This window comes from Pseudooceanicola marinus (assembly GCF_020177265.1).
GTDB classification, from domain to species: domain Bacteria; phylum Pseudomonadota; class Alphaproteobacteria; order Rhodobacterales; family Rhodobacteraceae; genus Pseudooceanicola; species Pseudooceanicola marinus_A.
In genome coordinates, this window is sequence record NZ_JAIVMC010000018.1 from 1 (window position 1) to 55,056 (window position 55,056).

General features: G+C 66.2%; 46 protein-coding genes. 22 read left to right on the top strand and 24 right to left on the bottom strand.

All coding sequences use genetic code 11. The annotated features are described in order from the left end of the window. On the bottom strand, positions 1-503 hold a 503-nt coding region (locus tag LC066_RS20595; RefSeq protein WP_224903188.1), incomplete at its 3' end, for a hypothetical protein. Positions 504-667: 164 nt separating this feature from the next. Continuing rightward, complete coding sequence (locus LC066_RS20600) at positions 668-2,848, bottom strand: polysaccharide biosynthesis tyrosine autokinase (protein WP_224903191.1); 2,181 nt, start codon at positions 2,846-2,848, stop codon at positions 668-670. A gap of 334 nt (positions 2,849-3,182) precedes the next feature. Here LC066_RS20600 and LC066_RS20605 point away from each other — a divergent pair, with 334 nt between their 5' ends. Further along, positions 3,183-4,337 carry a glycosyltransferase gene (locus LC066_RS20605; protein WP_224903194.1) on the top strand — a complete coding sequence of 385 codons (1,155 nt, stop codon included), beginning with the start codon at positions 3,183-3,185 and terminating at the stop codon, positions 4,335-4,337. 211 nt (positions 4,338-4,548) lie between these two features. Here LC066_RS20605 and LC066_RS20610 read toward each other — a convergent pair whose 3' ends face one another. Together LC066_RS20610 and LC066_RS20615 are read right to left on the bottom strand one after the other, a co-directional pair. Further along, on the bottom strand, positions 4,549-5,418 hold the full coding sequence (locus tag LC066_RS20610) for a hypothetical protein (protein WP_224903196.1): 870 nt from the start codon (positions 5,416-5,418) through the stop codon (positions 4,549-4,551). Beyond that, positions 5,418-5,684: a hypothetical protein gene (locus LC066_RS20615; RefSeq protein WP_224903200.1), complete on the bottom strand. Its 267-nt coding sequence runs from the start codon at positions 5,682-5,684 to the stop codon at positions 5,418-5,420. The genes LC066_RS20610 and LC066_RS20615 overlap by 1 nt, the downstream gene beginning before the upstream one ends. A 257-nt stretch (positions 5,685-5,941) precedes the next feature. Here LC066_RS20615 and LC066_RS20620 point away from each other — a divergent pair, with 257 nt between their 5' ends. From LC066_RS20620 to LC066_RS20640, 5 genes are all read left to right on the top strand, one after another. Next, complete coding sequence (locus LC066_RS20620; RefSeq protein WP_224903202.1) at positions 5,942-7,096, top strand: acyltransferase family protein; 1,155 nt, start codon at positions 5,942-5,944, stop codon at positions 7,094-7,096. A gap of 271 nt (positions 7,097-7,367) precedes the next feature. Beyond that, the gene (locus LC066_RS20625) at positions 7,368-8,675 is read left to right on the top strand and encodes a polysaccharide pyruvyl transferase family protein (RefSeq protein ID WP_224903205.1); all 1,308 of its coding nucleotides are present in this window, start codon (positions 7,368-7,370) and stop codon (positions 8,673-8,675) included. Then, complete coding sequence (locus LC066_RS20630) at positions 8,672-9,886, top strand: glycosyltransferase family 4 protein (RefSeq protein WP_224903208.1); 1,215 nt, start codon at positions 8,672-8,674, stop codon at positions 9,884-9,886. Before LC066_RS20625 ends, LC066_RS20630 begins: the two co-directional genes overlap by 4 nt. Before the next feature lie 26 nt (positions 9,887-9,912). Next, on the top strand, positions 9,913-10,998 hold the full coding sequence (locus LC066_RS20635; protein WP_224903211.1) for a nitroreductase family protein: 1,086 nt from the start codon (positions 9,913-9,915) through the stop codon (positions 10,996-10,998). Further along, positions 10,995-12,521, top strand: a complete 1,527-nt coding sequence (locus LC066_RS20640; protein ID WP_224903212.1) for an oligosaccharide flippase family protein — start codon at positions 10,995-10,997, stop codon at positions 12,519-12,521. The genes LC066_RS20635 and LC066_RS20640 overlap by 4 nt, the downstream gene beginning before the upstream one ends. Positions 12,522-12,523: 2 nt before the next feature. Here the strand turns inward: LC066_RS20640 and LC066_RS20645 are convergent, their stop codons facing one another. The 12 genes from LC066_RS20645 to LC066_RS20700 all read right to left on the bottom strand — a co-directional run bounded on the left by LC066_RS20645 (position 12,524) and on the right by LC066_RS20700 (position 25,736). Beyond that, complete coding sequence (locus LC066_RS20645; protein ID WP_224903215.1) at positions 12,524-13,579, bottom strand: glycosyltransferase; 1,056 nt, start codon at positions 13,577-13,579, stop codon at positions 12,524-12,526. Positions 13,580-13,583: 4 nt separating this feature from the next. After that, positions 13,584-14,336, bottom strand: a complete 753-nt coding sequence (locus tag LC066_RS20650; protein ID WP_224903219.1) for a hypothetical protein — start codon at positions 14,334-14,336, stop codon at positions 13,584-13,586. Positions 14,337-14,347: 11 nt separating this feature from the next. After that, a complete protein-coding gene (locus tag LC066_RS20655) occupies positions 14,348-15,667 on the bottom strand; it encodes an O-antigen ligase family protein (RefSeq protein ID WP_224903222.1) in 1,320 nt (439 codons plus the stop codon). Then, positions 15,664-16,788 carry a glycosyltransferase family 4 protein gene (locus LC066_RS20660; protein WP_224903225.1) on the bottom strand — a complete coding sequence of 375 codons (1,125 nt, stop codon included), beginning with the start codon at positions 16,786-16,788 and terminating at the stop codon, positions 15,664-15,666. Before LC066_RS20660 ends, LC066_RS20655 begins: the two co-directional genes overlap by 4 nt. After that, on the bottom strand, positions 16,785-17,915 hold the full coding sequence (locus tag LC066_RS20665) for a glycosyltransferase family 4 protein (protein WP_224903228.1): 1,131 nt from the start codon (positions 17,913-17,915) through the stop codon (positions 16,785-16,787). Before LC066_RS20665 ends, LC066_RS20660 begins: the two co-directional genes overlap by 4 nt. Beyond that, positions 17,915-19,081 (bottom strand): nucleotide sugar dehydrogenase, encoded by a 1,167-nt coding sequence (locus LC066_RS20670; protein WP_224903238.1) that lies wholly within the window; start codon positions 19,079-19,081, stop codon positions 17,915-17,917. Before LC066_RS20670 ends, LC066_RS20665 begins: the two co-directional genes overlap by 1 nt. Positions 19,082-19,127: 46 nt before the next feature. Beyond that, positions 19,128-20,564 carry a mannose-1-phosphate guanylyltransferase/mannose-6-phosphate isomerase gene (locus tag LC066_RS20675; protein ID WP_224903241.1) on the bottom strand — a complete coding sequence of 479 codons (1,437 nt, stop codon included), beginning with the start codon at positions 20,562-20,564 and terminating at the stop codon, positions 19,128-19,130. A gap of 135 nt (positions 20,565-20,699) precedes the next feature. Beyond that, positions 20,700-21,773 (bottom strand): hypothetical protein, encoded by a 1,074-nt coding sequence (locus LC066_RS20680; RefSeq protein WP_224903244.1) that lies wholly within the window; start codon positions 21,771-21,773, stop codon positions 20,700-20,702. Between the two features lie 44 nt (positions 21,774-21,817). Beyond that, on the bottom strand, positions 21,818-22,555 hold the full coding sequence (locus LC066_RS20685) for an SDR family oxidoreductase (protein ID WP_224903247.1): 738 nt from the start codon (positions 22,553-22,555) through the stop codon (positions 21,818-21,820). A gap of 27 nt (positions 22,556-22,582) precedes the next feature. Continuing rightward, positions 22,583-23,905, bottom strand: coding sequence for an FAD-binding oxidoreductase (locus LC066_RS20690; protein ID WP_224903250.1), 1,323 nt, complete (start codon positions 23,903-23,905; stop codon positions 22,583-22,585). Next, positions 23,902-24,306, bottom strand: coding sequence for a GtrA family protein (locus tag LC066_RS20695; protein WP_224903253.1), 405 nt, complete (start codon positions 24,304-24,306; stop codon positions 23,902-23,904). The genes LC066_RS20690 and LC066_RS20695 overlap by 4 nt, the downstream gene beginning before the upstream one ends. 11 nt (positions 24,307-24,317) lie before the next feature. Next, entirely contained in the window at positions 24,318-25,736 is a 1,419-nt protein-coding gene (locus LC066_RS20700) for a UbiA family prenyltransferase (RefSeq protein ID WP_224903256.1), read from the bottom strand. Positions 25,737-26,379: 643 nt separating this feature from the next. Between LC066_RS20700 and LC066_RS20705 the strand changes: the two genes are divergently transcribed. Then, complete coding sequence (locus LC066_RS20705; protein ID WP_224903259.1) at positions 26,380-28,380, top strand: acyltransferase family protein; 2,001 nt, start codon at positions 26,380-26,382, stop codon at positions 28,378-28,380. Between the two features lie 48 nt (positions 28,381-28,428). Here the strand turns inward: LC066_RS20705 and LC066_RS20710 are convergent, their stop codons facing one another. Further along, complete coding sequence (locus tag LC066_RS20710; protein WP_224903262.1) at positions 28,429-29,454, bottom strand: replication initiator protein A; 1,026 nt, start codon at positions 29,452-29,454, stop codon at positions 28,429-28,431. A 507-nt stretch (positions 29,455-29,961) separates the two neighbouring features. Between LC066_RS20710 and LC066_RS20715 the strand changes: the two genes are divergently transcribed. Continuing rightward, positions 29,962-31,338 (top strand): AAA family ATPase, encoded by a 1,377-nt coding sequence (locus LC066_RS20715; RefSeq protein ID WP_224903265.1) that lies wholly within the window; start codon positions 29,962-29,964, stop codon positions 31,336-31,338. Positions 31,339-31,647: 309 nt separating this feature from the next. Further along, complete coding sequence (locus LC066_RS20720) at positions 31,648-32,712, top strand: ParB/RepB/Spo0J family partition protein (RefSeq protein ID WP_224903268.1); 1,065 nt, start codon at positions 31,648-31,650, stop codon at positions 32,710-32,712. Between the two features lie 12 nt (positions 32,713-32,724). Here the strand turns inward: LC066_RS20720 and LC066_RS20725 are convergent, their stop codons facing one another. After that, on the bottom strand, positions 32,725-33,447 hold the full coding sequence (locus tag LC066_RS20725; protein WP_224903271.1) for a sulfotransferase family 2 domain-containing protein: 723 nt from the start codon (positions 33,445-33,447) through the stop codon (positions 32,725-32,727). Between the two features lie 315 nt (positions 33,448-33,762). Here LC066_RS20725 and LC066_RS20730 point away from each other — a divergent pair, with 315 nt between their 5' ends. Beyond that, positions 33,763-34,857 (top strand): TRAP transporter substrate-binding protein, encoded by a 1,095-nt coding sequence (locus tag LC066_RS20730; protein ID WP_224903274.1) that lies wholly within the window; start codon positions 33,763-33,765, stop codon positions 34,855-34,857. 235 nt (positions 34,858-35,092) lie between these two features. Here LC066_RS20730 and LC066_RS20735 read toward each other — a convergent pair whose 3' ends face one another. Both LC066_RS20735 and LC066_RS20740 read right to left on the bottom strand, forming a co-directional pair. Beyond that, a complete protein-coding gene (locus LC066_RS20735; protein ID WP_224903277.1) occupies positions 35,093-36,484 on the bottom strand; it encodes a TRAP transporter large permease in 1,392 nt (463 codons plus the stop codon). Next, positions 36,484-37,059: a TRAP transporter small permease subunit gene (locus LC066_RS20740; RefSeq protein ID WP_224903280.1), complete on the bottom strand. Its 576-nt coding sequence runs from the start codon at positions 37,057-37,059 to the stop codon at positions 36,484-36,486. The genes LC066_RS20735 and LC066_RS20740 overlap by 1 nt, the downstream gene beginning before the upstream one ends. A gap of 359 nt (positions 37,060-37,418) precedes the next feature. On the opposite strand from LC066_RS20740, the gene LC066_RS20745 reads away from it, so the two are divergent. Genes LC066_RS20745 through kdsA form a run of 3 tightly spaced genes read left to right on the top strand, consistent with a single transcriptional unit; the run spans position 37,419 to position 40,057 of the window. Continuing rightward, complete coding sequence (locus LC066_RS20745; RefSeq protein WP_224903282.1) at positions 37,419-38,399, top strand: KpsF/GutQ family sugar-phosphate isomerase; 981 nt, start codon at positions 37,419-37,421, stop codon at positions 38,397-38,399. 48 nt (positions 38,400-38,447) lie between these two features. Beyond that, a complete protein-coding gene (locus LC066_RS20750) occupies positions 38,448-39,233 on the top strand; it encodes a 3-deoxy-manno-octulosonate cytidylyltransferase (RefSeq protein WP_224903284.1) in 786 nt (261 codons plus the stop codon). Further along, positions 39,230-40,057, top strand: coding sequence for a 3-deoxy-8-phosphooctulonate synthase (gene kdsA, locus LC066_RS20755; RefSeq protein ID WP_224903286.1), 828 nt, complete (start codon positions 39,230-39,232; stop codon positions 40,055-40,057). The genes LC066_RS20750 and kdsA overlap by 4 nt, the downstream gene beginning before the upstream one ends. 59 nt (positions 40,058-40,116) lie before the next feature. Here kdsA and LC066_RS20760 read toward each other — a convergent pair whose 3' ends face one another. Continuing rightward, a complete protein-coding gene (locus LC066_RS20760) occupies positions 40,117-41,142 on the bottom strand; it encodes a helix-turn-helix transcriptional regulator (protein ID WP_224903289.1) in 1,026 nt (341 codons plus the stop codon). 228 nt (positions 41,143-41,370) lie between these two features. Between LC066_RS20760 and cysD the strand changes: the two genes are divergently transcribed. From cysD to LC066_RS20780, 4 genes are all read left to right on the top strand, one after another. Next, positions 41,371-42,276: a sulfate adenylyltransferase subunit CysD gene (gene cysD, locus LC066_RS20765; RefSeq protein ID WP_085890174.1), complete on the top strand. Its 906-nt coding sequence runs from the start codon at positions 41,371-41,373 to the stop codon at positions 42,274-42,276. A 49-nt stretch (positions 42,277-42,325) separates the two neighbouring features. Then, positions 42,326-44,242, top strand: a complete 1,917-nt coding sequence (cysN, locus tag LC066_RS20770; protein ID WP_224903292.1) for a sulfate adenylyltransferase subunit CysN — start codon at positions 42,326-42,328, stop codon at positions 44,240-44,242. Positions 44,243-44,348: 106 nt separating this feature from the next. Beyond that, positions 44,349-45,143, top strand: coding sequence for a 3'(2'),5'-bisphosphate nucleotidase CysQ (gene cysQ, locus LC066_RS20775; protein WP_224903294.1), 795 nt, complete (start codon positions 44,349-44,351; stop codon positions 45,141-45,143). Positions 45,144-45,198: 55 nt separating this feature from the next. Next, positions 45,199-46,185 carry an endonuclease/exonuclease/phosphatase family protein gene (locus tag LC066_RS20780; protein WP_224903297.1) on the top strand — a complete coding sequence of 329 codons (987 nt, stop codon included), beginning with the start codon at positions 45,199-45,201 and terminating at the stop codon, positions 46,183-46,185. Positions 46,186-46,188: 3 nt separating this feature from the next. Here the strand turns inward: LC066_RS20780 and LC066_RS20785 are convergent, their stop codons facing one another. Then, positions 46,189-46,941, bottom strand: a complete 753-nt coding sequence (locus LC066_RS20785) for a metallophosphoesterase family protein (protein ID WP_224903300.1) — start codon at positions 46,939-46,941, stop codon at positions 46,189-46,191. Positions 46,942-47,103: 162 nt separating this feature from the next. Between LC066_RS20785 and LC066_RS20790 the strand changes: the two genes are divergently transcribed. From LC066_RS20790 to LC066_RS20810, 5 genes are all read left to right on the top strand, one after another. Beyond that, a complete protein-coding gene (locus LC066_RS20790; protein WP_224903302.1) occupies positions 47,104-49,296 on the top strand; it encodes a YjbH domain-containing protein in 2,193 nt (730 codons plus the stop codon). Beyond that, a complete protein-coding gene (locus LC066_RS20795; protein ID WP_224903305.1) occupies positions 49,293-49,967 on the top strand; it encodes a YjbF family lipoprotein in 675 nt (224 codons plus the stop codon). Before LC066_RS20790 ends, LC066_RS20795 begins: the two co-directional genes overlap by 4 nt. 26 nt (positions 49,968-49,993) lie before the next feature. Beyond that, complete coding sequence (locus tag LC066_RS20800; RefSeq protein ID WP_224903307.1) at positions 49,994-51,358, top strand: polysaccharide biosynthesis/export family protein; 1,365 nt, start codon at positions 49,994-49,996, stop codon at positions 51,356-51,358. Between the two features lie 360 nt (positions 51,359-51,718). Then, on the top strand, positions 51,719-51,937 hold the full coding sequence (locus LC066_RS20805; RefSeq protein WP_224903311.1) for a hypothetical protein: 219 nt from the start codon (positions 51,719-51,721) through the stop codon (positions 51,935-51,937). 237 nt (positions 51,938-52,174) lie between these two features. Beyond that, positions 52,175-52,870, top strand: a complete 696-nt coding sequence (locus LC066_RS20810; RefSeq protein WP_224903315.1) for a sugar transferase — start codon at positions 52,175-52,177, stop codon at positions 52,868-52,870. 91 nt (positions 52,871-52,961) lie between these two features. On the opposite strand, the gene LC066_RS20815 is transcribed toward LC066_RS20810, so the two are convergent. Both LC066_RS20815 and LC066_RS20820 read right to left on the bottom strand, forming a co-directional pair. After that, positions 52,962-53,489, bottom strand: a complete 528-nt coding sequence (locus LC066_RS20815; protein WP_224903318.1) for a hypothetical protein — start codon at positions 53,487-53,489, stop codon at positions 52,962-52,964. Between the two features lie 10 nt (positions 53,490-53,499). Beyond that, positions 53,500-55,056, bottom strand: a 1,557-nt coding sequence (locus tag LC066_RS20820) for a hypothetical protein (protein ID WP_224903321.1), incomplete at its 5' end; no start/stop codon positions are given.

Below are 55,056 nucleotides of genomic sequence, written 5' to 3' on the forward strand. Positions count from 1 at the left end.
CGGGTCGAGAATTCGGCGGGCAGGGTGTGGATCGTCGCCGCATCGGAACACCGGATCCGCACATCACCGGCCGTGGTCCGCAAGGTCGCCCCCGACAGCTGCCAGTCTCCGGCCGGGATATAGGCGACACCCCCCAGCTCGCGGGCGATCTCGATCGCCTGGGCTAGGGTCTCGCGGATGTTGAAGGCCGAGGCCGTGCCCAGATCGGCGACCGGCGTCGGCAGGGCTCCCAGGGCGGTGATCGGGATCTGCCCGTCCGGCCCCGGCTGCAGACGCAGGCGGACCCCCTGGGCGGTGATGACATGGTAGTCCACCGAGGTCAGGTCGCGCTCGATGAACTGTACGCCTTCGGCCTCCCAGACCGAGCCCGCGCCAAAGGCCGGCAGCTGGCTGCCCAGCAGATCCTGGAGCGACCCGAAGGCCAGGCCGAACTGGCCGTCAAGCAGTCTGTAGGAGGGGTAGTACTTGGTCTCCGCTGCGCTTGGCGGATAGATGATGGCCATAGGCTGATCCTTTTCGCAACAGGCGCCACTGCCGGGGACAGGTGGCGCGGATGTGCGGAAAGGTCGGAGGCTTTGCTTAAGAAGTCACTCGGGCAGCGCGCGCAGGACCGGCGGACACGCCCCCCGAAAGGGGCGTGCGCAGGGGTCCGTGCCCGCGGGCGGCCTCAGTTCACGTAGTACTTGCCACCATAGCCATAGCCATAGCCGTAGCCATACTTGTGGCCGTAGCCGTAGCGCCGCATCCCGGCCGGGCTGATCTTGTTCAGAACCAGGCCGTTGACCGGGTGGTTGACGCTTTCGAACAGGTCCAGCGCGGCCTCGACCTGGCCCCGCTCGGTGCGGTCCCAGTGCACGACGAAGAGGATGGCATCGACATGCTGGGCGATGACCCGGGCATCGGGCACGACCAGAACGGGCGGCGTGTCGATGATGATCTGGTCATAGTGCTGGCGGGCTTCCTCGATCATCCGGCCGAAGCTCTGCGAGGAGAAGAGGTCGGCGGCGTTGACCGAGCTGTTCTCGCCGATCAGCACGTCGGCATCCAGGCGTTCGTCGTGGATCACGGTTTCGGCCAGGGTGGTCTCGCCCGACAGGACCGAGATCAACCCGTGCTCCTGCTCGGTCTTCAAATACTGGCCGAACACGCGGCGACGGATATCGCCCTCGATCAACAGGACCTTGCGGCCCATGCCCGCCATGTTCTGGGCCAGGGAGATCGAGACGGTGGTCTTGCCCTCCCCCGGCACGGCCGAGGAGTTCAGAATCACCTGCGGCGGCTGGTCGACGTTGGACAGCAGGACCGAGGTCCGCAGGTTCCGCACCGCCTCGGCGGCGGCCGAGGTCGGGCGCGATTTCAGATAGCCGATCGTGTCCCCGCGCCGTTTCACGGGCAGCAGCGGAATCTGGCCCACCACGGGGCGCCCGGTCTGGGCTTCCAGGGCCTGGGCCGTGCGGAAGGTGTTCTGGCGCAATTCCATGAACAGGATCACGGCGACCCCGACAACGGCCCCGAGGAAGCCGCTGAAGGCCAGGATCATCTGCTTGTTCGGGGCCGAAGGCGAGAAGCTGACCACGGCCTCCGACAGCAGCCGGCTGTCCGCCTGCTGGATGCCTTCCTGCACCGAGAGTTCCTTCAGGCGCGACAGGAAATGCTCATAGAGCAGGCGGCTGGCATCGGCCTCGCGCTGCAGCTGCTGCAGGGTGAACAGGTCGCGGCTCTGGCTTTCGATCTGCTCGCTCAGCTGCTCTTCCGAAGCCTGCAGCGCGGTGAGCTGGCTCTCGGCACGGCTCCGATCCTGTTCCAGCCGGTTGGTCAGCAGGGTGATCCGCTGCTCGGCCTGGGCGACGGCGGTGGCGCTGGCGCTGCTCAGCATCCGGTCCAACTGCGGATCGTCCAGGATCTCGGCCTTCTGTTGCGGGGTCTGCGCTTCGGAAAGCGCGGTCAGTTTCGCGGCGTTTTCTTCCTGCGTGGCCAGGGTGGACGCGATCCGGTCCCGCAGGTCCTTCAGTTGACGCCCCATGTTGTCGAGGGTTTCCTGACTGATCAGATCGGTCTGGGTGCTGAAGGCTTTCACTTCCTCCGATGCGCTTTCCAGATCGCTCAGCAGCTCCGCGACCCTTTCGCTGAGCCAGGTGGTGGCCTGTTCCGTGGCATCGAATTTCACGCCCAGCTGGTCGGCGATATAGACATCGACCAGGGTATCGGCGATCAGCGCTGACTTCGCCGGCTCTTCGGTGGTGGCGGTGATACGGAAGACAAGGCTGCCCCCCAGAATGCTGATGGACAGCTTGCGGTTCAGCACATTGATCGCCGCATTGCGGATCCGTGCCTGGCGCTCACTGTCCGAGATCGTCGTGCGCTGCGCAATTTCCGCTTCCGTCGGCGGGTTCATCAGGTTGCGGATCCGGGTTTTCAGGCGATCCATGGATGACGGGGGGCGCAGCGACCCGTTGAATTCCGGATCGCTGGTCAGATCCAGCCGGTCCACGACCTGCCCCAGAAGCTGCCGGCTGCGCATCACCAGGATCTCGGAGTTCATCACCTTGCTGTCCGTCGACAGGTTGTCGACGACGCTGGCCAGGTTGACCACCTGTTCCTTGCGGGGGTTCAGCATGACATCCGCGCTGGCGGTATATTCGGGCACGGCCACCTTGTAGGCGTAGTAGCCGCCCATCATGATCGCCACCACCATGCAGATCGCGATGATCCATTTCCCGCGCCAAAGGGTCCCCAGAATAGCGCCCAGGTCGATGACTTCCTCTTCGGAGGCCTGACCCTGACCGCCGGACTGACGGCCGCCGGGTTCGGAGGAAGATTGGAAATGTCGAGAGAGAGACTGATTCATACCGGAAATCTGCTTTTCACAAATATGCCCTGCCCCCGGGGACACGAGGGCATGGCGCAACGTTACCAGCGGCGTATGCCACCGACTAGAACTTATGAGGGATTGGCGCCGGGGCACAGCACTTCCTCACCCATCTGCGGCTTTTCGCCAAAACCGTGGGCTTCTTCCGCAAGTTGTTCCCGGCGCGCCCAAAATGGCCGCACCCGCCGGCGGGCAGATGCCGCTCTGCACCCGCCCTCCGGGCTGCTGCTTGACCCTTCGGACGTTCACGGATCAACTGGAGATGTTTTTCCCCCGGCCCCCAGGCCGGGTCACATTCACGTCCGGGGCTATTTTGAAAATAGAGACTTTTTCCGAGCTCGATACGCTCGACATCGGCATCGTGCATGACTGGCTGCCGACCGTCGGCGGGGGGGAAGGTGTCCTGAAGGAAATGGTACGCCTGTTTCCCCAGGCCCATGTCTATACTCTTTTCGATTTCCTGACTCCGGAAGAGCGCGCCCAGGTGGTGGGCAGTGCCCCGCTGAGCGTCAGCCGCCTGAACCGGCTGCCCGGGGTGCGCCGCTACTACCGCTACCTGCTGCTGCAATGCACCCGGGCGATCGAGGAATTCGACGTCACCGGCCATGACGTCGTGCTCAGCTCCTCGGCGGCGCTGGCCAAGGGGGTGATCACCTCCCCCGATCAGAAGCACGTGGCCTATGTCCACAGCCCGGCCCGCTACGCCTGGGACCTGACACATGAATATATCGGGGAACTGGGCGGCCTGGGCGGCGCGCTGAAGCGCCGCGCGGCGCGCGAGATGATGCATCGCTTCCGCAAGTGGGACATGCGCACGGTGAACCAGGTCGATACCTACGTGGCCAATTCCCGGTTCATCGCCCGGCGGATCTGGAAGACCTGGCGCCGCGAAGCACAGGTGATCTATCCGCCCGTCGACACCTCTGCCTTCGACATCGGGACGAAGCCGCGCGAGGAGTTCTATTTCACCGCGTCCCGCATGGTGCCCTACAAGCGGATCCCGATGATCGTGGAGGCCTTCAGCCAGAGGCCGGACCTGCGGCTGGTGGTCTCGGGCGACGGGCCCGAGATGGACAGGGTCCGCGCCGCGGCCGGGCCCAACGTGACCCTGCTGGGGCATGCGCCCTTCGACGTGATGCGCGACCACATGCAGAGGGCGCGCGGTTTCGTCTTCGCCGCGCGCGAGGATTTCGGTATCGTCCCGGTCGAGGCCCAGGCCTGCGGCACCCCGGTGATCGCCTTGGGCCATGGTGGAACGGCCGAAACCGTGCGAGACCTGTCCCAGGATGATCCAACCGGGGTCTGGTTCCGTGACCAGACCATTCCCAGCCTGTTGGAGGCCGTGGACCGGATGGAAGAAAACCTGGACGCCTTCAATCCTGAAACCTGCCGGCGCAATGCGCTCGGCTTCGGGGTCGACCGGTTCCGCCGGGAACTGGCCGAATGCGTTGCTGCGCAGCTCCGCTAGGGGCTGCGCTCTGCCCCTAGGGCCGGGTCTGGGCCCGGTGATAAGAGACTTTACGGAGGGAAAATGAAACGTAGGACCTTTGTCGGGCTCGGGACCCTTGCGATGCTCGGGGGGGCCGCTCCCGCCGTGGCGGCGGGCCCTACCTGGAGGGAATCTTCGGCCGCCCCGTCGCATCGGTAGAGGCGCCGGAAGCGCCTTCGGGGCCGGCAGGTCAAACCAGGGTTCCGGCCAGGTGAATCGCCAGGCTGCGCAGATGCGGTCGGCTCTGGGTCGGCCACCAGCCTGTCGAGAGGCTCTGCCCGCCGAGATCCTCCCGCGAGAGATCATCATAAGTCAGGCGGATGTCGTAGCTGCCGCTCCAGCCCGAGATCCCGGGCTGATCGGCGGCCCGGCTGGCCTGGCTGGCGGCGCTGAGGACCGGGCTGGTCGCCGTGGCGCCCGCCTCGACCTGGGCGGCCCAGAGGTACACCTCCAGCCCAGTTGTGCCGAAGCCGTATTCGGCGCGGTTGTCCAGCAGGAAGCGGCTGGAGGTGGCATCGGCCAGGCCGGTGACCTCGAAGCGCTGCCAGCTGGTCCCGAGGATGATCGAGACGTTCGAAGCGAAGCTGTTGGAGAGGTTGCGCAGCCCGATGGTGGCGGTCTTGTTGGCCCGGATCCAGATCGAGGTGGTATATTGCGCCCCGTTCGTGGTGGCGAAATCCTGGTAGAAATAACCATCGCCCAGGCTCCAGCCGGGCAGGCTGGTGCCCTCGGGGCCGGTGACGCTGCCGCCCGAGAGAGAAGCCGCGCTGCGGGTCCAGGCGGCCTCCGAGAAATCTGCGGCGTGCAGCAGCAGGTTGGTGGCGGCGGGCTCGATCAGCAGGCCCCGTGTCGCCAGGGTCAGCGGGTCGTGGTCGAAGCGGGCGATGTCGGCGGCCAGGCTTTCATGCTGCCCGGCGGCATTCACCCGCAGCGCCGGACTGGTGCGGGTCAGCGTGACACCGCCCGGCAGGCTGGTGCCGGTGAACTCGAAGCGGGCCAGCGGATACGGCCCGCCGCGCCGGGCGGCCAGCCCGGCAAAGGTGCATGTCGTGCCCAGCATCAGATCACCAGGAAGGCATGGATGCCGCTGGCGGTGGTGCCGGTGGCCAGGACGCGCCGGGTGGCGACCGGCAGGATGGCGAAATCGGTGACCGCGACCACCCGGCTTTCGCCCTTGGCGGTGATGAAGGCCAGGTCGCCCCCCCCTTCCACGTAAAGCGACAGGGCAACCTGGGGCAGGTCGGTGGCATCATCGGGGGTGACCGGCAGGATGTCCTGACCCGGTCCGGTGAGCGGGGGAACGCGGTTCTTGAAGGGGTTTTTCACGTCATGCTCCATGCGATTGCGGCGGGATCCGACGGCCTTGTCAGCCGGGCCCGTGCAGGAGAATGGTAAGAGAAATCTTAAATCCTTCTTGGGGAACCGTGCGCGCCGCCTGCTGCATCGGCAGGGTCCCGGCCGGACGGCGCCATTTCCGCGGGCCGGGCCCATTTGCTTTTGCGGGGGGGTGGGAAACAGGATAGGTCCTGAAGGGCGGGGATTTTCGCCATCCATTTTCTTCAAGTTTTATCGGGATTCGGACCATGCTGCGTTTCACCTCAATCGAGAGTCTGCGGGCCTGGATGGCCTGGTGGGTCGTTGTCGGCCATGCGCTGCACCTCGCCGGACTGACACCGGAAACGGTGTCCCATCCAATCCTGCATCGCCTGGTGAAACTGCTGACCGGCGCAGATACTGCGGTGAATGTCTTCATCATGGTCAGCGGTTTCGTGATCTGCCACCTGCTGCTGTCCAAGCGCGAATCCTACCTGCCCTATATCACCCGACGCTGGTTCCGGGTCTTCCCGATCTTCGCCTTCTGCGTGGGTTTCGCGCTGCTTATCCAGCCGCTCTACATGCTCACCTATACCCAGTTCGACTGGGTCTATGCTGCGGATATGCGTCTCGAGCGCGAGGCGCTGACCCAAGAGCATTTCATCGAGCACCTGCTGCTGCATGTGACCATGCTGCACGGCGTACTGCCGGACACGATCTTCCCCTATTCCAGCTCGACCCTGCTGGCCCCGGCCTGGAGCCTGTCGCTGGAATGGCAGTTCTACCTGCTGGCACCGGTGATCATCGGCCTGCTGGCCTCGTCGCGCTGGAAGATCGGCGCCGGGCTGGTCCTGGCCTGCCTGGTGCTGGCCTACGGGCTGGGCAAGGTGGATGTGCTGGACTGGCGCTATCCCTCCTTCCTGCCGCTGGCCATGCCGCATTTCCTGATCGGCATCGCCAGCCGCATGCTGATCGAACAGACGCGGTTCTCGCGCGGGGTGTTCTGGGCGATGATGGCGGTGGTCTCGATCTTCGTCGCCGACAAGCTGGCGGTGCTGGTCTGGGTGCTGTTCTACCCGATCGCCCTGTCCGAAGCGGGCAAGTTCCGCCTCGAGGGGCCGGTGCTGACCCCGCTGATCCGCCTGATTGCGCTGAACGACGTGGTGGCGACGCTCGGCAAGTGGTCCTATTCCACATACCTCGTGCATATCCCGCTCTTTGCGCTCTTTGTCGGCGGCTACACGGTGCTGACCGGCGGGCTGACCCAGACCGTGTCCTGGGGGCTGATCCTGCTGGCCATGGTGGTGGCGATCCCGGTGTCCTGGTTGCTCTATGAATGGGTCGAGCGGCCCTTCATCAAGCTGGGCAGCCGCGTCGCACGGCGCTATGGCGATAGTCAGCGTCAGGCCTCCTCTGCCGTCTGAGCCCGCGGCGCATATCCATTGCCCAACTTACGATCACCGGCAGCCTTCCGCCGGACCGAAGCGGGTGTGTTCGGCGATTTCCCCCCCTCTGGCTCGACACCTGTCAGGAGAGGCTCTAAGCCTTGGGGGAGCGATGTCCGCAGGGCCTTGTCCGCCTAAGAAGTGAGGTTCTCGGCACAGGGGAACGCAGGATGGCAACCTCGGGCCAGCCCCCCGTTTTAAGGGGGGAAGAGATGATTTTTTGTCATATTTGACAGGCAGATAGAGAGATATGAAACGTATTCTTAAGGCGCTGCTTCCGACCTCGGTCAGCCAGGGGATCCAGCAGGCCCGCGTGCAGAAGGCTTGGCAGGCGCCCCTGCAGGACTGGGCCCGGCTGGCGGCAGCCGCGCGCCCTGCCGACAAGGCCCATTCCAACCGTATCCTGATCCTTCCCAGCGACACCGATGCGATCACCGGCGCGCTTGGCGATGATGCGATGATCACCGCCACCGTGGAAATGATGCGCCGGGTCACCCCGGATCTGGCGGTCGACATGCTCTGCGCGCCAAGGGCGGTCGAGATCGTCCGCGCCAAGGGATTCACCCCGATCATCCTGCCCAGCACGCGCAAGATGCCGCAGATGCTGGACAAGCTGTTCACTGGCGCCCCCTATCAGGCGTTCTTCGCCCTCGGGGCGGACATCATGGACGGCTATTACAGCTCCAAGGTCACCGCCCGCATCCTGATCGCGGCCGACCTGGCGGTGCGCCACGGGGTTCCGGCGACGATCCTGGGCTGCAGCTTCAACGACCGACCCGATCCACAGCTGAAACCGGTCTACGAGGCGATCGACCCCAGGGTCGAGCTGAACATGCGCGACGAGATCTCGCTGGAACGGATCCGCGCCTTTGCCGATGTCAAGGCGCGGCTGGTGGCCGACAGCGCCTTCACCCTGACTCCGGGACGGCTGGAGCCCGAGGCCGTGACCTGGACCGAGGCGCGCCGCGCCGAGGGCCGCAGGGTGCTGGGGATCAATGTCCACCCGATGCTGATCAGGGGGGCCACGCCCGAGCAGGTGGCGCAGATCATCGACACCACCGTCGCGGCGCTGATCCGGGTCGCCGGACAGCAGCAAGTGGCCTACCTGATGCTGCCGCATGACTATCGGGGCGATGATGGCGATGCCCGCTGCCTGCTGCCGATCCACCAGAAGCTGCAGGCCGCCGGCGGGATCGAGAGCTACTTCCTCGAGGGCGAGCACCGCGCTGCCGATCTCAAGGCCATGGCCGGACAGCTCGATGGGGTGGTCACCGGTCGCATGCACTTGGCCATTGCCGCGCTCGGCATGGGGGTACCGGTACTCAGCCTGACCTACCAGGACAAGTTCGAGGGGCTCTATCGCCACTTCGGCCTGCCCTCCACGCTGCTGCTGCCACCGGCGGTCTTCGATCAGCAGGACAGGCTCGGCACCGCCATCAACAGCTTTGTCACCGAGCTGCCGGCCCTGACCGCGACCGTGGCCGCCGCCAAGCCCGGGGTGCTGGCCCTGTCGCAGGCCAACTACGCCCCCTACCTGAGTGAGGAGGCCCTGGCATGAAGGTCGTCCTGGTCACTTCCGTCCCGGCCTTCCCCACCACCGCAGGCAATCGCAGCCGGATCCGCGAGCTGGCCCGGGCCGTGCAGGAACTGGGTCATGAGCTGACCTTCGTCATACTGCCTGCCGAGCTGGACCAGGGCGATGCCGCCGCCCATGAGGCCGCCTTCGGCGCTGCGCGCGGCGGGCGCTTCGTGCAGCTGTCCAATGGTGGTGCGCTCGGACACCTCTGGTACCGTGTGCGCCGCAAGGCCCGCCTGGGCTGGCGCAAGGCCCTGCGGCTTCTGGGCATCGAGGCGGGGCATTATTCGGCGCTGGACCAGACCTGGTATGCTCCTTGGGCGGCGCAATTGGCCGAGCTGGGCCGCGACGCCGATGCGGTGATCGTCGAATATGTCTTCAACTCGAAGGTCTTCGACTGTTTCCCGGCCACGACCCGGCGCATCCTGGATACCCATGACGCCTTCGGCGAGCGCCACAAGCCCTATCTGGCACAGGGCATGACCATCGGGTACTGGACCTCGTTGCGCCTTTCCGCCGAGAACCGCGGTTTCCGCCGCGCCGATGCGATCTTGGCAATCCAGCAGGAAGAGGCCACCCGTTTTGCCGCGCAGATGGCGCAGGAGGGCAAATCGGAGGACAATCCAGAGGTCGCCGTGGTCAGCCACTTCCTGGATATCGACGCGCCGGTCGATGATTTCTCGGCATCGGAAACGGCGATGTTTCTAGCCTCGAACAACCCCTCCAACCGGCAAGCGATCCGCGAGTTCGTTGCCAATGTTCTGCCTTTGGTGGTCGAAAAGATGCCGGGCTTCGACCTGAAGCTGGTTGGGTCGATTTGCAAGGAAGCTCCCGACGGGCCCAATATCACCAAGCTGGGCCGGGTCGACGATCTGCGCGAGGCCTTCACCTTGGCGCCGCTCTCGGTCAATCCGATGTTGGTCGGCACTGGCATCAATATCAAGCTGTTGGACGCCATGGCGGCAGGGGTGGCCACAGTCTCGACCGAGACCGGGCTGCGCGGGCTGCCGGCGGAGTACCGCGCTGGCGTGGAAGAGGTCGGCGACCAGGATCACGCAGCCTTCGCGGCGCAAATCCTGCGCTTGGCCGGGGACGAGACCCTGCGCCGGCAGATCGGCGCGGCGGCCCATGCGGATGCGCTGCGCTGGAACGCAAAGCAATCGGCCCAGCTCAGCCGCTGCCTGGCGGGCTGAACGACCATGCGAGAGGGGTCCCTGTCATGCGGAAAGTCCTGAAGAAGATCGTCTTCTCCATTCCCGGAGGCCCAGAGGCCCTTGCGGCCACCCGCGCCCGCAAGCGGCGCCGGAAGGTCAACGCCCTGCGCCGCCGCTGCTATGCGGCGGATGTGGCGAACGATATCCGCTATCTCAACTGGCACCGAGAGGGGGCCGACTACTGGAAACTCAGCTCGGAACTGATCTTCCAGCATCACAAGCTGGAAAAGGGGCTCTGCCTGCCTCCCGAGGCCCGCGCCTGGTTCGGCCGTACCGCGGCGCTGGAGACCTTCCGCCTGATGGAGGAATGGAAGACTCATGGCTTTGATCGCTCAGCTCCGGTCTACCAGTCGGCCCTAGGTATCCTGGCCGCTTATCGCGCCCGGCTGGAGGGGATCGCCGACGACAACCCCGAGCGGCTGGAGCTGATCGCCCGCATCACCGCCTATCTCGAGGACACCGCCCCCGAGCCGGCCTATGCCACCCCCCTGCCCGCCCGGCCCGCGCCCGAAGGGGTCCTGCCCATGCTGCAGGAGCTGGCTCTGGCCCGGCGCAGCACCCGCAATTTCACCGACCGCAAGGTGGACCCGGCCATGGTGGCCGAGGCGGCGCGGATCGGCGCCCTGGCGCCCTCGGCCTGCAACCGCCAACCCTGGAAGGTGCATCTTTATGACGATCCGGCCCGTATCCGGGCGATGCTCGAGCTGCAGAACGGCAATTCCGGCTTCGGCCACACGGTGCCACTGCTGGCGGTAATCTGCGCCGACCAGGGCAGCTTTTTCGACAGCTCCGAACGCTTCGAGCCGGTTCTGGATGGTGGCCTCTTCCTGATGTCCTTCCTCTACGGGCTGCAGGCCCAAGGGCTGGCCAGCTGTTGCCTGAACTGGGCGGTGCCGCCCGAACGTGATGCCGAGGGCCATGCCCGCGGCGATATCCCGCCCGAGCACAAGATCCTGACCTTCCTCGCCGTCGGCCACCCGGCGCCAGGCGCCGTGGTGCCGCTTTCGGGGCGGCGTCCGCTGGAGGACACGCTCCACTGGCATTCCGAAACGGCCTCCGTTACCTCCCCTGCGGCGGCCGCCGCGCAATGAGCGAACAGAACGGCACCGCCCCGCAACAGCCCCCCGCCTCGCTGTGGAAGTTCGCCCGCAGCGGCGTGTTTTGGTCACTGATCAAGAGCTGGGGCTCGCGCTTCCTGACCTTTTTCATCTCCATAATCCTAGCGCGGCTGCTCTCGCCCGAGGAATTCGGCATCGCTCAGACCTCGGCGCTGGTGCTCAGCTTCGTGCCTCTGGTGGCCGAGTTCGGCTTCGGCGCCTCGATCATACAACGCCGCAACCTGAAGGACTACGAGGCCAACCTGCCCTTCTTCGCCACCCTGGCCGTCGGGCTGGTACTGCTGCTGGCGGTGGTCACCTTCGCCGAGCCGCTGCAGGCCTGGGTGCGCGGCAGCGAAACCAGCGCCACGACCGGGAACGACCTGTCGCTTTATATTTCGCTGGCAGCCGGCACCGTGCTGGTCAGCCTGCCGACGCTGTTCCAGGAGGCCTTCTACAAGAAACATATGAAGTTCAAGGAGTTGGCCCTGCGCCAGATGGTCTGCCACTTCCTCGGCGGCATAGCGGCGGTGGCGGCGGCCTTCGCCGGCTTCGGCATCTGGAGCTTCCTGATCCAGATCTACATCGCCAGCGTGACCTCGGCGATCTGGCTGTGGCGGCGGCCGCAATGGCTCCCCTCGACGCGGATCGACGTGCCGGCCTTCACCCGCATGGCCCGCTTCGGCCTGCCGATTGTCGGTCAGCGCTTCAACGATTTTTTCGGCACCCGGCTGATCGACGTGCTGATCATCAGCCAGAGCGGCCTCGCCGCCTACGGCCTCTATGCTGTCGGATCGCGGCTCTACCTGCTGATGCTCCAACTGCTGCAGCGGGCGCTCTACGACGTGTCGCTTTCGGTGCTGTCGCAGGTGTCCCATGACCGCGCCCGGATCGGGGGTGTCTACATGAAGACTATCGCACTGTCCTCGCATGTAATGAGCCCGATCTTCGTCATGGTGGCGGTGCTGTCACCCGAAATCATGCTGTTTCTCTTCGGTGACAAGTGGCTGGGGATCGAGTCCATCGCCACGCCATTGCTACTGCTTGGCGCGGTGCAATGCGTGCAACACATGAACGGCGCTTTCCTGACCGCGCGCGGCAAGCCAAGCCTGGTGCTGGTGACGGGCATCACCAAGACCGTGCTGACCGTGGCCGGGCTGCTGCTGCTGCCGGCGCACACGGTGGAAAGCATGACCATGGTCTTCGTGATCTGCCAGGCGCTGGTGGCCCCCCTTTCCTTCGCCATGAGCTGGCGGGAGCTGGGAGTCTCGGCCCTGGATCTGGCGCGTACCCTGCTGCAGGCCACGCTGCTTTGCGTCCTGGCCTTCGGCGCCGTGGTGCTGGCGCGGCCGCTGGTCGATCCCTGGTTCTCCTGGGCCCTGCCCCAGGCCTTGGTGCTGGGCATGGTCTTCTCGGCGGTCTACATCTCCGCCCTCCTGCTGGTCGATCCGGGCAAGATCGCCATGCTGCGCGACATGGTCGATCAGGGGCGGCAGAAAAAGAAAAAGGCGAGATGAGATCAGCGTGCCAGGCGGTGGTAGAAGGCCAGCGTCCCGGCGCCGATCCGGCTCCAGTCGAACGCCGCCAGATCGGGCTGCGCGCCACTGCCCCGCAAGGCCCGCGCCTCGTTCAGCGCCGCCTGCAGCTGCCCCCCGCTCAGTGCGCCCCCATCGATCAGCCGCACCCAGTCCTGCCCGACCGCCTCCTGCAACTCACGAAAAAGGGCATTGTCTGAGGCCAGGATCGGCCGATGGCACGATAGCGCAAAGATTGCCGCACCGGAGTTCAGGACATCCACATAGGGAAAGACCACCAGGTCCGCCTCGCGCAGGGCCGCCAGCAGCTCCTCCTCCGACAGGAAGCGGTCCTCGTAGCTCACGCTGTCCCGGTGACTGTCGGGCAGCTGCTCCAGTAGCTCTTGCAGCCGGAGATCCGGCTTGCTGCGGCTCATCTCGCCACAGATCCGGAGGCGGGCCTGGCCGGCGGGCAGTTGCAGGAAGCTTTCCAGGACCTTCCAGGCGTTCTTGTAGGGCGTGATCGCCCCGAAGAAGAGCAGCAGGGGCGGCCTGTCGGCAGGGGGCGCGGGGGTCCCGGCCGGGGCCGCGCCGATGAGGGGCAGATAATGACCATGCGGAATGATGGCATGGGGCGTGTCGCGCAGGGCCGGCCATTGCTTCAGCGCCTGCTGCGCCGAGGCGCGGGTCATGAAGATGACACCGTCGACACGGGACAGGAACCAGGGCCAGAAATACCGGGCCAGCCGTGCCTCGTTCTTCTGCCCGTGACGCTGGAGGTTGTGCGCGGTCCAGACCACCCGTGTCCCGCGCAACGCCGCCAGGAGGAACAGCAGCCGCAGGAAGATGTAGCGGGGCCAGAAACGCCAGCCCCGGCCCGAGGCCAGGAACACGTCGGGCCAGTGCAGGTGCAGGATCTCCGGCGCCCGCCAGGTCAGCAGGGACGCGCGGCTGAACTCCATCACCTCGCAGTCGCCGGCGCTCTCGATCTCATCGTACAGCAGCTTCTGAAACGGATTGCGGTCCGCGTTCCGGCGCGCTGGCCAGGCCAGGATTCTCATGTGTTCAGTCCTCACGGCCATGGCGTTCCCAATTGAACGCCCCCTCTTCGGCAACCAGCCGGTCGATGATGGCGGCGCTCAACCCCTCACGTTTCTCGCTCATCGGCTTCGAGTGGCGCACCTTGCCGATCCCCCCCGCCAGGCTCTCCCGGGCCTGCGCCCCCTCCGGCCGCGACACCCCCTGGAAGGCATCCACCCGGGCCAGGACGGCCCCCGGATCGGTGCGCAGGTCCAGGTAATCCAGGATCAGCACCCGCTCGGGGTCGCGGTCGGCCATCTCCTCCCACTTGGCGTAATAGCCATGCCATTCCCGCAGATAGGCCCGGGCCAGCCCGCCCTCGACGAACTGCGCCTCATCCGCGAACCAGTCGTTCGACAGACCCCAGCGGTAGATCGCGTCGATCCAGTCCCGCGGCCGCCGGAAGAGCACGACATGGCGCTGTTCCGCCGGGTAGCGGCAGATCCGGTTCACCTCGTCGATGCCCTGGACGTGCCGACGGTTGAGATAACGCCGGTCCATGACGATGCCGGTCTTGTCATCCTGCCAGCGGAAATGCTTGTGCCGCGGATTGGACCGGCCGGGATCGATCCGGTTCAGCACCCGGTAGTCCCCGATCTCCAGCACCGCGCAGAGATAGTTCGTCCCCGATCTCTGGATCCCCTGATGCACGATCGGATAGCGCCCCCGCGGCGGATCGCTCAGCCGCATCCAGGTCTTCCATGCCAGGTCATAACCGGAACTGAGAAGTGTCTTCATCTCGACAACGCCTATTCTGCGGGATGCAGGGCGGGGCCCCCGGGGGCCCCGCCCGCGTCCGGGGAGGCGGTCGTGCGCGTGCGCCGACGCACGCCCTCGACGGCCCGGCGGGGGCAGAGGCTCCCGGTGACGAAGAACAGGAAGATCGCGAACCAGGTCAGGAAGTGGTTCTGGTTGTGGTTCGACAGGGCGAACATGCAGGCGTTGATCGCCGCGATCACGGCGACGGTCTGCAGGTCGCTGTCGATCCAGTTCTGCGCCTGCTTCGACAGGAAACGCCGACGGAACAGCACGGAGACGGCCAGGAACACCCCGATGCAGAGGGAGAAACCCAGCACCCCCAGGCCGAAGAAGAACTGCAGGTAGGTGTTATGCAGGCCCGAGACCGTTGGGAATTCGAACCCGAGACCCAGCAGGGAGCTTTCGCTGAACTGCTCGTAGGCCGTGCCCCAGGCGGTATAGCGCACCCCCACGGAGGCCGAGCCGGCAACGGCCGAGCGATACCCGGTTTGCAGCACGTTCAGCGATTTCGACACGGTGTCGTCCGGCAGGATGATCACCACGGCGATGACCACCACCGTCAGGATGCCGATATAGCGCACCGTCTTGCCCGCGTTCACGCTCCACAGGGCAAAGATCACGCTAACGGCAAAGGACAGGTAGGCCGCGCGGGTGGTGGCCAGTGCCATGGCCATGAACCCCAGGCCCGCGATCGCGACCAGCAGGGGCAGGGACATGCGCCGGTTCCCGCGAATGATCAGCGCCAGGGCTGCGGTACAGAAAAACGCGGACATGGTGCCGAATTCGTTCGGATAGGACCCCGGGTTGAAGCGCAGGAGCCCGTAGCCATCCTGGGTCAGGACGTTGAACTGTTCGTAGAAGCTGCGCGGGAAGACATGGCTGGTCACCCCGAAATAGAGCACGCACCCGAGGACGGTGACCGCCAGGTAACCCTTGAAGGCCAGGATGACCATGTCCCAGGTCTTGTCCGTCCCCAGCTCCAGGCAGCGCCAGGCCGCCAGAACGAAGCTCCAGACGATCATGTTGTGCACGATCAGCCGCATGACCGGGTGCCGGACCGGCGAGACATTGGCCGGCAGGCTGTCCAGATTGAGCACGATCGAGACCAGCCCCACCAGGAAATACAGGACGAGCCAGATCACCAGCCTCATCGCCGAGCGGTAGCGCAGCAGGTAGAGCAGCGTCAGTGGCAGAAGCAGAAAGAAGAAGCGCACGAAATCCCCCAGCGGGAAGCCGGGCAGCAGGGCCTTTCCCATCGGGGCCGTCAGGAACAGAAGCCCCATGGCCAGCATGTTCACCGTGATCTTCAAACGTCCATTCCCTTCCATGCTGCGCGGACGGTGTCGTCCCAATCAGCCGCCACCTCGGCGATGCCGTAGGCCCGGGCCACCGGGGCCTGGCGCTGACGCAGCGCGCTCAGCCGGGCGGGATCGGTGGCCAGGGCCGCCAGCTCGCTCGCGATGGCTGCGGTGTCGTCCTGGGGAAAGAGCCCTGCCCCCCCGGCGGGGTGCAGGATCCCCCGGGGGCCGACGTGATCACTGGCGATCACCGCCAGGCCCGCGGCCAGCGCCTCGACCACGACGATACCGAAAAGCTCTTCCCAGGTCTCGGTCTTCCGGCTGAGCAGCATCAGAATGTCATGCTCGGCCATGATGCCGGCCAGTTTTGCCCGATCCATGACCGGGCCGAGGAAGGTGAGGCCCGCCGCCGGATCGGCGGCGGCGGCCTCGACCGCGCCGGCCAGCGGGCCATTGCCCACCACGGTCAGGCGGATCCCCTGCCCGGCCAGCTGCGGCATCATCTCCAGCAGTGTGCCGATCCCCTTCTTCTCCGAGATCTCGCCCACGTAGAGCAGCCGCAACCCCGGGGCCTGCCGCGGCGCATGCCGCGCCCCGGCCTCGAAGAAGACGGCCGGCACCGCATGGGGGATCACCCGGGCCTCCACGCCCGCCGCGGCGCGCACCGCCTCGGCGACCACCGGCGTCACCGCCACGGTGGTGACATTGGGGTGGCGCAGGAAGGCCAGCCATCGGCCCTGCAGCCAGCGTTTCAGGGCGGCGGGGCGCGGCTGGCGCGGGGTGCGCTCCAGCCCCCAGTCATGCCAGGAGGTGTGATAGAGGATGCGGTTGCGCCGGGCCAGGCCGCGGTAGATCAGCAGCCGCCAGTCCCAGGGGGCAAAGCCCATCACCACCACCTCGCCGCGCACCCCGGGCAGGGACAGGCGGAACAGCAGGTCGTGCCAGGCATTGGCCGTGCGCACCCCCGGCGGGGTCCGGTCGCGGCGCCAGGCGCGCAGCCATTCCTTGACCACCGAATAGCGATGCGCCCCGGTCAGCTGCACCCGCCCCTCGCGGGCCAGGTCGTAAAGCGCGGGGAAATACTTGGCCGGGTTGGTCTCGTGGATCAGCCGCAGGCGGATCGGTGCACTCATGCCTCACCTCCCGCCGCATCGCAAAGCGCCAGCAGCCCCTCGGCCTGCTTCTCCCAGGAGAAGGTCGCGGCGCGGGCCCGGCTGGCGGCGGATTTCTCCGCCCAGAAGGCCGGGTCCTCCATCAGTTGCGCGATGGCCGCGGCGATGGTCGCAGGATCGTCGCCCTGACAGTAGACCGCCGCCTCCCCGCAGCGTTCGCGCAACGAGGGAATCGAGGAGGAGACCACCGGGCAGCCGAAGGTCATGGCCTCGATCGGCGGCAGGGGCGAGGCCTCGTAGAAGGAGGGGAAGAGCAGGAAGCGCGCCCCGGCGAAGGCCTCGTAGATCTGCGCCGCGTCGTTGATCTGCCCGCGGAACTCCAGCCGGTCCTTCACCTCCTCCGGGATCTCCACCTCGACCCCGCCGAAGCTGGCCCCGGTCGAGCCGATGACCACGAACCGCATCTCCGGGTAGGCCTGCAGGAAGGCCACCGCCCCCTTCAGCACCCCTTCGGCGTTCTTCCGTCTGGTCAGCGAGCCGACGTAGATGCCATAGCCGCGCGCCTCCATCGGCCGGTTCGGGCCGGCGAAGGCCGCCGCCGCGTCCTGGTCGGGGATGCCGCCGTTCTGCAGGTAGGACAGCCGCCCCGATCCCTTGAGGAAGGGATAGTGCCGCTCCATCGAGGTTTCCTCGGCATGGGAGACCGTCACCACCTTCTCGGACCGCTTCAGGATCTGCGGCATCAGCGCGCCGTAGAAGGCGCGGAACTTCCAGTCGTAGGCGGCGGGAAAGTACTTGTAGGACAGGTCGTGCACCATGGTCACGACCGGCCGGCCCCGGGCCCGCAGCCGCGACAGCGGCGCGGTATTGCCCAGGCAAAGCAACGGCTCGGGGCCGCAGGCCGCAGGCAGCTCCAGCTGTTCCCACAGGTGCCCGCCGCGGCGGCCCACCCGTTCGGGGCGGATCGTCGTCAGCGCCGGCATGGCCACCAGTTCACCGGTGGCGGGCAACAGCAGGCGCGGCGGCGCGATGCGCCCCTCGGCCGCCATCCGGTCGAAGACCATCAGCGCCTCGCGCGCCACCCGCTGCACACCGGTCACCGGCTGCACCAGGAAACGCCCGTTCAGGGTGAAGGGAGGCTGGCGCATCAATCCGCACCGAAGAGATCACGGGTGAAGACCTTGTCGGCCACATCCGCCAGTTCCGCCGTGCGGCGGTTGGCGACGATGACATCGGCCTCGGCCTTGAAGGCATCGAGGTCGCGGATCACCCGGGAATTGAAGAAGGTCTCCTCCTCCAGCGCGGGTTCGTAGACGATGACCTCGATCCCCTTGGCCTTGATCCGCTTCATGATCCCCTGGATCGAGCTTTCGCGGAAGTTGTCGGAGCCGGCCTTCATCACCAGCCGGTGGATGCCCACCACCTTTGGGGCCATCCGCACGATCCGTTCGGCGAGGAAATCCTTGCGCGTGGTATTGGCCTCGACGATGGCGCGGATCAGGTTCTGCGGCACCTCGGAATAGTTCGCCAGGAGCTGCTTGGTGTCCTTGGGCAGGCAGTAGCCGCCGTAGCCGAAACTGGGGTTGTTGTAGTGGCTGCCGATGCGCGGATCATGCCCGATGCCCTCGACGATGGCGCGGGTGTCCATGCCGAAGGCCATGGCATAGCTGTCCAGCTCGTTGAAATAGGCCACCCGCAGCGCGAGGTAGGTATTGGCGAAGAGCTTGATCGCCTCGGCCTCGCTGGCACCGCAGAAGATCGTCGGGATGTCCTGCTTGATCGCGCCCTCGGCCAGCAGCCCGGCGAAGGTGCGGGCCCGGTCGCTGTCCTCGCCCACCACGATCCGCGAGGGGTGCAGGTTGTCGTAGAGCGCCTTTCCCTCGCGCAGGAATTCCGGGCTGAACAGGATGGTGTCGGTGCCGAAGCGCGCGTTCACCTCGGCAGTATAGCCCACCGGGATGGTGGACTTGATGATGATCGTGGCCGCGGGGTTGATCCGCAGCACGTCCCCGATCACCGCCTCGACGCTGCGGGTGTCGAAATGGTTGGTGACCGGGTCGTAATTTGTCGGCGTCGAGACGATGACGTAATCGGCGCCCGGGTAGGCCACCTCCGGGTCGGTGGTGGCGGTCAGGCGCAGCGGCCTGGTGGCCAGGTAGTCCTCGATCTCGGCGTCCTGGATCGGGCTCTTGCGGTCATTGACCTGAGCCACCCGCCGGGCCTCCAGGTCCAGGGCCACGACCTCGTGGTTCTGGGCCAGCAGGACCGCGTTCGACAGTCCCACGTAGCCGATGCCGGCAACGGCGATCTTCATTCCGATATCCTTTGTCCTGCAGCCCTGAGCCGCGCCTTCGGTGCGATCAGCTGCGGGCGTAGACATCCTCGTAGCGCACGATGTCGTCCTCGCCCACGTAGGCGCCGGTCTGGACCTCGATCAGCACCATCGGCACCTTGCCCGGGTTCTCCATCCGGTGGACACAGCCAAGCGGCAGGTAGACCGACTGGTTCTCGGTCACCAGCTTCACCTCGTCGTCGATGGTCACACGGGCGGTGCCTTCCACGACGATCCAGTGTTCGGAGCGGTGGAAGTGGCTCTGCAGCGACAGCGAGGCACCGGGATGCACCAGGATCCGCTTCACCTGGAAACGGTTGCCGACCACCAGGCTCTCGAACCAGCCCCAGGGGCGGTGATCCTTGGGGAAATGCGTGGCCTGGCTGGCGCCCTTCTGCTTCAGCGCGGCCACCGCCTTCTTCACATCCTGGGCCTTGGACATGTCGGCCACCAGCACGGCGTCGTTCATCGCCACCGCCATGATGTTGTCCAGACCGATGCCCACGACCTCCAGGTTTTCGCTGTCCGACCGCAGCAGGCTGTTGGTGCAGTCGATCGCCGTGGCATCGCCCGAGAGCGTCACCCCGTTCTCGTCCGGGCCGCCCTCGCGCCAGACCGCGTCCCAGCCCCCGAGATCGGACCAGCCGCCCGCGAAGGGCACGACGGACAGGTTGTCGGCCTTTTCCATCACCGCGTAGTCGATCGAGATGTCGTCGGCCTCGGACCAGGCCTCGGGATCCAGGCGCAGGAAGCCCAGGTCGGTCTTGGCCTTGGTCAGGGAGGTCTTCACCGGCTCGATCAGAGCCGGCGCATGGGCCTCGAAGGCGGCGATGATGTCCTTGGCGCGGAACAGGAAGATGCCCGCGTTCCACATGAAGTTGCCGGCCGCCAGCATTTCCGCGGCGCGGGCCTCGTCCGGCTTCTCGACGAAGCGAGTCAGCTTGACCGGGGCCCCCTGCGAGGGTTCGGAGAGTTCGAGGTAGCCATAGGCGGTCTCGGGGTGTGTCGGCGCAATGCCGAAGGTCACCAGGTCGCCGGCCTTCACCGCGTCGATCCCGCGCGCCACGGCGGCGTGGAAGGCGGCCGAGTCGGGGACCACGTGATCGGAGGGCGCCACCAGCATGATCCCCTCGGGGTTCACCTGGGCCTGGCGCAGGGCCGCGGCCAGCACGGCGGGGGCGGTGTTGCGGCCCTCGGGTTCGATCAGGATGGCGCCGGGGTCGATGCCCGCGCCCTGCAGCTGCTCGGTCACGATGAAGCGGAAATCGGAGTTGGTCAGCACCATCGGCGCCGAGAAGCCCAGATCGCCCGCCGCGCCGGACAGCCGTTTCGCCGAGGCCTGGAACAGCGTTTCCTCCCCCACCAGGGGGACGAACTGCTTGGGATAACTCTTGCGCGAAAGAGGCCAAAGCCGCGTGCCGGAGCCACCGCAAAGAAGGACGGGGGTAATGGTGGTGAATGCCATGTCGATACAAACCCAAGCGTAAAAAGGAACTTCTTCTGACTGTTATCAGGGAATGATCACGGCTCAACCCCTGCCCGGCGCGCGCCGCCCGATATTGCGACAGCGCCTTTGAAACCGGCAAGAACATGCCCAGCTCTAGGTCGCGTTATCACCGCTTGCCTTCACCCAGGGCAGGATGGACTGCGCAAGAACCACGGCGACGAGGGGCAGGGTATACATCTCGATGCGCCCGACGTTGCTGCCAATCTTGGCCATGATGCCGATCATCAGGATCGCGCCGAAAAGCCCCGCCAAATGCAGGCACGGTCCGATCAACCTGGCCCGCGCCCCCGGCTTCGCCCGCAGCGTGACCACGGCCAGCACCAGGGACAGGAAGACCACATTCTGAAGCAGGAAGCCTTGCAGGATGAACCGTCCATCGGGGCGGAAGTTCATCAGGCTGCGCACCCAGGCGGAAACGGACAACTGGGTTTCATGTCCTTCGACCGGGATGAAGGCCTTGCGCAGCAGGACATAGGCCAGGAAAGCCACGATGCTCCAGCCGAGGATGGGCAGGTAGGGGCGGATCCTGCGGGTGCGCAGCAGGTCGATGGCAGACAGGATCCCGAAAAAGATCGGCACCAGTTCCCGCTGACCGATGCTGATGGCGATCAGGAGGCCCAGGAGCACCCATCTCTCGCTCAGATAGAAATACAGTCCGATGCAGAACAGCAGCAGAGAGAACCCATCCGTCAGCCCGGAATAGCCGAACCAGATGACCTGGAGACTGGCAAGCGGCACCAGGCAACTGGCCGCCACGACCAGAAGACCAAGCGCGCCCTGCATATGCCGCATCAGGACCAGGAAAATGAAGGAGAAACCGGCAATGATGGACAGGTAGTTCACCAGGATCGCCGCGAGATAGACATCACGATCATAGCCCGGCATCTCGAAGGCCGTGGAGGAGGGAATGCTGACGCCGAGCTCCCACATCCAGTGGGTCAGGAACGCACTGCCCTGCCGGTAGATGAAGGGCGCATAGGTGGCCGTGAAATCACCGGGCGCAAGGTACATGTGATAGTACCTGAAAAAGTCTGAATTCGCCGCGGCCGGGTCGAAGAACCGATAGGACAGATAGACCATCGGGTAGGTGCAGAGCATCAGGAACAGAAAGATCAGGATATAGTTCAGCCCCCCCCGAGCCAGGTGACGATACGTATGGTTCAACATCTTCTGCCCCTCTCCAGTCCTGTCCCGCAATCCCGGCACGCCGCTCAGATGCTCATCTTCTTGAAGATCCCTTCGGGAATGCTCCGGATGATGAGCATGATGAGCCACCAGATCCGCCGGCAGTAGATCACGTTGCGCCGCTTCCGCACCGCCGTGAAAATGGCCTCCCCCAGTTCTTCGGGCTGGGCCGTCAGCTTCTCGGGCAGATCCAGCCCCTCCGTCATTTTCGTCGCGACGAACCCGGGCTTGACCGTCAGGACATGCACGTCGCTGGACGCCAGGCGATTGCGCAGCCCGGACAGGAAGGCGGAGAACCCTGCCTTGGCCGCCCCGTAGACGTAGTTGCTGGCCCGCCCCCGGTCCCCCGCCACCGAGGAGATTCCGACGATCGTCCCGCGTCCCCTCGCTTCAAAACGATTGGCGAACAGACCCAGCAGGAGCGCCGGGGCCTCGAAATTCGAGCGCATGTCCAGCGTCGCGGCCTCCAGGCTCTGCTCGTTGTCTTCCTGGTCGTTCATCGTTCCAACCGCACAGACGACGGTGATGGGAAGCTCGGGCAGGCTGTCGATGAAGGCTTCCAGCGCGCCGGTCTGCAGGACATCCAGCTCACAGGTCGTCACCTGGACCCCGTATCGCAGTTCGAGATCCGTCTTGATGTCGGCCAGGCCGGCTGTGTTCCGGGCCGCCAGCTGCACGGCATGGCCCGCCTGCGCGAAACGCCTTGCAACAGCCTGACCTATGTCCGACCTCGCACCCAGAACCAGTACCGCTTCCTTGCTCATCGCCCCGTCATCCCTCGAAGTCATCCATCAAATTCCCAAGCGCCGGGACTGCCGCGAGGAAAAGACATCCTTCCGGCCGGTCTCGGTTCGCATCGTTGCAAAATCGGGCGCCCGCCCGTCGGTTTCGAAAAACATCTCCGCATCCAGGAGCGCATCCTTGGCCAGGTAGAAGCGGCCACCATGGTCGCGCACGATCGGAAACAGCCTCTTGAGCAACGCAATGGACCTGGGCCGCGCGGGGAAATCCAAGGCCAGCGTGTAGCCCTCCATGGGGAAGGAAAAGGCACTCTCTTGGGGGCCGAACCGTTTCAGGACGGCCAGGAAAGACCCCTCGCCCGCCTCCGATATCTGCTGCAGAAGCTGCGTGAGGCCTGCCTCGGACCGGGCAAGCGGGAAGACACACTGGAACTGGACGAACCCGCGCCGCCCGTAGATCCGGTTCCATTCAAGAATGCTGTCGAGCGGATAGAAGTAGCTTTCCCAGTCCACGAGCTCGCTTGTCGCCTTCCGCCCCTTCCAATAGTAGAGCCTGTTGAACGCACGGACGGTCCAGCGGTTTAGGACGAACCCCGGAAACAAGAAGGGGACCTTCCGCAGCGCCTTCCGCCCCGTGGCAAAGGGGCGGCGCCTGCGCGTCCTGGGCAGATCCTCCAGGCAGGCATGTTCGCCCAGCATGACCAGCGAGCGCCCGAGGTCCGCCCCCCGCGCCAGACAGTCGATCCAGGCGACGGAATAGGTGGCCCCGGCGTTGTCCTCGAAGGCATTGATCGCCGCCTTGAGGTTGGGCGCCGCGATCGTCTCCTGCCGGATCCAGCCACTTTCGACCCGCGTCAACTGAATGGCCAGGCGTGTGATCAGGCCGGTCAGGCCCATGCCCCCCAGTGTCTGGTCAAACAGCTCGGGCGTGGCCTCCGGGCTGACCCTGCGGGTCTGTCCATCCGCCTCGACCAGATCCAGCCACAGGACACTGGCGCGGAACGAGCCATGCACATGGTGGTTTTTCCCGTGGACATCCGACGCCGCCATGCCTCCCAGGGTGACGAACCGGGTGCCCGGCGTCACCAGGGGGAACCAGCCCTGGGGCAGGACGGAGGAGATGACATCGGCCAGCAGCACCCCGGCCTGGGCGACCAGCACCCCGGTCGCCGGATCGAAGGAGATCATCCGGTCCAGGCGCCGCATTGAAATCGTCGCCGCCTCGTTCAGAGCGGGGTCCCCGTAGGCCCGGCCGTTCCCGCGCGCGATCACGGGGTCTTCCCCTTGCAGGTAGCCGGCCAGTTCCGCCTCGGCTCTCGGCGTCAGGACCCGGCAGTCCACAGGCGAGTAGCGCCCCCAACCTGACAGTTTCATGACACCCCCTGACGCGACGCCGTGAACACGTACTTCCGGTCCAGGAAGTATTTCAGGCAATAGCCGATGCTGAGGCCCAGAATGGCGCCGACCTCACGCATCATCTGCGTCTGCCAGATGACCCAGAACGCGGTTTCCATGCCCCAGAAGACGGCCGTCGTGACCAGTCCCATGGCCGTGTAGAGTCCGAATTTGCGCCCATGGGCCGCGATGCCGCTTTCCGTATCGAAGAAAATCCATTTCTTATCGAGGACGTACTTCGTCATGAGACCGGCAGCGGTTCCCGCCAGCAGCGCCAGGACGAAAATGTAGGGCTCTGCGGAGTACAAAAGCACGAGGCGCTGCACGAGCAGGTTCACCGCCGTGGAGACCACCGCGAAAGCAGCGTAGAGGCATATCATCTTCACCCTGGTCATATCGCGTAGGCGCCCAGGCCGCAGGCCGCGATGAGGACCAGGCAGATTCGGCTGATCCTGTCCTTCAGGGCGAAGATGACCGGATCATCATGCATCTGCCCGCGATGTGTCAGCATGACCACCCGGCTGATCCAGTAGAGCAGGACCAGGCACACCCCCCACAGCAGATACGGGGAGCTGTAGAGGTCCTGGACATTTGGCTGGCTCAGATAGAGCGCCATGACCAGCACGGAGGTGTACCCCGCGGAAATGGACATCATCGACACGATCGGCAGATCATCGACGCGATACCCACGGCCGCTCGCCTTCTTCTTTCCCGAGGCCGCGCCATCGGTCAGTTCCGCCTGCCGTTTCACCGCGGCCAGGGAGAAGAACAGGAACATGGAGAAGGCCAGCAACCAGACGGAGAGCATCACCTCGGCGGCGACCCCGCCGGCGATGACGCGCAGCGTGTAGAGCCCGGACAGCACGCAGATGTCGATGATCATCTTGCGCTTCAGGCTGAAGGAATAGGCTGTCGTCGTCATGTAGTAGGCGATCATGACAAGCAGGAAGGAGCCGCTGATCAAGCTCGACAGCAGGACCCCCAAAGCCAGCGTGGCCGGGGCCATCCAGGTGCCATGCTTGAGGTGCAGCGCGCCGGACGCAAAGGGCCGTTTGCACTTGCGGGCATGGGCCCGATCCGGTCCGAGGTCCAGCAGATCATTGGTCAGGTACACGCTCGATGCGACCATGCTGAAGGCGATAAAGGCCAGCAGTGCCACGCTGACAGAGGACAGGCTCAGGTCATGAGCGGCAAGCAGGGGCAGGAAGATCAGGACGTTCTTCAGCCACTGATGCGGTCTGACGGCGGTCAGCGCGGGCTTCAGGCTGCCCCGCCCGCCGCCGATGTAGTCCGTCGTCTTCCCCAGGGCGTCGATGCGCCGCCGCAGTCCGGGCCCGGCCTCCACGGCCACGATCTCCTGCGCGCCCTCCCACACGGCCAGATCTGCCGTCGAATCCCCGGCATAGACGTACCCGGGCTCGGCAAAACGCTCCTGCAGGAACGCCGCCTTGTTGCCCCCCTTCAGATTGTGTTCGGCCGTCGACCCGTGGACCTCGTCGAAGATCCCGAGATGGGCGGCGATCCGCTCCGCCAGGGCCTGGTTCGACGCGGTGACAAGCGCCGTCCGTTGCCCTTCGGCCCTGGCAGCCTTGATCCGCGCGATCACCTCCTCGTTGTAGGGAAGGGTCGTGACATCGACGTCGGAGGCCTGCGTAAGCTTCTCCTTCAGTTCGGCGCGGCTACCACTGGACAGCAGGATCCCGGGAAGAGCGCGCGGGTGTTGCGCCGCGACGTTCCAGAAGGTTTCGAACAACATATCCGAGCGGAGAAGCGTTCCATCCAGATCGACGACATAGACACGGTTCGTCATGGGAGGATCTATTTCTTTCATTTTAAATTTTATTAGTTATTTCAGACACCTAAAATAAGGTCACGTCCAAGGTACCCTCATTCGATTCGGGGTCGCACCGCAAGCGGAGCGCTGCGCCTCCGGAGGCCCTGCCTGTGGAAAGCGCTCTGTCCCGATCCCGTCCAGCCTCTCCCCCTTGGGGGAGCAGGGCGCGGGGCAGACGGGTTTCGCAAGGGGCCACCATGGATCAATGAGCCTTCCTTTCGCTGACACCTGGCATGCTACATGCCCACTTTGTCGAAACTATATCCTTGCGGGTGAGATCGCGCATTTTCCCTCATGCGGGAAGATTGCCTCTCGGGATCGCCTGAAAACTGTGCGCAGATCGGACCTGTTGCGCCCTCGGGACCCGGACTCCTTGCAAATCGGACCCTCCCCAAGGCTTTCTTGGTCCCATACGGACTAGCCTGCCTGTCCGCGCCCGTCGGCGGCACACCCGGAGCCGGGCAGGCGCCCCGTCAGACCTGTCTCCTTTCGGCAGACCACCGACCAGGACCCGATTTGCGCCTCTCTCCCCCTTTCCAGCCTTGCCTACCCCCCGCGCGTCGCGGAATATCCCCCTGATTATCCCTCAAAAACCTCTTTTCATTGAGAAAATGATGCAATGTCAAAGATAGATTACAGAACGGATATCGACGGCCTTCGCACGCTTGCTGTCTTGCCAGTCGTTTTCAATCACGCCCACCTTCCCGGGTTTCCGGGCGGCTTCGTCGGTGTCGATATCTTCTTTGTCATCTCCGGTTTCCTGATCACCAAGATCCTGGCGCGGGAAATCTCGGAAGGGCGTTTCTCCATCCTGCGCTTCTACGAACGCAGGGCCCGGCGCATCCTGCCCGCGCTTTTCACCATTCTCATCGCCTGCCTGATCGGAGGCTATTTCCTGTTCACCCCGGAACGCTTCGATGCCCTGGGCAAATCGATCGTCGCAACACTGGTGTTCAGTTCGAACATCTGGTTCTGGCAGGGTGCCGGGGACTACTTCGGGACCAATGTCGAACTGGAGCCCCTTCTCCACACCTGGTCACTGGCGGTCGAAGAGCAGTTCTACCTGGTGTTCCCGCTTCTGTTGCTGGCGCTCTCCCGCCTGCAGCGCAGCCTGTGGATCGTGATCGTCACGCTGATCTCCCTGCTGTCCTTCGGCCTGTCACTCTGGCTGACGCAGGCCGCACCAACGGCCAACTTCTACCTGGTCCCGTCCCGGGCCTGGGAGCTGGGCGCGGGCGCCCTTCTCGGCCTGGGCGCCTTTCGCCTGCCCCGCAGCCAGGTCTTTGCCGAGATCGCCGCACTGACCGGGGTCGTGCTCATCGCCGCCAGCATCGTCCTGATCACCTCCGAAACCCCCTTCCCCGGGCTGGCCGCGCTGCCGCCGGTCGCCGGCGCGAGCCTCGTCATCTACGCGGGCCTGAACAGGACGACGGTCGTCAGCCGCGGCCTGTCTCTCCGCCCCATGGTCTGGATCGGCCTGATTTCCTATTCTCTCTACCTCTGGCACTGGCCCATCCTGATCGTTGCCCGCACGGTTTCCCTGCAGGGTACGGAGCTGCCCATTCTCACCGCGCTCTTCTGCGTCATGCTGTCGGTCCTCATGGCATGGATCAGCTGGCGCTACATCGAACGTCCCTTCCGCAAGACCTCTGGCCGGGGCGCGCTGTCCCAGGCCCATATCTTCTCCCTGTCGGGGCTGGGCATGGTCGTGCTCGGCCTCTGCGGCGTCGTCATCGCCAAGAACGACGGCAACCTGTCCCAGTTTCCCCCGGACCGCCTGGCGATCTACAATGAAAGCATCCAGCGGGACGGGCTGGACATCAAATGCCTGAACCACGCGACAGACGAGCCCTGCTTCATCGGTGCGCCCCAGGCCCAGGCCACGCCATCGGTCCTGATCCTGGGGGATTCACATGCCGCCGCAATGATGCCCAGCTTCCACCTCTGGCTGGAAGAGAATGCTGCCGGGGGCGTGGTCTACACCCGGCAGGGTTGCCCCCCGCTGCTGGAGGTGTATCGCACGAATATCGAAGCCAGCCGGAGTTGCCGGGACTATCCCGAGGCCGCCCTGGAGGCCATTGCGCAGACCCCGTCGATCCGTACGGCGATCCTCTATGCACGTTGGGCCATCTACACGGAAGGCACACGGTCGGACCATGAAGAAGGTTCCTCGTTCACGCTCGCCGAATACGAACAGCCGGTACGCGGCATGGCCGACAATGCCCGTCTCGTGGCCCTGGGCCTGGAAAAGCTCGTGCAGGAGCTTCAGGCCCGCGGGATCGACGTCGTGCTCCTGAAGGGAACCCCCGAGGTCGGCTTCGGCGTCCCAGGCCTGTTTCTGAGATATGGCAGCGAGATCCCCGAGCCGATGCGGCCGAGCGCGGAAGAGGTCGCCCTGCGCAATGCCCGGGCCGACCAGATCCTGGAGACCACCGCGCAGACCTACGAGACCCAGCTGATCTCCCCGCGGGAGGTTCTCTGCGAGACCCATTGCAAGATCATCCTGGACGGCCGCCCCCTCTACCGGGACGACGATCACCTGAGCAGGACCGGCGCCGACTATGTCGGCTCACGTGTGCTGTCCCGGATTGTCCTGCCCGGCTTGGCGCCCAAGCCCTAGGCCAGGCACGGCCCTGCCCGCCCCTTCCCGGGGCTCGGCCGGTCCGGGCTATCTCGCGGCCAGCCGCTTGCCGACGAAGCCCAGGAAGGCCCGGTCGGCCGAACGCAGGCGCGGGCGGCCCGAGCTGGCCCAGAAGGCGCGCCATTCGGCCTCCAGCGCGTAGACGTCCGCGCCGGGCATGATGTCGCGGGCCCGTTCCAGCGCCTCGGGGCTGAGCGGCGGCGCGGCGGGACCTTCCTCCACCACCTGGGCGCGGCGGGTGAACCGGATGATGTCGCCCTCTTCCTCGACCATCTCGTAGTCAGGCAGATGCCCCTGCTCGATCATGTCGCGGATCATCTTGCGGAACACCCGGCGGGGGGAGGCCGAGCCCGATTTCTTCAGCAGCACCTCGACCGAAACCCGCCATTCGGGCTGCTTGCCGCAATGCTTGCGGGCCAGCTCGTAGATCCGCCGCTCCAGCGGTTTCCGGAGGCGGAAGTAATCGCGGGAAAGCGTCAGCACAGATTTCGACAGCACCGCGCGGAACAGCCAGTCCGACAGGGTCACGGTGACCGAGACCATCCGCCCGCCCCGGCTGCGCTTCACGATCTCCCAGGATTCAATCAGACCGAAGCCGCTGGTCACCTCGGTGTCGCCGGTGGTGATATTGGTGGTGATCCGGGTGCCCGCGAGCCGCTCGAAGGCCTCCTTCAGGCGGCGGTAGGCATCGCCGGAGGTCTCGCGATTGGTGGCCACCAGCAGGTCATGGGCGCGCAGGGTCAGGGTGCGGCTGACCGCCCGGCCCGCGTTGATCGCCGCCATCAGCTGGCTGATGCAGAAGATCAGGATGTCCTTGTCGTGGATCGTCGCCAGCCCCTTCATCGAGGGGGTGACCTCGACGGTGGTGCCGCGATGCTCATAGCTCAGGATGCGCCGGTCGGGGCGGGTCGACAGGGTGAAGACGGGGTGTTCCATCGTCGCGATGTCGTCCTTCGGCAGCGCATCGAAGATGTCGCAGACGAAGAAATCCACCTGGGGATGGCGGTCGGGCAAAAGGGCGCCCTGCCCCGCTGTTAGGGATGTTCCGGCCATGGCTGCCCGTTCCTGCGGCGCGGATCGCTCCGGCCGGTTTCGCCTCTGCGTCCCGACCTTGCGGCCCGACGCCCTGCTCGTGAACCCGGTCCGATCCCCTGCTTTGCGACGCAGCCTGTCGCCTTGGCCGGGGCCGGCCTTTTCGTGGTTTCATTGACGCTCACCCTAAGAGTGTGCCCCGCCCGGGTCCAGCCTTCTCTTCGGGGGTTCGGAGTCGCTTCAACGGGGGTTCAGAGTCGCCCTATCGGGGGTTCAGAGTCAGGCAAGGCTTTCAGCTGCCGGGATCTCTTTTTTTTCTCAATGTCTTAGGAGAAATCCCCAGACTCCGTAACACTATAAATAACACATATCTAACAGAGACAGAAAATCACCACCGCTCCGATCCTGCCCGTTTTCCCCCCAGAAAAGTCCCACCTTTTCAAAGAAAAAGGGAATCAGATGCCGATCCGGGTTACATATGCCCCCTTTCATGGTATCTTTGAAAAAACGCGGCACATGAGGTGAGCGATGAGCGAGCAGCCCCCCTATTTCAATATCGACCCCGACCGCGCCCTGCGGGATCTGGAGGCGCCCTTTTCCACCGCCCGCTTCGCCGAGGTGGCCGAGGCCTGCGCCCGGGGACGGGGCGATCTGGCCTCGCGCGGCATGGACGAGGAGGGGAAGAAATCCCTGCGCCTCTTCTCCACCTGGGAGATTACCCGCTACCTGATCCCCGTGGCCACCCCGCATTTCCGCCGGGTGCTGCGCGCCAACCCGGATCTGCCCCAGGGCCGGTCCGAGACCGAGGGCGGGGCGAAATGGTTCACCCTCGACGAGGTACTGCGCCTGCGCGCCCATTTCGCCGCCGAAGGATCGAAGACCAAGGAATACCTCCCCTACCGCCCCGAGGGCCTGCCGGCGAAGATGGTCGCCGTGGCCAACTTCAAGGGCGGCGTGGGCAAGACCTCCACCGCCGCGCATCTGGCCATGTCGGCGGCGCTCGACGGCTACAAGGTGCTGGTGGTGGACCTGGACAGCCAGGGGTCGATGACCTCGATTTTCGGCGGCCGCGTCGAAGACGAATGGCAGACCGTCTTCCCGCTTCTGGGGCGCCACTACGCCCGCCACCTGCGGGCGCAGAACCAGGCGCGGATGGATCGGGGTGAGGCCCCCCTGCCCCTCGACGACACGCTGTCCGAGGCGCTGGAGATCAAGGCCGGCGATCTCGTCCAGAAGACCCACTGGCCCAACATCGACCTGATCGGGGCGCAGCTGAACCTCTACTGGTCCGAGTTCCAGATCCCTGTCTGGCGCATGCAGGCGCGCGGGTGGAAACTTTGGGATGCGCTGACCGAAAGCCTGGAGGCCGACGGGGTGCTGGACGAGTATGACGTGATCTTCCTCGATACCCCCCCGGCCCTCGGCTACCTGACGATCAACGGGCTGGCCGCCGCCGACATCCTGCTGGTGCCTCTCGGCGCATCCTTCCTGGAGTTCGATTCAACGGGGCGTTTCTTCGACATGCTGCATTCCACCTTCGCCTCGATCGAGGAGGGGGAGAACATGGCCGCCCGCGCCCTGGGCCGCGAGGGGCTGTCCTTTGAATGGGACGCGGTGCGTGCGGTCATCACCCGCTACGACGGGGCGCAGCAGGGCGAGCTGGCCTCGCTGATGCAGGCCTACCTCGGCCCGGTCCTGTCCCCCGAACGGCAGGATTACACCGCGCTGATCGGCCAGGCGGGGGAACAGGTGAATGGCATCTACGAGGCCGATTACCGCGACTTCAACCGCGAGACCTACGTGCGCGGCCGGGCCACCTTCGACGAGACCTACGCCGGCTTCAAACGCCTGTTGCTGGCCACCTGGCGCCGCGACGAGCTGGCCGCGCGGGAGGCGGCGGAATGAGCGGATTGTTTCGCGCGCGAAACAACTTTCGGCCTGCGGCCGAAGCCTCCGGCGGGAGTATTTGTGGCCTGCGTATGAAAGCAGGACTGTCCTTTTCCCATACGCAGGCCGGAAATACTCCGGGGGGGACCGCCGCAGGCGGGCGGGGGCAGAGCCCCCTTCCCTCTGATTTTCCCGGGCCCTCTGATCTGCCCCGTCCCAGCGGGGCGCAACGTTTCGCGCGCGAAACACATGGCGCCCGTAGCCCCCACGCCCCCTTAACCCCTGCCGCCCAGCCTGCGGGGATCCCAGCCCGAAAGGAGCCCGTCCATGGCCAAGCGTAAACGTCTGACCCCCGCCAACCCCGAGTTCCTGGGCACTCCCGAGGGCAAGCCGCTGCCGCAGACCGGCCTGGCCGCCGAGCCCGAGGTCCCCGAGGCCGCCCCGGAAACCAAGAGCATTCCCCTGGGCGTCGCCCCGGTGCGCACACGCCAGCCGCCGATTGCCCGGGTCTCGGGCGAAAGCGCGGCCCAGGCTGCGCTGGAGGAACTCTCGGCGGAAATGACCCGTGCCCGCGACGAGGGGCGGCTGGTGCAATCCCTGCCCCTGTCGGCGATCGACCCCGGTCACCTGGTGCGCGACCGCATGGCCGCCGGGGCGGACGAGGATCTGACGGCCCTGGTCGAGAGCCTGCGCGCCCGGGGCCAGCAGACCCCGATCGAGGTGGTGGACCACGGTCCGGGCGCGCGGCCGCGCTATGGCCTGATCTCCGGCTGGCGGCGCCTGTCGGCGCTGACGCAGCTGCAGGCGGAGGATCCGACGTTCGGCCAGGTGCTGGCCCTGATCCGCGCGCCGAAGACCGCCTCGGAGGCCTATGTGGCCATGGTCGAGGAAAACGAGATCCGCGTCGGTCTCAGCTATTACGAACGCGCCCGGATCGCGGTGAAATCGGTCGAACAGGGGGTTTATCCCGATCTGAAGACCGCGCTGAACACGCTTTTCGCAAATGTTTCGCGCGCGAAACGTTCGAAGATCAAGAGCTTCACTCGCCTGGTCGAGGCGCTGGATGGCGCGTTGAGCTTCCCCACCCAGATCGGGGAACGCTTGGGCCTGGATCTGGCCAGGCGGCTGGAGGAGGAGCCGGGGCTGGAGGATCGGTTGCGCGGCCGGCTGGCCGAGGCCGGTCCCGCCAACCCGCAGGAGGAACAGGCCCTGCTGGCCCAGGCCCCGGGGCCCTCGGACCCGGGGCGCCGGGCCCCGGCGGAGGGGGAGGTGCAGACCGACAGGCGGGGGGGCGTCGCGATCCGCTACGACAGCGCCAAGGGGCGCGCGGTCCTGACAGGTCTCGATGCACGCACCCATGCCGCGCTTCTGGCCTGGCTGGACCGCGGCTAGGCCAGCGACGTCTCAGAAGTCGTAGCCGAGCATGTCGATGTCGCGGCGATAGAGCGTGGCCACGAAGTCCCGGGCGTCGGGGGTATAGGCCTCGCTGTACGGCAGGTGCCGGGAAGCCCTTACATGGGAGATATCGGCGGTTTGCGCCGGCAGGCCGAGGGCCTCGCGCACCCGCGCCATGTCGTCGGCGAAGTGCTCGGTCCGGCCGATGAAGTCCATTGCCGGCCGGGCCTCCCCGGGCAGGCAGATCCAGTCTGCCTGGGGGACGAAATGCACGTATGACATCACCTTCCGCCGGTATTTTCCGTCCTCGCTCATCTTGTCCACGAAGGCGGTGAAATCCTTCAGGTCCCGTAGGTAGAGATCCGCGAAGGCCTCATCGGGGCGCGAGGTGCCCTTGCCCTGGTGCAGGTAGGAAAAGGCGGACAGGAAGCGATCCCAGGGATTGCGCACGAAGGTGAACTTGAAGAAGTCCCGCGTTTGCACCGGATCGTAGACATCGAATTCCAGCAGGGCGCGGTGGCCGTATTTCGGCTGACCGTAGAGCTCGGTCTTGACGCTGGAGCCGGAGGCCTTGGGGATGTGGATGAAGATCGCCCGGCTGCGCAGCACCTCGGGCTTGAAGGGGCTGCCGCTGCGGTAGAGGCGGGCAAAGCCGGACTGCAGGGGGCTGCCGTGGATGAGGCGATAGAGCTTCTGCTTGATCGCGAAGGCATTGGGGTTCTTGAGGGCCATGCAATTCCTTTCCCTCTCGGGACTATGCTCATCAAACGCCGAAAACAGGATCATTCCGGGGGAAAGAACTGGCGGTCTGGGGCGAGAGTAGTCACCGGGTGTCGGGTTGGAAAGCAAAGGGTGCCAGCGGCCCCGCCTGGCGCGAAACCCCGCCCTCGCGCTGATGCGGGAAGAGGCAGACGCCCGGGGTCTCTTTGCGCCTCGGGGCGGGCCGGTCCTCTGGACAGTCCCTGCCCGACCTGTATTGATGCGCCCGCTCGGGCCGGGACCCTATGTGCCCGTAGCACAGACCTTCAGACCCCCGTGGGAGGAAACATGGACCGTCGTTCTTTCATCCGCCGTGGCGCCCTGGCCGGTGCCGGCGCCGGCGCTGCCGCCCTGGCAACCCCTGCCGTCGCCCAGGACCGCATCACCTGGCGCATGGTCACCACCTGGCCGAAAAACTTCCCCGGCCTCGGTGTCGGCGCACAGCGCCTGGCCGACCGCATCACCGCCGCCTCCGGCGGGCGCCTGACCGTGCAGGTCTATGCCGCCGGCGAGATGGTGCCGCCGCTGCAGTCGCTGGATGCCGTGATCGACGGCACCGCCGAAATGAGCCATGGCGCCGCCTACTACTGGCAGAACAAGTCCACCGCGCTGAACTTCTTCACCGGCGTGCCCTACGGCATGACCTCGCAGGAGCTGTCGGCCTGGGTCGTGCACATGGGCGGGCAGGAGCTCTGGGACGAGGTCTATGACCAGTTCGGCGTCCAGGCCTTCCTGTCGGGCAACACCGGCGTGCAGGCGGGCGGCTGGTTCCGCGACGAGCTGACCGGTCTGGACAGCCTGCAGGGCCTGCGCTTCCGCACCCCCGGCCTCGGTGGCCGCGTGTGGGAGAAGATGGGCGCCACCGTGACCAACATGGCCGCGGGCGAGATCTTCCAGGCGCTGCAATCGGGGGCGCTGGACGCGGCCGAGTTTGTCGGCCCCTACAACGACCTCGCGCTCGGCTTCTACCAGGTGGCGAAGAACTACTACACGCCGTCGTTCACCGAGCCGGGCCTGGCGACGGAGCTGGTGGTCGACAAGGCCAAGTTCCAGGAACTGCCCGCCGACCTGCAGGAGATCGTCCGCGCGGTCTGCCAGTCCGAATACGACACCGTCACCTCGGACTTCATGGCCAACGACCCGCGTGCGCTGCAGACCTTGGTCAACGACCACGACGTGCAGGTCCGGGCCTTCCCCGACGAGATCGTCGAGGCCGGCGCCCAGGCCGCGATGGAGGTGATCGCCGAGCTGCGTGATACCGGCGACGAGATGACCAAGAAGGTCACCGAGCATTTCATCAGCTCGCTGAACCTGATGCGCACCCGTTCCGAAGGCAACGAGATGAGCTACCTGCAGGCGCGGAACCAGTACTTCTCGCTCTGATTTTTCTCTTTGAAAATCAAAAGGCCCGGACAATGTCCGGGCCTTTTTTGTTTCGGCCTGCGGCCGAAGCCTCCGGCGGGAGTATTTTCAGCTGTCGGATGAACAGGACGCCGCGCCCCACCTTATCCGACAGCCATAAATACTCCGGGGGAGACCGCCGCAGGCGGGCGGGGGCAGAGCCCCCTTTCCCGTCCCATTGTCCCCTCCGGCGAGGGGCGGCAGAGCCTCGCCTCCCTCAGCCCGCGATCACCGAGGGCAGCCAGGTGACCACGCCGGGGAAGGCAAACAGCAGCGCGATGGCCAGGATCTGCAGCATCACGAAGGGCAGGATGCCGCGGTAGATGGCCGAGGTCGGCACGCTGTCGGGGGCCACGCCGCGCAGGTAGAAGAGCGCGAAGCCGAAGGGCGGCGTCAGGAAGGAGGTCTGCAGGTTCACCCCCACCATGACGCCCAGCCAGACCGGGCTGATATCCATGCCCAGCAGGATCGGCGCGGTGATCGGGATCACGATGAAGATGATCTCGAAGGTGTCGAGGATGAAGCCCAGCACGAACATGATCGCCATGACCACCGCCACCGCCATCAGCGGGCCGCCGGGCAGGCCGGTCAGGAACTCATGCACCAGGGCGTCGCCGCCCATCATCCGGAAGACCACCGAGAAGACCGCGGCGCCGAAGAGGATGATGAAGACCATGCTGGTGATGGTGGCGGTCTGGACGGCCGTTTCATGCAGGATCTTCGCGGAGAGCTTCCAGCGGAAGGCGGCCAGCAGGGTGGCGCCGACGGCCCCCACCGAGGCCGCCTCCGTGGGCGTGGCGATACCGCCGAGGATCGAGCCCAGAACCGCCAGGATCAGCAGGAGCGGCGGCAGCAGCGCGGTGAAGATCTCGCGCTTCAGCTGGGCCTTTTCGGAGGCCGGCACGGGAGTCGCGGGGCAGCTTTCGGGGTCGGTTACCGCCTTGAAGATCACCCAGCCGATGTAGAGCGCGACCAGCATCACGCCGGGCAGCATGGCGCCCGCGAAGAGGTCGCCCACGGAAACCGGGGTGGGGGCGAAGTTGCCCTTGGCCATCTGCACCTGGGCGTTGATGCCCGAGAGCATGTCGCCCATGAAGATCAGCACCGTGGATGGCGGGATGATCTGGCCGAGCGTCCCGGAGGCGCAGATCACCCCGGTGGCCAGCGTCGGCTTGTAGCCCGCGCGCATCATCGCGGGCAGCGAGATCAGCCCCATGGTGACCACCGTGGCCCCCACGACGCCGGTCGAGGCCGCCAGCATGGCGCCCACGATCACCACCGAGATCGCCAGCCCGCCGCGCATGTTGCCAAACAGCTTGCCCATGGTCAGCAGGAGCTGTTCGGCGATCTGCGAGCGTTCCAGCATCACCCCCATGAAGACGAAGAGCGGCACCGCCACCAGCACCTCGTTGGTCATGTAGCCGATGTAGCGGTTGGCCAGTGAGCCGAAGTTCGACGGATCGAACACGCCGAAATACATGCCGAGGGCGGCGAAGAGCAGCGAGGTGCCGGCCAGGGTGAAGGCCACCGGGAAGCCCAGCAGGAGGAAGCCGATGATCCCGAGGAACATCAGGCCCGAGAGCGTTTCTCCGATCAGGACGGGATCCATCAGACGGCCTCCGTGGGATGGGTGGGATCTTCGCCGCGGCCATAGCGCAGGCGGGCGGGCACCAGGTCTTCGCGCCCTGCCAGCATCAGGATCGAGCGCAGGATCATCGCGATGCCCTGCAGCGCGATCAGCACCGCGAAGGCCAGGATAAAGGTCTTCAGCACGAAGAGGCCGGGCATGCCGCCGACGTTGGCCGAGCCTTCGCCGTAGCGCCAGGAGCGCTGCACGAAGGGCAGGGCGTAGATCCAGACCACGTACATGGAGGGCAGCAGGAAGAGCACCACGCCCACCAGGTCGATCACCGCCTTCTTCTTCGGCGCGGCCGGGCGGTAGAAGATGTCGACGCGCACGTGGTTGTCGCGCAGCAGCGCGAAACCGGCGACCCCGGTGAACATGGCGCCGTTCAGCCAGATGTAGAGATCCTGCATCCAGACATGGCTGACGGCGAAGACATAGCGCTGCACCACCACGGTGAAGCAGACGAGCACGATGCCCACCGACAGCCAGGACAGGATCGTCCCGACCACGGTGTTGATCGCGCAGATGATGGCGGCGATCCGCCCGAGGATATTCATGACGCGTCCTCTTGCTGCTGCGGGCCGGGCAGGGCCCGGCGGTTCCGCGCTCTATGCCCGGGGGGCGAGGGGAGTCCAAGCGGTACGAGGGCGGATCAGGTCGAAATGGCGTGAAAAAGACGCAGGCGGGGCTGGTCGCCCCCCGTGTTTCGCGCGCGAAACAGTTCCCTCCGGTCCGGGCGGAGCCCGGCAATCTCTCCGGGGGAGAGATTGAGGAGGGAACGGGCGCAGTCCAACGGGTCCGGACGCGCCGCCCCTGTGGAGGGGCAAATGCAGCTTGCTGCCCGGGGACGGGCGGTGTCTCTTGCCCTCTGCCGGCCTTCGGGGCTATGCCGACGGCCAATGAAGGAGCCCAGATCATGACCGCATCCGACCTGAAGAACGACGTGCTGGACGAGATGGCACGGGTGCTGTCGGTGGAGGCCGGGGCGCTGACGCAGATGGCCGGCGCCCTGGGCGCCCCGCACCGCGAGGCGATCGACATCCTGCGCGCCGTCACCGGCCGCGTGGTGGTCGCCGGCGTCGGCAAGTCGGGCCACGTGGGGCGCAAGATCGCCGCCACCTTCGCCTCCACCGGCACGCCGGCGCAGTTCGTCCACCCGACCGAGGCCAGCCATGGCGATCTGGGCATGATCACCGCCGGAGACGCCTGCCTGGTGCTGTCGAACTCGGGCGAGACCACGGAGCTGGCCGACCTGCTGACCTATGCCCGGCGCTTCTCCATCCCGCTGATTGCCATCACCCGCCGTGCGCAAAGCACCCTGGCGCGCGAGGCCGACGTGGTGCTTCTGCTGCCTGACGCCGACGAGGCCTGCCCCATGGGCATGGCGCCGACCACCTCGACCACCGCGACCCTGGCGCTTGGCGATGCGCTGGCCGTGGCGCTGATGATGGGGCGGGGCTTTGGCCGCGATGATTTCCGCGTCTTCCACCCCGGCGGCAAGCTGGGCGCGCAGCTGCTGCGCGTCGAGGCGGTGATGGTGCCCGCCGCCGAGCTGCCGCTGGTGACCGCAGAGCTGCCGATGCGCGAGGGGCTGGTGTCCATGTCCGGCAAGGGCTTCGGTGTTCTGGGGGTGACCGAGGACGGCACGCCCGGCAGCCAGCTCACCGGCATCATCACCGACGGCGACCTGCGCCGTCACCTCGATCGGCTGTTCGACGCCAGTGTGGGGGAAGTCGCCACCGCCGGGCCCAAGGTCATCGCCCCGGATGCCCTGGCCTCGGAAGCGGTGCAGGTGATGAACGAAAAGAAGATCACCGCGCTCTTCGTCGTCGATGAGGCGGGCCGGCCCCTGGGGCTGATCCGTCTGCACGACTGCCTGCGCGCCGGTGTGGCGTAACCTGTGGCCTGATCCCGCAGCCTGACCCTGTCGCCTGAGGAGGCTCCCATGGACACCGTCATCCTGATCCCCGCCCGCTATGCCTCGACCCGCTATCCGGGCAAGCCGCTGGCGGTGCTGACCGGCCCCGACGGGGCCAAGTCGCTGATCCAGCGAAGCTGGGAGGCGGCCATGGCGGTGCCCGAGGCCGATGCGGTCTTCGTGGCCACCGATGACGCGCGTATCGCCGAGGCCGCCCGCGGCTTCGGGGCCGAGGTCATCATGACCGGCGAGGACTGCCGCAACGGCACCGAACGCTGCGCCGATGCCCTGGCGCGGGGCGGGCTGTCGCCGGAACTGGTGGTGAACCTGCAGGGCGACGCGCCGCTGACCCCGCACTGGTTCCTCAGCGATCTCATTGCCGCCATGCGCCGGGACGAGACGCTGGATGCGGCCACCCCCGTCCTGCGCTGCGATCCGGAAACGCTGTCGATGTTCCTGGAAGACCGAAAGAACGACCGGGTGGGGGGCACGACGGCGGTCTTCGACGCAGGCCAGAACGCGCTCTACTTCTCCAAGGAAGTGATCCCCTACACGGGCGGCAAGTCCTTTGATCCCGGCGCCGTGCCGGTCTTCCACCACGTCGGCGTCTATGCCTACCGCCCGCGCGCCCTGACCGCCTATGGCCAATGGGCCGAAGGGCCGCTGGAAAAGCTGGAAGGGCTGGAACAGCTGCGCTTCCTGGAGAACGGCGCGAAACTGAAATGCGTCGAGGTCGACGCCAAGGGCCGCCTCTTCTGGGAGCTGAATAACCCCGAGGATATCGCCCGCATCGAGAAGGTCCTGAACGCATGAGCCCCAAGACTGTCGAGATCCGCGACCTGAGCGTCGCCAACGACCGCCCCTTCACCCTGCTGGCCGGTCCCTGCCAGCTGGAAAGCCTGGAGCATGCGCGCATGCTGGCGGGCTCCCTGGCCGAGACCTGCGCCGATCTGGGCATCCCCTTCGTCTTCAAGGCCAGCTACGACAAGGCCAACCGCTCGTCCCTGTCTGGGGTGCGCGGTCTGGGGATCGAGAAGGGGCTGGAGATCCTGAATGCGATCCGCGAGGAATTCGGCTGTCCGGTCGTCACGGACGTCCATGACGTGCCCCAGGTGCAGCGCGCGGCGGAAGTGGTCGACATCCTGCAGATCCCGGCCTTCCTCTGCCGTCAGACCGACCTGCTGCTGGCCGCCGGGGAGACCGGAAAGGCGCTCAACATCAAGAAGGGCCAGTTCCTGGCGCCCTGGGACATGAAGAACGTCGCCGACAAGGTGGTCTCCACCGGCAACGAGAAGATCATGCTCTGCGATCGCGGCACCAGCTTTGGCTACAACATGCTGGTCAGCGATTTCCGCTCGCTGCCGATCATGGCCGAGACGGGCTTCCCGGTGGTCTTCGACGCCACCCATTCGGTGCAGCTGCCCGGCGGGCTTGGCGCCTCCACGGGCGGGCAGCGCGAGTTCGTGCCGCCGCTGGCGCGCGCCGCCGTGGCCGTCGGCACCGCCGCCCTCTTCATGGAGACCCATGAAGACCCGGACAACTCGCCCTCCGACGGGCCCAACATGGTGCCGCTGGCGGAGATGAAGGGCGTTCTGAGCCGGCTGAAGGCCATTGATGAACTGATGAAGGCGGGTTGAGAACGGCGGGCTGAGGCCCACACCTTCGACACCGGATCGGGGCCGGGCAGGGCAGGGGGTCAGACCTCGCTGTCCGGCCCGGCCTCGTCTGTGTCCGGGGCGGCCAGCCACAGGGCGCCCGCCTGCATCCGCCGGATCACCCCGGCCTGGCCGCGTACGCCCATGCGGGCGAAGACCTGCTTCGAGGCGCTGCGGGTGCTTTCCAGGGTCCAGCCCAGATCGGCGGCCGCCTCGGCCAGCGTGCGGCCATCGCAGATCAGCTGCGCCAGCCGGGCCTCGGCGGGCGCCAGGGCGAAATGGCGCGCCACCACCTCCACCGGCAGGGCCGCGGCCCGGGGGCTACGGCGCAGCCGGGCCAGGCGGGGGCCGTCGGAGGGGGCGGTGATCCGCATCTCCAGCCGGGGCGCGTCGCTCAGGACCAGCAGGGCAGGGGGGGCGTCCGGCCCCGTGCGCGCCAGGGCCGCGCGCAGGGCCTGGGCGGTGGCCTCCTCGGGCAGGTGCAGCCGCCCGTCGCTGCCCAACCGGATCCCGGTGCCCGTCAGCAGATCCTCCAGCCCCGGCGCCCGGTCGAGGATCTGCCCCCCGGCGGAAAAGAGGATCCAGGCGGCGCCCAGGGCGCGCGCCAGGGCCTGCTCCTGCGCGGCGCGGGCGCGGGCGGCCTCGGCCGCCTGCCAGCCGGTCAGGGCGGGGCCGAGGTAGGGGGCGAGCGTGGACAGCTGGACCCCGTCGATGGCGCGGAAATCCTCCGCCCCCTCGGGGCGGGCGAGCCACAGCAGCGCGGTGCCCCCGGGGCCGGCGGGGGCGCGCAGCGCCCGCAGCGGCGCGCGGCGGGTCATCAGGCCCGGCAGGTCTCCCTGGGCATAGACCCGGCCCAGGCGCATCTTGTCGGTTTCCTCCAGCGCGGGCGGCGGCGCCCCGTGATGCCAGGCGGCCACCGGACGCCCGGCCTGTTCAAGGCGCAGGGCGACGGTTCCGGCGCGGGTGGTTTCGGCCAGCAGGCGCAAGAGCTCCGCCCAGCCCGGCGCGCCCGGCGGGGCGCTGGCGGCCGCGATGAGGCTCTGCAGGATCTCCGTCTCGCTGGCCATCCGCCTGTCCTGCTCCTGTTCCGGTCTGACCCTGTCCGCTGGGTCGTCTGCCTGTGCCTTGGGCGGAAAACCGGGAAAATCCGCCCATTCCGGCGGGAAATCGCGGAGGTCCTCCCTGATTTCGCCGGTTTGTCCGACCACCTCCCATTTGGGGGGTGCCGCTATCTAATCCCCCGCCTAGCTCTGGGACAAGACGTGATCTGACAGAGACGACCAGACAGGATGGCCATGACCAGCAAGACCCTGACCCACCTCCAGCGCCTGGAAGCGGAAAGCATCCACATCCTGCGCGAGGTCGCCGCCGAAGCCGAAAACCCGGTGATGCTCTACTCCGTGGGCAAGGACAGCGCGGTGATGCTGCACCTGGCCAAGAAGGCCTTCTACCCCTCGCCGCCGCCCTTCCCGCTGATGCACGTGGACACCACCTGGAAGTTCCAGGACATGTACAAGCTGCGCGACCGGGCCGCCGCCGAGGCGGGGATGGAGCTGATCGTCTACCAGAACCCCGAGGCCAAGGAGCGCGGCATCAACCCCTTCGACCATGGCGGGCTGCACACCGACATGTGGAAGACCGAGGGGCTGAAGCAGGCGCTGGACAAGCACGGCTTCGATGCGGCCTTCGGCGGCGCGCGCCGCGACGAGGAGAAATCCCGGGCCAAGGAACGTGTCTTCTCGTTCCGCACCTCCTCGCACCGCTGGGATCCGAAGAACCAGCGCCCCGAGCTCTGGCGGCTCTACAACGCCCGCAAGAACAAGGGCGAGAGCATGCGGGTCTTCCCGATCTCCAACTGGACCGAGCTGGACATCTGGCAGTACATCCACCTGGAAAACATCGACATCGTGCCGCTGTACATGGCCGAGCCGCGCCCCACGGTGGAACGCGACGGCATGCTGCTGATGGTGGATGACGACCGCTTCCCGCTGAAGGACGGCGAAGAGCCCGTCATGCGCTCGATCCGCTTCCGCACGCTCGGCTGCTACCCGCTGACCGGGGCGGTGGAGAGCACCGCCAAGACGCTGCCGGAGGTCATCCAGGAAACCCTGCTGACCACCACCTCGGAACGTCAGGGCCGCGCCATCGACCACGATCAGGCGGCCTCCATGGAGAAGAAGAAACAGGACGGCTACTTCTGAGCCCCTTTCCTCTCCGTTTCAGGCCCAACCAGATTTCAGGTGTTTCGCTATGACGACCCAAGACCAAGATCCCATCTACAAGACCGACGCGCTGATCGCCGAGGACATCGACGCCTACCTGGAGACGCACCAGCACAAGACCATGCTGCGTTTCATCACCTGCGGTTCGGTGGATGACGGCAAGTCGACGCTGATCGGCCGGCTTCTCTACGACAGCAAGATGATCTTCGAGGATCAGCTGGCCACGCTGGAGGCCGACAGCAAGAAATCGGGCACGCAAGGCGAGGGCATCGACTTCGCCCTGCTGGTCGACGGGCTGGCCGCCGAGCGCGAGCAGGGCATCACCATCGACGTGGCCTATCGCTTCTTCACCACGGAAAAGCGCAAGTTCATCGTCGCCGATACCCCCGGCCACGAACAATACACCCGCAACATGGTCACCGGCGCCTCCACGGCCGACCTGGCGGTGATCCTGATCGACGCGCGCAAGGGCGTGCTGACCCAGACCAAGCGCCACAGCTACCTGGTGCATCTGCTGGGCATCAAGAACGTGGTGCTGGCGGTCAACAAGATGGACCTGGTGGATTACAGCCAGGAGGTCTTCGACCAGATCGTGTCGGATTACCGCGCCTTCGCCGCCTCCATCGGCATCGAGGCCTTCGTGCCGATCCCGATCTCGGGCTACATGGGCGACAACATCACCGCGCCCTCGGAAAACACGCCCTGGTACGACGGCGTCTCGCTGCTGCCGCACCTGGAAGAGGTGGACATCGAAAGCACGAAGGAGCCCCAGGCGGCCCCCTTCCGCATGCCGGTGCAATGGGTGAACCGCCCCAACCTCGACTTCCGCGGCTTTTCCGGCCTGATCGCCTCGGGCGTCATCCAGCCGGGGGACCCGGTGCGGGTGCTGCCCTCGGGCAAGACCTCGAAGGTGGCGCGGGTCGTGACCTATGACGGTGACCGCGCCATGGCCGTGGCCGGCGAGGCGGTGACCCTGACCCTGGAAGACGAGATCGACTGTTCCCGTGGCCAGGTCATCGTGGCGGCGCAGTCGCCCCTGGAGGTGGCCGACCAGTTCGAGAGCACCCTCATCTGGATGGATGAACAGGAAATGGTGCCGGGCCGGGCCTACTGGCTGAAGATCGGCACCCAGACCGTTTCCGCCACCGTGCAGCACCCCAAGTACGAGGTGAACGTCAACACCCAGGAACACCTGGCCTCGAAGACGCTGGACCTGAACGCCATCGGCGTGGCGAACATCACCACCGACCGCGAGATCCCCTTCGCCCCCTATGGCGAAAACCACGACCTGGGCGGCTTCATCCTGGTGGACAAGTTCACCAACCAGACCGTCGCGGCCGGCATGATCAACTTCGCCCTGCGCCGGGCCCAGAACATCCACTGGCAGGCCACCGACATTGCCCGCGAGGATCACGCGGCGATGAAGAACCAGAAGCCGGCGGTGATCTGGCTGACCGGCCTCTCGGGCTCGGGCAAGTCCACCATCGGCAATATCGTCGAGAAGAAGCTGGCGCGGATGAACCGCCACACCTTCCTGCTGGACGGCGACAACGTGCGCCACGGGCTGAACAAGGACCTGGGCTTCACCGAGGCCGACCGGATCGAGAACATCCGCCGGGTCGGTGAGGTGGCCAAGCTGATGACCGATGCCGGTCTCATCGTCATCACCGCCTTCATCTCGCCCTTCCGCAGCGAACGCGAGATGGTGCGGGCGATGATGCAGCCGGGCGAGTTCGTCGAGGTCTTCGTCGACACGCCGCTGGAGGTCGCCGAGGCCCGCGACGTGAAGGGGCTCTATGCCAAGGCGCGCTCGGGCCAGCTGAAGAACTTCACCGGCATCGACAGCCCCTACGAGGCGCCCGACGCCCCCGAGATCCGCGTCGACACCACCGAGATGACGCCGGAACAGGCGGCCGATGCGATCATCGCGCGGCTGATCCCCTGATCGGCGACCCTTTCGCCCGCCCCTGCCCGGGGCGGGCGTTTCCCTTTGCGGGACCCCCGTTCAGACCAGTCATTTCCCCCCCGACAGATTTCCGAAGGAGAGAGCCTTGGACTACGAAAAGCTCGTGACCGTGATGCGCACCCTCGCGCTTGAGGCCGGCGACAAGATCATGGAGATCTACAATTCCGACGACTTCGAGGTGAAGACCAAGTCGGATGAAAGCCCGGTCACCGCCGCCGACGAGGCCGCCGATGCGCTGATCTCCGACGGGCTGCGCGCCGCCTTCCCCGAGGTGCTGCTGGTGACCGAGGAGCAATCGGCCTCCCACGGGCAGACGGCCCCCACCTTCCTGATCGTCGATCCGCTGGACGGCACCAAGGAGTTCATCAACCGGCGCGGCGATTTCACCGTCAACATCGCCCTGGTCGAGGACGGCACGCCTGTCCGCGGCGTGGTCTATGCCCCGGCGCGCGACCGGATGTTCTACACCCTGGCCGATGGCTCCACCGTCGAGGAGCTGGGCCCCTTCGGCGCAGAGCCGGGCGAGGTGAAGCCGATCCGTGTCGCCGACAGCGACAATGACGCGCTGATGGTCGTGGCCTCCAAGTCGCACCGCGACCAGGCCACCGACGACTACATCGGCAAATACGCGGTGAAGGACATGACCAGCGCGGGGTCGTCGCTGAAGTTCTGCCTGGTGGCCACGGGCGAGGCGGATCTCTACCCGCGCCTGGGTCGCACCATGGAATGGGACACCGCCGCCGGCCACGCCGTCCTGCTGGGCGCCGGCGGCCAGGTGGTGCGCTTCGACGACCTGACGCCGCTGACCTACGGCAAGGCCGATTACGCCAACCCCTTCTTCATCGCCTACGCCCCGGGCGTGGCGCTGAAGGAAGGCTGACCGGCGACCGCGGGCCGGCCGCCATGGCCGGGCGGCGGGAAAGGGTGCAGTGGCCATGTCCTCCTTGCGTGAGCGTCTTCGGGAGCGCCTTGTCGGGGCGTTTCTTCTTCTGGCGGCCCTCTGCGTTCTGCTGGGGGCCTTTTCCGGTCAGGTGCCGGATCCCTGGTTCTTCTCCGCCCTGCCGCGTTTCCTCGAGAATGTTCTGCCCTGGATCCTTGCGGCGGGGCTGGGTCTGTCGGGGCTGACGGTCTGCCTCGGGGCGCGCTGGACGGGGGCGCTGATGGCGGTGCTGTGCCTGCTGGCGGGCGGCGGGATCGCCTGGCAGCATCTGCGGCTGAGCGCGCCGACCGTGGCCGGGCCGGCGGACCTGAGGGTGCTGTTCTTCAACGTGGAAAGTTCCAACGACGCCAATGCCCGGGCCATCGCCGAACGGGTGATCGCGCAGGATCCCGACGTGGTGGTCTTTGCCGAGGCCCACCCGATGCGCCTGGCCCGGGACCTTCTGAAGGCCCATTACGCCTTCGCGCCGGACTGCCCCCAGGGGGGCTGCGCCATGCAGGTCTATGCGCATGAGATCCCGGACCGCTACGAGTTTCGCGACCTGTCGGGCGTCTACGGCACCCGCTTCTTCCATGCTGTCTTCGAGACGGGCCTCGAGACGGGGGGGCAGGGGTTCGACCTCTACGGGGTGCATCTGCTGAAGCCCTGGCTGTCGGGGATCGCCCCGTCCGAACGCAACAGGCTCATCCGCCGGCTGACGCGGGATGCGGAGGCGGGCCCGCGCCCCGCGGTGATGCTGGGCGATTACAACGCGGCGCCCTGGAACCACGCCCTGGTGGAGCTGATGCAGCGCACCGGGTTCCGGGCCGAACGGCGTCTGACGGGCACCTGGCCGCCGGCGGCGGGCGACTGGGGGGTGCCGCTGGACCATGCGCTGGTGCGGGGGGGCATGCGGGTGGTCTCGGTCCAGCCGATGGGAGAGGGCCTGGGGTCGAACCATCGCGGATTGCTGGTCAGCCTGCGCCGCGACGGGGCCGGGTAGCCGTCAGGTCTCGAAGAAGTCGACCGTGCCGGGGCGGACCAGGGCCGTGGTCAGCCGGCCCGTGGCATAGGCGCCGGTGTCGATGCCGATGCAGCCATTGGCCGGGGTGATGTCTTCCTGGATCGTATGGCCGTGGATCACCCAGGTTTCGTCCTGGCGGGCCAGCTCGCCGAAGTCGGGATGCCCCCAGAGCAGGGTTTCTTCGGGCTGCTCGTCGATCGGCAGCGCCGGGTCGGTGCCGGCATGGACCACCGCCAGGTTGCCGTTGCGCCAGATCAGGGGCAGGTCGCGCAGCCAGGCCTCTGTCTCGGGGCCCATGGCCTCGCGCAGGGCGTCGCGCGTCCGGCTCCAGTCGCCGCGCCGGGCCGAACTGGGCGAGGGCGGCACCACCTGGTAGCTGGCCAGGGTCTGCAGACCGCCGTAGCGCAGCCAGCGGCTGCCGTTCATGCCGGGGTCGTCGAGGAAGCTCAGCAGCATGGCCTCGTGGTTGCCACGCAGACAGATGACCTCGGCCGAATGGGTCTGCTGGTGCCGGCGCAGCCGTTCCAGCACCCCGGCGCTGTGATCGCCGCGATCAATGTAATCGCCGACGAAGACATGCGGGGTGCCCGGAGCGTGCCGCTCCATGTGGGCAAGAACCTGAATCAGCAAGTCCTCGCGTCCGTGGACGTCGCCTATGGCGAAAAACGGCCAGTCCGGGGCCAGGCGCGCTGAAAATGTGGGTTTTGCGTTACGCTGCTTGCGACGGAAGAACATGGTTGGAAAATAAGGCGTTTATTCCGATTTGCCATATCTGCCAGAAAGACGGGGACGCTGCACGTGGATTCGAGGTGATCCAGGTTCGCGCTCTGGTAATAGAGGGGCGGGGGCCGTAGTAGTCGATGAGAAGACGCGCGTCCTAAGGGTGGGAAGACGAGAATGCGGCTGCTTGGGCTGAAGAATAGGGCACTGATGCTGGCTGCGGGGGTCGTTCTGACCGGAACGACCGGATTGCAGTCGCAGACCGAGGTGGTCACCGAACGCCCGCTCAGCCCCTGGGACCGCCCGACCCTGAGCTTCTTCGGCACCCCCGGCCTGGTCGACATGCCGAGCGCGGACATGATGCGCGATGGCGATCTTTCCTTGTCGTTCAATGCCTTCGGCCCCACGCAACGCTATGCGCTGACCTTCCAGATCACGCCGCGGCTGTCGGGGACCTTCCGCTATGCGTTGATCCAGGACTACGACAGCGACAACCGGACCCGCTATGACCGCAGTTTCGACCTGCGCTACCGGCTGGTGGAAGAGCGGGGCTGGGTGCCCGACGTGGTCATCGGCCTGCAGGATTTCGGCGGCACCGGGATCTATGCCGGGGAATTCCTGGTCGCGGGCAAGACCCTGCCGGGCAACCTGAGGGTGAGTGCCGGCCTGGGCTGGGGCCGGCTGGCCACCCGGGATTCCTTCGACAACCCCCTGTCCGTCATCAGCGACAGCTTTGATCGCCGGGCGGGCTTTGCCGGCACCGGGGAGTTCGATCTCGACAACTTCTTCCGCGGCGAGGCCGCCTTCTTCGGTGGGATCCAGTGGCAGGCGACCGAACGGCTGTCCATGGCGGTGGAATATTCCACCGACACCCAGGCGCCCGAAGTCGACCGGGCGGAATATGACTACTCTTCGCCTCTGAACTTCGCCGCCACCTACCGGCTGCGGCCGGGGCTGGACCTGACCGGGGCCTGGATGCACGGCACCACCGCGGGGCTGATGCTGAACTACACGATGAACCCGCTGACCCCGGTGGAACCCTCGGGCACCGAGGCGGCGCCGCCGCCGGTGGTGCCGCGGCAATCGGCGGCCGCCCTGGGCTGGGGGGATGTCGGTCGCCTGGGCACCGGGCAGCCGCGCGCGGACGGCGGGCAGGGGCCCGACATCCGGGCCATGGCCCGGGCGCAGATGGCGGCCCTGGGGCTTGAACTGATGTCCTTCGAGCTGAGCCGCGACCAGGTGCGCCTGCACATGCGCAACATGCGCTACCCCGCCCAGCCCGAGGCGATCGGGCGCACCGCCCGGGTGCTCAGCGGCCTGCTGCCGCCCGAGGTCGAGACCATCGTCATCTACCTGGACGAAGGCGGCCTGACCCCCGCGGTGGTCACGCTGAACCGCTCGGATCTGGAAAGCCTGGAATTCGATGTCGACGGCAGCTGGAAGAGCTTCTCCCGGGCCCATATCCGCGCCGCCGAGCCGGGCGAGAACCTGCGCGCGGCCGGCGATGCCGTGCTGCCCGACACCTTCCCGCGGCTTTCCTACCGCCTCGGCGGTTTCGTGGAGCCGTCCTATTTCGACCCCGACAACCCGGTGCGCTACAATGCCGGCCTGCAGTTCGACCTGGATTACGAGGTGACGCCCGGGCTGCGCTTCAGCACGCTGCTGCGCCAGCCGCTGATCGGCAACCGCGACGAGGTCACCCGGACCTCGGATTCGGTCCTGCCGCATGTGCGCTCGGATGGCGGGCTCTATGACCGGGAAACCGATTTCGAGATCCGCAACCTTTACGGCAACTACAGTTTCCAGCCCGGCGGTGATCTCTACGGCCGGGTCACCGCGGGCTACCTGGAAAAGATGTATGCCGGTGTCTCGGGCGAGCTGCTGTGGAAGCCCGTGGACAGCCGCCTGGCCCTGGGCATGGAGCTGAACTACGTCCAGCAACGCGCCTTCGACGGGCTGTTCGGGCTGCGCGACTACGAGGTCGCGACCGGCCATGCCTCGGCCTATTACGACATGGGCAACGGCTTCATCGGCCAGGTCGATGCCGGGCGCTACCTGGCCAAGGACTGGGGCGCCACCTTCTCGCTGATGCGCGAGTTCAACAACGGCTTCCAGGTCGGGGCCTATTTCACCCTCACCGATGTCTCTTCCGAGGAGTTCGGCGAAGGGGCCTTCGACAAGGGGATCTGGTTCCGCGTGCCGATCACCTGGCTCAGCGGCACGCCGAGCAAGAGCGGCTTCAGCCAGACCCTGCGCCCGCTGACCCGGGACGGTGGCGCGCGCCTGAACGTGCCGGAACGTCTCTACCCGGCGCTGCGGGGCAGCCAGGTGCCGGAACTTGAGGAAGACTGGGGAAGGTTCTGGAAATGATGGCACTGCGCGTTCTGGGCCTGGCCTGCCTGCTGCCGCTCCTGGTCGCCTGCGGGAGGATCAATCCCAGCGAATTGCCCGGGGCGATGCAGCTGGAAGGCGGCAACGCGGTCTCCGGGTCCCGGACCCTCACCGATGACCGTTACGTCCGGCTGCTGGAACGGGCCGGCGAGCCCGGGGTGCGGGCGATGATGGCCGCCCGTGTCGATCGCAACACCAAGTCGCTGCTGATGATGGCCTCGCGGGCCGCGGACGGGACGGAAACCTGGCTGACCGCGGACGGGGGCAGCGTCTCCTTCCAGGACGGGATGCTGGTGGCCACCCGCAAGATCCCGCCGGACATGATCGCCGCTGATGTCTCCGAGGTCTCCGCGTTGGTTCACGCCCGCCGGGGCGGGCAGGCCGAGCGGTTCCACAGCTATCTCGACGGCAATCACTCGGTCTATATTCGCAGCTATGTCTGCACGGTGACCCCCGGGGCGCTGGAGCCCCTGGTGCTGCTGAACGGGTCGACCCGCACCGTGCGGGTGATGGCCGAACACTGCACCGGTCGCGACGAGACCTTCGAGAACTTCTACTGGGTCGATCCCGGGACCGGCGAGATCCTGACTTCATTGCAATATGCCTCCCGCGATGCGGGCGCCTTCCTGTTCCAGGAGGTGCGACGGTGACAGTACTTTATGGGAGAACCCCTCTTATGCGTGTTTTCGTAGCCCTGGTGACCATGCTCAGCCTGTCGAGCTGTGGCGTTGTCTACTTCAGCCCGGCCATGAACCGGACCAGCAGTGGCGATACCAAGGTCAGGGTGCTGCCGATCACCGCCGAAAGCGTGCTGGCGGCGAACAATGATGATTACACGCCGCTGCCGCTGCCCGCGGCCTTCCGCCAGACGGCAGCGCCAAGCGGCGGCCCCGTCGGCCTGGGGGCGCTGCCCGACCCCGTCTATGACCCGACGGACAAGCCGCAGGCCCTGGAGACCCGCGTGCCGCCGCCCGCCAACCCGGGCCCCTACCGCATCGGCATCAGCGACGAGATCACCTTCGCCACCCCGCGGGGCGGCTCCACGGCCGAGGAACTGGCCGGCCTGCTGGCGGCCCAGAACAGCCGCCAGGGCTACACGGTGCAGGATGACGGCTCGATCGCGATCCCCAACATCGGCCGTGTCGAATTGGCCGGGCTGACCCTGGACGAGGCGGAGAACCGTCTGTTCCAGGCCCTGGTCGAACGCCAGTTCGATCCGTCCTTCAGTGTCGAGATCTCCGGGTTCAACTCCAAGCATGTGTCGATCGGGGGCAGCGTCGGCAGCACCGGCGTGCTGCCGATCACCCTGTCGCCTCTCTACCTCGAGGATGCGCTGGTGCGCAGCGGCGGGGTGAACGTGCGTGACCTGGACTATGCCTCGGTGCGGATCTACCGCGACGGGACGCTCTACCAGATCCCGCTGACCGAACTCTACTCGGATACCGCGCTGCAGAAGATCCGTCTGGTCGACGGCGATGCCATTTTCGTCGACGAGACCTTCGAGCTGGACCTGGCCCAGGCCTACTTCTCCCAGCAGATCCAGCTGGCGCAGCTGCGCCGGACGCAGCGGACCTCGGCCCTGTCGGACCTGAACTCCGAGATCAACATGCGCCGGGCCCAGCTGAACGAACAGCGCAGCCTGTACAATGGCCTGGAGAGCCAGGGTGCGATCAAGCGGGAATACGTCTACATCACCGGCTCGGTCTCGAACCAGACGCGCATGACCTTGCCCTACGAGCAGCGCCTGACGCTGGCCGATGCGCTGTTCAGCGAGAGCGGGTCGGGCGGGGTGCCGATCGCCAATGCCGATGCGCGCAAGTTCTACGTCCTGCGCACCTCGTCGAACCCGAAGGACTTCGGCTCGGTCACGGCCTGGCAGCTGAACGTGCTGAGCGCCACCAACCTGCCCCTGGCGACCCGGTTCGAGCTGCGTCCGAACGACGTGATCTTCGTGGCCGAACAGCCGGTGACCCGGTGGAACCGCGTGATGAACCAGATCACCCCGACCATTGTGCGCCTGAACTCCGTGACACAGCAGTGATCTGACGGTGCCGGCAGGAGGGATCCTGCCGGCACCGGTGGGTCACGGGAGTGACCCCGGGGTGAGTCGCGGATAAAGGGTAAATGAACTATTAATACATATTATGTTAATAATTATGACCACCACGATGCTGCGCTGCGGCTTCTACGACAGCAAACGTGACCAGTTGCGCGCCATTTTTGCCCTCTAAAGGTAGATCTTTCGCAAGAACTCGCTGCTTTGAGCTGTTAGAGAACGGATGAGTTTGGCTTGTCATGTTCCCAACCTAGTAATCATGATAGCGTTGAACGTAGTTAAGGAGATTGTCCCATGTTCTTGTCTCGACCCCTTAAGACCGCAGCAACTTGTGTCGCCCTGTCCATGGCGCTGACGGCTCCGGCCCTGGCCCAGGAAGAAAACGTGACGCCCACGACCCCTGCGACGCCGCCGATCGATCCCAATGCCGTGTTCCAGATCGCGGGCTACGGGCAGCTGACCGGCACCGCCGTGATCGCCCTTGCGGCGACCCTTGGCGTGACGGTGGCCTCCCTGCTGGCCTCGGATGGTGACGGTGTGACCCCGTCGACCCCCTCGACCTGATTTTAAGACAGGCCCGGGCCCTACCGGCCCCGGGCCGACCTGGCTGAATGTGAAACGTCTTGCGGCTTTTGGGTTCGTGGGGTTTCCAGGCTATTGATTGAAGGCAATGAAAATTTGAAATCGTGGTGCCAGTCCCGGGGGATCTTCTGACCCCTCTCTCGAATACGGCCATGACACGGGGTGTCCCCCCCTGTCGTCATCGGAACCGGATCGGGCGGCACTGGAAGGAGAGATGGCGTGAAAACTTTTGGTGGTTCAAGTTTCACGGATTCCGTTCCCGTCCCCTACTTGGAGGGCAGCCCCTCGGCCAGGGCACCGGGCCTTTATGCCCGGTTCGGCAAGCGGCTTTTCGACATTGCCCTGGCGCTGGTCCTGCTGCCGATGATCGTCCCGATGATCATGGTGGTCTGGGCGCTGACGCGCTGCGACGGCGGACCGGGGTTCTACAGCCAGTACCGGGTCGGCCGGAATGGCCGCATCTTCAAGTGCTGGAAGGTCCGCACGATGGTGATGGATGCCGAACGCATCCTCAGCGAGCTCTGTGAGAAGGACCCGGCGATCGCCGAGGAATGGAAAACCAACCAGAAGCTGGAGAATGATCCCCGGATCACCCCGGTCGGCAAGTTCCTGAGGATGACCAGCCTCGATGAGCTGCCGCAGATCTGGAACATCCTGGTCGGCGACATGAGCTTCATCGGGCCCCGCCCCTTCATGACCAGCCAGGACAGCCTGTACCGGGCTGCCGGGGGACAGGCCTACTTCCGGCTGCGCCCGGGGTTGACCGGTCCCTGGCAGGTCGAGGGCCGTGGCGCCTCGACCTTCGCGGACCGGGTCCGTTTCGACGAGGCCTACCTGGCCCGCCTGTCGCTGAAGACCGACCTGCGGCTGGTCTGGCTGACGGTGAAGGTGCTGCTGAAGGGCACCGGCCACTGACCGGGCTCCGAAGGGCCTGACCGACAGGCGGCGCCGCCCGGAAGGGCCGCGCCGCTTTTCCTTTTGCGGGTCTTTTCCTTTTGGGCCGGTGTCAGGCTGCCGCGATCTCCGTCTCGGCCTGGTCCAGCGCCAGGGTGACGGCCGCCAGGTCGCCGGCGGCAAGAAGCGCCTCGCGCCCGCGGCGGCGGATGTTCTCCGCCGCCGCGATGGCGCCGCGATAGACGGCGCCGCGATCGGCCAGTTCCTGGGCCAATGCGCTGGCGGTCAGGCTGCTGCCGGCGGCCTCGGCTTCGATCAGCTGCTGCTCCAGCGTCGAGGGGCTGCCGCCCAGGTAGGCCCGGGCGGCACTTTCGCGGCTGAACCAGAAGGGAAGCTGCGCCGGCGAGAGGTCGGCGGTGATATCCTGCAGATGTGCCTCCAGCATTTGGTCCAGGCTGCGCAGGGCCTCCTCGCGCGCCTGTTCCAGGGAGGGCGTGGCCGGCAGCGGGCTGGTGGCCGGCGCCGGCAGCAGACCGTAGAGGTAGCGGGTGGTGCCCGCGTCGTCATGCAGGAGATCCAGCAGCACCAGGGTGGGATCGGATTGCACGGTGTCGTGGACTTGGGTGACGGGATCGCTCATCGGGCCCTCCTTACAGTCGGGTGATGCTGCCACGGAACTCCATGGCATAGGGGATATCGAGGACGACGCGGTTCTCGGCATTGATGCTGACCGTGTAGCCCCCGTCGTTCTGCAGCATGCTGATCGAGGTGGCATCGTTGTGCCGGGTGATCCGCCAGAGCCCGCCGCTGACGTTCCCCGCATAGCGCGAGCCGGTGACCTGCAGCAGGTAGCTGTGGGCGTTCAGCACGGTCAGGGTGGAGACATGCTGGAACGTGGCACCATAGTTATATCCGAAGCGTTCGCCCTGCGCGGTCCCGGGCACGGCGCTCTTGGTGTTGACCAGTTTGCCGGTCGTGGTGCCGATGGCGGTGATTGTCCCCGCCACGGTGAAGTTCCTGTCCGATCCGATATCGGTATATTCCCGGAGCGACCCGTAGTGGCTACCGGCTTTCAGGGTGTTGGCCCCGATGATCACCCCGTCGTTGTAGAATTCCTTGTAGAAGCCGTAGAGGCCGTGCACCAGGTTGTCTTCGATCCGCAGCCCGTTGCAGATGAAGGCATAGACGAAGTTACAGCTTTGAGGGGGGACATAGCCTTCTTCCATCTTCACCACGTTGTTTGACACCAGGCAATCCCGGATGGCGGTATTGGAGCCGTGCTGACCATCACCACCGAAATTGAAGACCGTGAAGTGGCTGGGATTTGTGATCACGTTGCCACTGGCCGTGACCGGCCCGGCCCCGATCAGCGTATCGGCATACTGCGTACTGCCCAGATGCGCATGGCCGCAGAACAGCAGGCCGCCCCCCTGCCCCACGTTGCCGGTGAAGGTCACGTCCTGGCAGTTGTAGAGATCGAAGAAGCTGTGCGGGGTCGTGCCGTTCGAGGCGTCAAAGGTATTGTTGGAAATGACGATGTTGCGGGCCTTGGAGATTTGATTGTACTCGCTGTCGGTCATCTCGGTGTAGAAGTGATTGCCCTGTATGCGGATCATGCCGGCGCCATGGCCGATGCGGGGAACGGTGGCATGGGTCCCGCCACTGATGCGCATGATATAGCCCGGGCCGGGCACATGCAGGGTGCAGCCTTCGATCGACACGTCATAACAGTGCAGCAGGCTGAAGGCCCCGGCGCACTGCCCCCCGTTCCGGCCATCGCCATAGACCTCGACATTGCTGATCCGGCTGCGCTTGATCGAGGTCAGGGCGTCTGACCCGGGATGCGTACCCTCGACCTTGGGGTTGTCCCCCGCGTGCACGGCCTGGGAGTAGGACAGGATCCGCAGGTCCCTCAGGAGGAGCTCGGCGAAGTCGTGCGGGGCGCTGAACAGCGCTGTCTTGAGGCTGGTGTCGTGGTTTTTCCAGGTGCCGCCTTCTATCTGCAGGACCGAAGTGCCCCCCTCGAGCGTGCCGTCGCCGTCCATCTCGAAGATGAAGGCCTCGGAGAGCACGTTGGAAAAGTTGGCCCGGGTCGAGAATTCGGCGGGCAGGGTGTGGATCGTCGCCGCATCGGAACACCGGATCCGCACATCACCGGCCGTGGTCCGCAAGGTCGCCCCCGACAGCTGCCAGTCTCCGGCCGGGAT

Coding starts and splice junctions, on each gene's coding strand:
- LC066_RS20600 (WP_224903191.1), bottom strand. CDS start 2,848: ATGAATCAGTCTCTCTCTCGACATTTCCAATCTTCCTCCGAACCCGGC.
- LC066_RS20610 (WP_224903196.1), bottom strand. CDS start 5,418: ATGCTGGGCACGACATGCACCTTTGCCGGGCTGGCCGCCCGGCGCGGC.
- LC066_RS20620 (WP_224903202.1), top strand. CDS start 5,942: ATGCTGCGTTTCACCTCAATCGAGAGTCTGCGGGCCTGGATGGCCTGG.
- LC066_RS20625 (WP_224903205.1), top strand. CDS start 7,368: ATGAAACGTATTCTTAAGGCGCTGCTTCCGACCTCGGTCAGCCAGGGG.
- LC066_RS20630 (WP_224903208.1), top strand. CDS start 8,672: ATGAAGGTCGTCCTGGTCACTTCCGTCCCGGCCTTCCCCACCACCGCA.
- LC066_RS20635 (WP_224903211.1), top strand. CDS start 9,913: ATGCGGAAAGTCCTGAAGAAGATCGTCTTCTCCATTCCCGGAGGCCCA.
- LC066_RS20640 (WP_224903212.1), top strand. CDS start 10,995: ATGAGCGAACAGAACGGCACCGCCCCGCAACAGCCCCCCGCCTCGCTG.
- LC066_RS20645 (WP_224903215.1), bottom strand. CDS start 13,579: ATGAGAATCCTGGCCTGGCCAGCGCGCCGGAACGCGGACCGCAATCCG.
- LC066_RS20650 (WP_224903219.1), bottom strand. CDS start 14,336: ATGAAGACACTTCTCAGTTCCGGTTATGACCTGGCATGGAAGACCTGG.
- LC066_RS20660 (WP_224903225.1), bottom strand. CDS start 16,788: ATGAGTGCACCGATCCGCCTGCGGCTGATCCACGAGACCAACCCGGCC.
- LC066_RS20665 (WP_224903228.1), bottom strand. CDS start 17,915: ATGCGCCAGCCTCCCTTCACCCTGAACGGGCGTTTCCTGGTGCAGCCG.
- LC066_RS20670 (WP_224903238.1), bottom strand. CDS start 19,081: ATGAAGATCGCCGTTGCCGGCATCGGCTACGTGGGACTGTCGAACGCG.
- LC066_RS20675 (WP_224903241.1), bottom strand. CDS start 20,564: ATGGCATTCACCACCATTACCCCCGTCCTTCTTTGCGGTGGCTCCGGC.
- LC066_RS20680 (WP_224903244.1), bottom strand. CDS start 21,773: ATGTTGAACCATACGTATCGTCACCTGGCTCGGGGGGGGCTGAACTAT.
- LC066_RS20685 (WP_224903247.1), bottom strand. CDS start 22,555: ATGAGCAAGGAAGCGGTACTGGTTCTGGGTGCGAGGTCGGACATAGGT.
- LC066_RS20690 (WP_224903250.1), bottom strand. CDS start 23,905: ATGAAACTGTCAGGTTGGGGGCGCTACTCGCCTGTGGACTGCCGGGTC.
- LC066_RS20695 (WP_224903253.1), bottom strand. CDS start 24,306: ATGATATGCCTCTACGCTGCTTTCGCGGTGGTCTCCACGGCGGTGAAC.
- LC066_RS20700 (WP_224903256.1), bottom strand. CDS start 25,736: ATGACGAACCGTGTCTATGTCGTCGATCTGGATGGAACGCTTCTCCGC.
- LC066_RS20705 (WP_224903259.1), top strand. CDS start 26,380: ATGTCAAAGATAGATTACAGAACGGATATCGACGGCCTTCGCACGCTT.
- LC066_RS20710 (WP_224903262.1), bottom strand. CDS start 29,454: ATGGCCGGAACATCCCTAACAGCGGGGCAGGGCGCCCTTTTGCCCGAC.
- LC066_RS20715 (WP_224903265.1), top strand. CDS start 29,962: ATGAGCGAGCAGCCCCCCTATTTCAATATCGACCCCGACCGCGCCCTG.
- LC066_RS20720 (WP_224903268.1), top strand. CDS start 31,648: ATGGCCAAGCGTAAACGTCTGACCCCCGCCAACCCCGAGTTCCTGGGC.
- LC066_RS20725 (WP_224903271.1), bottom strand. CDS start 33,447: ATGGCCCTCAAGAACCCCAATGCCTTCGCGATCAAGCAGAAGCTCTAT.
- LC066_RS20730 (WP_224903274.1), top strand. CDS start 33,763: ATGGACCGTCGTTCTTTCATCCGCCGTGGCGCCCTGGCCGGTGCCGGC.
- LC066_RS20735 (WP_224903277.1), bottom strand. CDS start 36,484: ATGGATCCCGTCCTGATCGGAGAAACGCTCTCGGGCCTGATGTTCCTC.
- LC066_RS20740 (WP_224903280.1), bottom strand. CDS start 37,059: ATGAATATCCTCGGGCGGATCGCCGCCATCATCTGCGCGATCAACACC.
- LC066_RS20745 (WP_224903282.1), top strand. CDS start 37,419: ATGACCGCATCCGACCTGAAGAACGACGTGCTGGACGAGATGGCACGG.
- LC066_RS20750 (WP_224903284.1), top strand. CDS start 38,448: ATGGACACCGTCATCCTGATCCCCGCCCGCTATGCCTCGACCCGCTAT.
- kdsA (WP_224903286.1), top strand. CDS start 39,230: ATGAGCCCCAAGACTGTCGAGATCCGCGACCTGAGCGTCGCCAACGAC.
- LC066_RS20760 (WP_224903289.1), bottom strand. CDS start 41,142: ATGGCCAGCGAGACGGAGATCCTGCAGAGCCTCATCGCGGCCGCCAGC.
- cysD (WP_085890174.1), top strand. CDS start 41,371: ATGACCAGCAAGACCCTGACCCACCTCCAGCGCCTGGAAGCGGAAAGC.
- cysN (WP_224903292.1), top strand. CDS start 42,326: ATGACGACCCAAGACCAAGATCCCATCTACAAGACCGACGCGCTGATC.
- LC066_RS20780 (WP_224903297.1), top strand. CDS start 45,199: ATGTCCTCCTTGCGTGAGCGTCTTCGGGAGCGCCTTGTCGGGGCGTTT.
- LC066_RS20785 (WP_224903300.1), bottom strand. CDS start 46,941: ATGTTCTTCCGTCGCAAGCAGCGTAACGCAAAACCCACATTTTCAGCG.
- LC066_RS20790 (WP_224903302.1), top strand. CDS start 47,104: ATGCGGCTGCTTGGGCTGAAGAATAGGGCACTGATGCTGGCTGCGGGG.
- LC066_RS20795 (WP_224903305.1), top strand. CDS start 49,293: ATGATGGCACTGCGCGTTCTGGGCCTGGCCTGCCTGCTGCCGCTCCTG.
- LC066_RS20800 (WP_224903307.1), top strand. CDS start 49,994: ATGCGTGTTTTCGTAGCCCTGGTGACCATGCTCAGCCTGTCGAGCTGT.
- LC066_RS20805 (WP_224903311.1), top strand. CDS start 51,719: ATGGCGCTGACGGCTCCGGCCCTGGCCCAGGAAGAAAACGTGACGCCC.
- LC066_RS20815 (WP_224903318.1), bottom strand. CDS start 53,489: ATGAGCGATCCCGTCACCCAAGTCCACGACACCGTGCAATCCGATCCC.